A 56,089-nucleotide genomic window follows, 5' to 3' on the forward strand; every position below is an offset into this window, starting at 1 on the left:
AGGAGTACGTCAAGCTGACCCGCACGAAGGGCGAGGACGCGAAGGTGCACGTCCGCGGCATCCGCCGCAAGGCGAAGGACGACATCGACGCGCTCAAGGGCGAGGTCGGCGAAGACGAGCTCGCCCGCGCCGAGAAGGAACTCGACGCGCTGACGCGCGCCCACGTCGACGCCATCGACGAGGCGCTCAAGCGCAAAGAGGCCGAGCTCCTCGAGGTCTGAGGACCGCCCATGACCGACGCATCCGACCCGCGCGGCGAGGACGACCGCGATGCGCCGCTGACGCGGCGTGAGGCCGACGACGCACGCCGCGTCGCGGACGAGGCCCGGCGTGCCGCCGACGCGGCGGATGCGACCGGCGACGCCGATCCCGGCGCCGTCCTGCAGGCGCACCTTCGCGCCGCGCGCAGCGAGTTCGAGAGCCAGGTCGCCCAGGCGAAGGCGGACTTCGAGGAGGCCAACGAGCGGATCAAGGAGAGGACCGGCCGAGACCTGCTGCTCGCGACCCTGATCGGCCTCGCGATCGGCGTGGCCCTGCTGGGGTCGCTGCTGTTCGTGAAGTGGCTGTTCCTGGTGTTCGCACTGGGGGCGGTGCTGCTGTCGATCTTCGAGTTCTCGCGCGCGCTGGTCGCCTCCGGCCGTCGCGTGGACCTCGTGCCGCAGCTGATCGCAGGCGCGCTCGTCGTCGGATCGGCGTATTTCGTCACCCCGTGGCTCCACTGGGTGATCCTGTTCGTCGCACTGGCGTTCGTCGTCGTCTGGCGTCTCGTCGCGCAGATGGCTTCTCGCGACGGCCGCACCTATGGCACGGTGCTCGGCGACGTGCTCATCGCGACCTTCATCCAGCTCTACGTCGCCTTCCTGGGCAGCCTCTGCATCGTGCTCCTGAGCAAGGAGGGCGGCGAGTGGTGGGTGCTCGGGTTCATCATCGTCGCGGTCGCGGTGGACACCGGCGCCTACGTGGCCGGCATCTCGTTCGGGAAGCACCCGATGGCTCCCCGCATCAGCCCCAAGAAGACCTGGGAGGGCTTCGCGGGCGCCGCCGCCGCGGCGATCGCCGCGGGCGTGCTCGTCGGCCTGTTCATGCTCGGGCTCGACTGGTGGATGGGCGTCGTCTTCGGCATCCTGATCCTCGCCACCGCCACCGCCGGCGACCTGGGAGAATCGATGATCAAGCGCGATCTCGGCATCAAGGACATGAGTTCGTGGCTGCCCGGCCACGGCGGTGTGCTCGACCGGCTCGACTCGATCCTCCCCTCGACGGTCGCGGCGCTGACCCTGTACTACCTCTTCACCCCCCTGGTGGCATCATGACGGCATCCGAAGCTCCTGCGCGAGCATCCTTCCCCGAGACCCGCGGACGCGAGAAGGGCTACGAGAAGGAGGCCGTCGACGACTTCCTGGCGAAGGCCCGTGGCTCGTTCGAGAGCGCTGCCGACGGCATGACGGCCGCCGACATCCGGCAGGTCGCGTTCCCGCTGGTGCGTCACGGCTACGTGATCGGGTCCGTGGATGCCGCACTCGGCCGGATCGAGGACGCCTTCGCCGCACGCGAGCGGACGACCGCCGTGGCGGCCTCCGGCGCGAACGCCTGGGTGGGTCACACGCGCGAGCTCGCACAGGTCGTGCTCGACCGCCTGTCACGACCGCGCAAGGAGCGTTTCGACCGCGTGTCGGCGCTGCGGTACGGCTACCGGGTGGACGAGGTCGACCTCGTGGCCGACAAGCTCGCCAAGTATCTGGCGACCGGCCAGTCGGTGACCGTCGAGCAGGTGCGCTCGGTCGCCTTCCGCATGCAGCGCGGAGGCTACCAGGAGGCTCAGGTCGATGCGGTGCTCGACGCCGTCGTCGAGGTCATGCTCGCCGTGAAGTGACGCCGGCCCGCGTCGGATGGAAACATCCCACGTGGCTGTGCGAGAATCGGGACACTGTGACTTCCGGAAACGATCTGACCCCGACCAGACGCTCCCGACGTCAGGACGTGTCGACCCGAACCCGTCGACGTGCTGTCGTGGCGCCCCGGTCTGCGTCCGCGACGGCGCGCTGGTCGCGGCGGCGCGGGGTGGTCGGCGCTTTCGCCGCCTTCGCGGCCCTCGGCTTCATCGCCGCCTACGTGGGCCCGATCGGGGTCGCCCTGGCAGACAGCGAGGCCGGCGACGAGCCTGTCTCGCTGTATGCGAGCTCGCTCGCGGACGTCCAGTCGATCGCCGGCGATGCGTCGGCGGAGCCCGCTCCGGCAGCCGAACTCGATCGCGGCGACTACTCGGTGTACGTGAAGCCGAAACCCACGATCGCGCCGGCGGCTACGGCCTCCACCGGTTGGCGGCCGCCGTTCGTGACCCCTGACCCGGGCAGCGCGCAGGCGATCGCCTACGACATGGTCAAGGCGCGCGGCTGGAGCGACGACGAGTTCGCGTGCCTGGTGGCGCTGTGGAAGAAGGAGTCCGGCTGGCGCGTGAACGCGTACAACGCCGGCAGTGGCGCATACGGCATCCCGCAGGCCCTCCCCGGCAGCAAGATGGGCAGCGTCGCCGCCGACTGGGAGACCAACCCGGCGACGCAGATCACGTGGGGCCTGGGCTACATCGGCGGGCGCTACGGCACGCCCTGCGGTGCGTGGGGCCACTCGCAGAGCACCGGCTGGTATTGATCCATGCCGCGGTCCAATCGCCGCCGGAACGACTCGAACGGTGACGATTCCTTCGAGCGTCTGCTTGCCGGCTGGAAGCGCACCGAGTACCGCCGCGGCGTCGAGTGGACGGTGCAGCCGGTGTCGGCGGCGCAGGCGCAGAAGGTGTACCGATGCCCTGGTTGCGGCGGCCCGATCGACGTGGGGGTTGCGCACCTCGTGGCGTGGCGCGCTGACGGCGTCTTGGGGGATGCCGCCGATCTCGCCGCGCGGCGACACTGGCATCAGCACTGCTGGAAGGTGGCCTGACATGGAGATCCGCGGTCCGATGGAGCTTCCCGCGCGTCGCGAAGAGGTCGAGCTCGAGACGCTCGACGGTCTGACGCTCGTCGGCGAGCTCGCCCTGCCCCAGGACAGGGAGCCGGTGGCGACGCTGGTGACGCTGCATCCGCTTCCCACCGCGGGCGGCTTCATGGACTCGCACATCCTCCGCAAGGCGGCGGGGCGTCTGCCCGCCCTCGCGGATCTCGCGGTCCTGCGCTTCAACACGCGCGGCACGTCGTCGCCGCGGGGGACGAGCGACGGGGCGTTCGACGGCGGACGCGCAGAGGCGTTCGACGTCGCCGCGGCGATGGACTTCGTCCATGCGCGCGGTCTGCCGCGACCGTGGTTCGTCGGCTGGTCGTTCGGCACCGAGCTGGCCCTGAAGTACGGCCGCGACCATGACGTCGAGGGGGCGGTGCTGCTTTCGCCGCCGCTGCACCGTGCGACGGACGAGGAGGTGGCCGCGTGGGCGGACGATCCGCGCCGGCTCATCGTGCTGGTGCCGGAGTTCGACGACTACCTGCGCCCCGAGGCCGCGGCCGAGCGGTTCGCCAGCGTGCCCGAGGCGGTGCTCATCCCGGTCGACGGCGGCAAGCACCTGTGGGTCGGGGAGAACCAGACCCGCCGTGTGCTCACCGAGATCGTGGCCGCGGTCAATCCCGACGCGCTTCCGCTGCCCACCGAGTGGCACGGGGGCGTCGTCGCCGACTGAGCGGGGCTACCGCTCGTTCTGCCGCGGGATCACGACCTGCCGGTAGATGATGAGGATGCTCGCGGCCACGGGGATCGCGACCAGGGCGCCCAGCAGTCCGAGCAGCGATCCGCCGGCCAGCGCGGCGATCACCACGACGGCGCCCGGGACCGCGACCGCGCGGCCCATGATGCGCGGCGAGATCACGTACGCCTCGATCTGCATGTAGACCAGGTAGTAGATCGCGGCGATCAGGGCTGTGACGGGGGACTCCGCGAGCCCCAGGCAGATCAGCACGATGATCGTCGAGCCCGTGAGCGTTCCCACCAGTGGGATCAGCGAGAAGAAGAAGGCGATCACGGCGAGCACGGCCGGGAAGGGCGCGCCGATGATCGACAGGAAGATCGCGCTCAGGACGCCGTTGATGACGCCGAGGCTGACCTGGCCCATGACGTAGTAGCCGACGGAGTCGGTGATCTGCTCGCCGAGGTCCATGAAGCGCGCGCGCTTGGAGGCGGGCACCAGCTGATAGACCGCCCGCTTGAGACTCGGGGTCGACGCGGTGAAGTAGATCGTCAGGATGAGGACGATGAACGCGCCCGCGAGGCCTGAGAGCACCGCACCGCCGATCGCGATGATGCTGCCGCCGATCTCGCTGCCGATCGCGCCGTAGTCCAGCGAGTTGAGCCACTCCTGCACGTACTCGAACACGTCGTCGACCTTCAGCAGCGGGAACTGCGCGGTCATCCAGTTGCGCAGGTCCTCGATGGGATTCCAGCTGCCGTCCTCGATCATCTTCTGGATGGCCGCGACCAGCTGGCCGATCTGCTGGACGATCACCGGGACGACGATCAGGATGATGCCTGCGAACGCGGCGAGGACCGCCAGGATGGTGATCAGCACCGCGGCCCAGCGGGGGAGCTTGCGGCGCTCGAGCCACGCGACGATCGGGTCCAGGCCCAGCGAGAGGAACAGTGCCGTCCCGACGTACAGGAGGATCGTCTGCAGATTCTGGATGCTTCCGATGAGCAGCAGGCCCAGCCCCACGCCGAGGGTCGCCAGCAGCGCCGTGCGGAACGGGTTGTGGATCTTCATCGAGGTCCCCTCCGATCGACGCAGCGCCGATACCTGTTCGCCCAGGATACGCATCAGCTCCGTTCGGCCCGGGAACGGCACCCTCCCACGCGCCTCCCAGGTCGTATTCGCTAGTGTGAACTGTCGAATCGAAGGGCCGTGCTTTGTCTGCGCGCCCGGGAAAGGGTTTCTTCGTGCGTTTCGTGTGGGCTGTGGCGGCTTTCGTGCTGGCCACCGTGATGATCGGTGCGGGCATCGCCCAGCGGACGATCTTCGAGGGACCCAAGACCGAGACGGCGGCGATCTCGGTCGAGGATGAGGCTCCCTACATCCTGATCGACGGAGCGGTGCTCAACCAGCTGCCGGGCACCCAGACGCTCCGCGCCCAGGCCGAGGGCGATCTTTTCGCCTCGTACGGCCGCACCGCCGACATGGAGGACTGGCTGGCCGACGCCACCTACAACCACGTGTCGCTCGGCAAGAACGGCAAGATCGAGACCACGCTGGTCGAGGCCGACACCACGGCCGCACCGACCGAGGGCGATACCGCCACCGACCCGGCCGCCGGCGATGCCGCTGCGGGCGATGTCGCCGCCGGCGACGCGGCCGCCCCGACCGACAGCACCGCCACCGACGACGCCGCGGCCACGACCGGCCGCAACCCCGCAGGCTCCGACCTCTGGCTCGACGAGTACACGCAGAAGGATCTGCTCATCGCACCGCTGCAGCTTCCCGAGGGCATGAGCGTGCTCGTGGCGGCCGACGGCACCGCGCCGGCGCCGAGCAAGGTCACCGTGACGTGGCCGCTGCAGACCTCGACGCCCTGGGCGGGGCCCCTCATCGCGGGCGGCGCCATCCTGATGGCGGTCGGCGTGTTCCTCTACATCCTCGGCATCCGTCACGTGCGCCGTCGTCGCGGACCGCGCCGCAAGGGACTGCCGCTGCCGGTGACCGAGCCGATCGACATCTCGATGATCGACGACGACGACAAAGGCGTGATCAGCAACCAGGCGGCGACGCGCCGTGCCGTCGCCGGCGGGCGCCGTGCCTTCGCCGTACTGCCGATCGTCGCGGTTTCTGCGCTCCTGTTCACGGGCTGCTCTGCGGACGCGTGGCCGCAGTTCGGCTCCTCGCCGACCCCCAGCCCGACGACGACGGTGATCGCGCCCGAAGGCCAGCAGGCCCCAGCCGTCACCAAGGCACAGGCCGAGCGCATCCTGACGCGCATCGCGGCGACCGTCGCCGACGCCGATGCGGCGATGGACGGTGACCTCGCCGAGACCCGCATGTCGGGCGCGGCGCTGGCGGCGCGCGACACGAACTACAAGCTGCGCTCGCAGATCGCGGACTACAAGGCACCGGACCCCATCCACGCCAAGCCCCTGAGCGTGATCCTCCCGCAGGCGTACGACGACTGGCCCCGCTCGGTCATCGTGGTCGGCGCCGACGAGGAGTCGAAGACGTCGAGCATCATGGTGATGTCGCAGGCGGACCCCTGGTCGGACTACCGCCTGTCCTACATCGCGAACCTCGAGGCCTCGACAACGCTGCCCGACCTCGCGCCCACCTACATCGGCGCCGCGCAGGTCGAGCCCGACTCGCCGTTCCTCTCGCTGGCGCCGCAGGATGTCGCCGCGGCGTACGCCGACGTCATCGACAAGGGCGAGTCCAGCGAGTACTACGCGCTGTTCGACGCCGATGGCGACCAGCTGCGCACCAGCATCGCCGAGGACCGGCAGCGCCGCCTGGATGTGTTCAACCAGACGGCGAACACGACCGCGGTCACCGGCAACCTGGCGTTCGCAGCCAAGGCGGGCACGCAGGCGCCGTTCGCCCTGCAGACCGTCGAGAGCGGTGCGATCGTCGCCGTCAACATCGACGAGACCGACACCGCGACGCCCGCCAATCCCGACGCGGTGATCAAGAACAACCCGACGGTGACCGCGCTGGCGGGGACCGACCAGTCGTCGACGGGATTCACGACCACGTACAGCGACCAGGTGTTCTTCTACGTCCCCGGGCCGGGGTCGAATGAGAAGATCCGTCTGCTGGGCTATTCGTCCGCCATCCTCGAAGCGAAGGTCATCTCGTGAGCGATCCCTCCCTCGGTGCCGCTGTCCGCGGCGCGGTCGATCTCTCGTCGCTGCGCAATCGCCCGGCGGCGCCGGCCCCCGGGGAGCCGCAGGCGCCCGGTGCCGCGGTGGCCGTTCCTGCCCTCGTGCTCGACGTCACCGACGACACGTTCCCGCAGGTGCTCGAGCTCTCGCGCACGGTCCCCGTGGTCGTCGATCTGTGGGCCGAGTGGTGCGGACCCTGCAAGCAGCTGAGCCCCATCCTCGAGCGGGTCGTCGAAGAGCTCGCCGGACGGCTGGTGCTCGCCAAGGTCGACGTCGACGCGAACCCGCAGCTGTCGCAGGCGTTCCGCGCGCAGTCGATCCCGATGGTCGTGGCTCTCGTCGCCGGACAGCCCGTCCCGCTGTTCAACGGCGCGGTGCCCGAGCAGCAGGTGCGCGAGGTCTTCGCACAGCTGCTGCAGGTGGCCGCGCAGAACGGTGTGACCGGCACCGCCGCCGTCGACGGAGAGGCGGATGCCGCACCGGAGGCTCCGGAGGAGCCGCCGCTGCCCCCGCTGCACGCCGAAGCGTTCGAGGCGATCGAGGTGGGCGACTATGCCCGTGCGATCACCGCGTACGAGAAGGCCCTCACCGAGAATCCGCGCGACGAGGACGCCCGGGCCGGCCTCGGCCAGGTGCGCCTCCTCGCCCGGGTGCAGGGTGTCGATCTGCAGGCGGCCCGCGCGGCTGCCGCGGCCGCGCCCACCGATGTCGCGGCTCAGCTCGCGGTGGCCGACCTGGATGTCGCCGGCGGTCACGTCGAGGACGCGTTCGGCCGACTGCTCGACCTGTTCGCCCAGCTGCCGACGGACGAGCGCGGCCCGGTCCGCGAGCGCCTGCTCGAGCTGTTCGCCCTCGTGGGCGACGCCGACCCGCGCGTGGGCTCGGCCCGCGGCCGCCTGGCCTCGCTGCTCTTCTGAGCCGATGGCCCGGCGCGCCGCCGGGCCATCCGCACGCGTCAGCCGCTCGTGGGTGACGGCACGTGCGCGGCGGTCTCGTGGCGCAGCCACAGCACGCCCAGCGGCGGCAGCACGAGCGTCGCGCGCCCCCCATCCGCTGCGTGCACGACACCGAGATTGCCGACGCCGGAGCCGCCGTAGGCCTGAGAGTCCGTGTTGAGGATCTCGTGCCACACGCCGCTCTCGGGCAGGTCGAGCTCGTAGGCGTTCAGCGGCGTGCCCGAGAAGTTCGCCGCGACGACCACCGTGTTGCCGTGCCAGTCGCGGCGGGCGAACGCGATCACGTTGGGGTTCCACGTCGGCGCGCCGAGCCGCGAGAACGCCGCGCCGTCGCTGTCGCGCGCCCAGAGCGGCGAGTGCGCGCGGTAGACGCCGTTGAGCGCGCCGACGAATCCCAGCAGCTCTGCGTGGCTCGGCTGGTCGAGCAGCCACCAGTCGAGAGAGCGGCCCTCCGACCACTCCGAGAGCTGGCCGAACTCCTGGCCCATGAACAGCAGCTGCTTGCCCGGGTGCCCCCACATGTACGCCAGGAACGCGCGCATGTTGGCGAGCTTCTGCCAGTGGTCACCAGGCATGCGGCCGAACAGGCTGCCCTTGCCGTGCACGACTTCGTCGTGGCTGATGGGCAGCACGTAGTTCTCGCTGAACGCGTAGACGAACGAGAAGCTCAGCTCGCCCTCGTGGTGCGAGCGGTGGACGGGATCCCGCTTGATGTACTCGAGCGAGTCGTTCATCCATCCCATGTTCCACTTGAACCCGAAGCCGAGCCCGGCCTGGCTGGTGGGCGCGGTGACTCCGGGGAAGCTCGTCGACTCCTCCGCGATCATGGCGATCCCGGGGTATCGCTTGTAGGAGGTGGCGTTGACCTCCTGCAGGAACCGGATCGCCTCGAGGTTCTCGCGGCCGCCGTGGATGTTCGGCTCCCACTCGCCGTCGCTGCGGGAATAGTCCAGGTAGAGCATCGAGGCGACGGCATCCACTCGCAGGCCGTCGACGTGGAACTCCTCGAACCAGTAGAGCGCGTTCGCCACGAGGAAGTTGCGCACCTCGTTGCGGCCGTAGTCGAAGATGTACGTGCCCCAGTCCTTGTGCTCGCCGCGGCGGGGGTCGGGGTGTTCATAGAGCGCCTCGCCGTCGAAGCGGGCCAGCGCGAAGGCGTCCTTGGGGAAGTGCCCGGGGACCCAGTCCATGATCACGCCGATGCCCGCCTGGTGCAGGCGGTCGATCAGGTAGCGCAGGTCGTCGGGGTGCCCGTACCGGCTGGTCGGAGCGTAATAGCCCGTGACCTGGTAGCCCCACGATCCGCCGAATGGGTGCTCGGCCAGCGGCAGGAACTCGACGTGCGTGAACCCCTGAGCGGTGACGTAGTCGATGATCTGGTCGGCGGCATCCCGATACGTCAGCCCCTGGCGCCACGAGCCGAAGTGCAGCTCGTACACCGACATGGGCTTCGAGACCGGTGCGCTCTTGGCGCGGGCGTCCAGCCACTGCGCGTCGCCCCATGAGTAGGACGCGTGGACGACGACGGATGCCGTCGCGGGAGGCACCTCAGCGAAGCGGGCCATCGGGTCCGCCTTGAGCGCCCACTCGCCCGCGCGGCTGCGGAGCTCGTACTTGTAGGCGGTTCCGGGACCGATGCCGGGGATGAACAGCTCCCACACCCCGCTCGCGCCCATCGACCGCATGGCGTGTCCCTGGCCGTCCCAGCCGTTGAAGTCGCCGACGACGCGCACCGCGCGGGCGTTCGGCGCCCACACCGCGAACGAGACCCCGGAGACGCCGTCGTCCTCGCGCACGTGCGATCCCAGCACCCGCCACAGCTCCTCGTGCCGGCCCTCGCCGATGAGGTGCAGATCGAGCTCGCCGATCGTGGGTGCGTGACGGTACGGGTCGTCCGCCACGTAGTCCGGGCCCTGCGGATACGACGTCGCAAGTTCGTAGCGCCCGCGCGTGCCGGCGCGCGTGCCCTCCCAGATGCCGGCGCGCACGTGCTCCAGGGGGACGCGCGTGCCGTCCTCGAACACGGCCGTGACGCTCCGCGCGAGCGGGCGGCGCGCACGGATCGTCCACGTGGCCGTGCCCTCGGCATCGGTGTCGGGGTGGATGCCGAGCACCGCGTGCGGATCGTGGTGTGAGCCCGCCGCGACGGCGTCGAGGAGCTGGTCGGAGGGCGTCATCGGGGCTCCTTCACGTGCAGGATGTGGACGGGCTCGGTGAACGCGTCGAGCATCACGTAGTTGTGATCCGACCACGTCCAGCGGGCGCCGGTGACGAGGTCCTCGACCTCGTAGGGCATGCCGGGCTCGATGCCCCACACGCGGGTGTCGAGATGCACCATGGTCTGGCGCACCGAGTGGGGGTCGGTGTTCACGACGACGATGACGGTGTCGCTGCGCCCGTCGGGCGAGAGCGCGGCGTCGAGGTGCTTGACGTACACGAGGATCGCGTCGTCGTCGCTCCAGTGGACGCCGAGATTGCGCAGCTGCCGCAGGGCGGGATGCGCACGCCGGATGCCGTTGAGCCGCTCCAGGTAGGGGGCCAGCGAATCACCGCGCTCCACGGCGCGCGCCCAGTCGCGCACCTTGTACTCGTACTTCTCGTTGTCGATGTTCTCTTCGGAGCCGGTCCGCGCGACGTTCTCGTACAGCTCGTAGCCCGCGTACACGCCGTACGTCGGCGCCGCCGTCGCCGCGATCGCGGCCCGGATGCGGTAGGCCGGCCGACCGCCGAACTGCAGGTACTCGGTGAGGATGTCGGGTGTGTTGACGAACAGGTTCGGGCGCAGGAACGCGTCGGTGGAGTGCGCGAGCCCCGTGAGGAACTCCTCGAGCTCGGCCTTGGTGTTGCGCCAGGTGAAGTACGTGTAGCTCTGCTGGAACCCTGCCGCGGCCAGGCTCTGCATGGGGGCCGGGCGCGTGAACGCTTCGGCGAGGAACACCACGTCCGGATGCTCGGCGTTGACCGTCGCGATCAGCCACTCCCAGAACTGCAGGGGCTTGGTGTGCGGGTTGTCGACGCGAAAGATGCTGACGCCCTGGGCGATCCAGTGCCGCACGACTCGCAGCACCTCTGCACGGATCCCGGCGGGATCGTTGTCGAAGTTGACCGGGTAGATGTCCTGGTACTTCTTCGGCGGGTTCTCGGCGTAGGCGATCGAGCCGTCCGGGAGGGTCGTGAACCACTCGGGGTGCTCCGCGACCCAGGGGTGGTCGGGCGCCGCCTGCAGCGCCAGATCGAGGGCGATCTCCATGCCCTCGGCCCGTGCGGCGCGCACGAAGGCGCGGAAGTCGGCCAGCGTTCCGAGGTCGGGGTGCACGGCGTCATGACCCCCCGCCGCCGAGCCGATGGCCCACGGCGATCCCGGATCGCCGGGCCCCGCGTCGAGCGTGTTGTTCGGGCCCTTGCGGTTGAGCGTGCCGATGGGGTGGATCGGCGGCAGGTACACCACGTCGAACCCCATCTGCGCCACCGCGGGCAGACGCTTGGCGGCCGTGCGGAACGTGCCGCTCTTGACGCTGCCGTCCTTGAGTCGCCTGGCGCCCTCAGACCGCGGGAAGAACTCGTACCACGCGCCGACGCCGGCGCGCTCGCGCTCGACGAGCAGCTCGAGGTCGTCGCCGGGCGTGACGAGCGACATCACCGGCCGAAGCCGGAAGTACGACGCGAGGCGGGGGTCCTCGACGACGGCGAGTGCGCCGGCGTCGTCCACCGTCGCGTCGCGGAGGGATGCCGCAGCCGCCGCGAGCGCCCGCTTCTCGGCCACCGGGCGGCCCTTCTCGGCGCCGGCCCGATCGAACAGGAGCGCGCCGAGCTCGCGCATGAGGGCGGCATCCACCCCCGCAGCGATCTTGATGGATGCCGCGTGATGCCACGTCGCGAAGTCGTCGCCGAAGGACTCGAACCGGAAGCGCCAGACGCCCTGCTCGAGCAGCGCGACCTCGGTCTGCCAGCGGTCGAAGCCGTCGTCGAGGGGATCCAGGCGGTGCAGCGACTCGTCGCCCGTGGGGGAGTAGAGCCGCAGCTGCACGCCGATCCGGTCGTGTCCCTCGCGGAACGCCGTCACCCGGAACGGCACCACCTCGCCGTTGTACGCGCTGGGGCGGTAGTCGCCCCACGGCACGGTCGGGAAAGGCTGAGCCAGGGGTATTCGCCGCGAGACCGTGTCGGGGTCGGGCTGCCAGGCGCGGGCATCGCGGACAGGGAGGGCCGAGGCGCTCCGCCACGGGCGGGAGCGCGCGGAGCGCGTCGTCGTGACCACGTCTCGAACCTACCGTCCCGTCCGGTCAGGCGACAGCGACGTGACCGCGAGGTGATCCATGCGTGACGTCACTCGGCACGGAACAGGTGCATCGAGGTGCCCGCGAGCGACACGACGTCGCCGGGCGCGAACAGCGCCCTGTCGTCGGACGGCGTCTCTTCCGCGCTCGACCAGAGCGACACGTACCGCTTCACCCCGTCGGCGTCGGGCAGCGTGACGTCGATCGGGCGCTCGGTGCCGTGGATCATCAGGAGGATCCGGTTGAAGTCCTCCTGCTCGGGCGTGGACGAGGCGACGTACTGCAGCGTGCGGTGCGAGGGATCGGTCCAGCGCTCGATCGACATCGTGTCGCCGTGCTCGTCGTACCACTCCATGACCGACGCAGACGGCGTGTGCTCGCCCAGCCGTGCGAAGCGGCTGGGCCGCAGGGCGGGGTTCTCGCGCCGCAGCCGCAGCAGGTGCCGCACGTGGGCGTAGAGGTCCTGCTGCCACGGCGTGTGCTCCCAGCGCAGCCACGTGAGGTCGGAGTCGTGGCAGTACGCGTTGTTGTTGCCGTTCTGCGTCCGCGCGTGCTCGTCGCCCGCGGTGATCATCGGCACCCCCGCCGACAGCAGCAGCGTGCCCATCAGGTTGCGCATCGCCTTGCGCCGCGTCGCGAGGATCGCCGGGTCGCCGGTGCGGCCCTCGGTGCCGTGGTTGAACGAGCGGTTGGTGTCGGCGCCGTCGCGGCCGTGCTCGCCGTTGGCGTGGTTGTGCTTGACGTCGTACGACACGAGGTCGCGCAGGGTGAACCCGTCGTGCGCGGTCACGAAGTTGATGCCGGCGAGAGGCCCCCGCGCCTCGTCGAACGTGTTGGCCGAGCCGGCGAGGCGGTGCGCGAGGCCGCCGATGCCGACGGGCGACACGTTCGCGCGGCGGGCGTAGTCCACGTCGCTCAGCCAGAAGTTGCGGACCCGGTCGCGGTAGCGGTCGTTCCACTCGCTCCAGCCGTCGCCGAAACCGCCGGTCTGCCACCCGCCCATCCCGACGTCCCACGGTTCGGCGATCGTCTTGACGCCGGCCAGGGCCGGATCGTCGACGATCGCACGGAGCAGCGGATGCTGCGGCGTGAACTCGTGCGCGGCGTCGCGGCCGAGCGTCACGGCGAGGTCGAAGCGGAAGCCGTCGATCTGGACCTCGTTCGCCCAGTAGCGCAGCGAGTCCAGGACGAGGCGCGACGCGGCGTCGGTCGACGTGTCGAGCGAGTTGCCGCAGCCGGTGACGTCGATGTAGGCGCCGTCGTCCTGCTGGCGGTAATAGGCGCGGTTGTCGATGCCACGCAGGCTCGAGCGCGGGCCGCCGAGGCCCTCCTCGGCCGTGTGGTTGTAGACCACGTCGAGGATGACCTCCAGGCCGGCCTCGTGCAGCAGCTTCACCATGCCCTTGAACTCGCGCAGCACCGCCTCGGGTCCCTGACGCCGGGCCTCCTCGGTGGCGTACGCGGCGTGCGGGGTGAAGAAGTTCAGCGTGTTGTAGCCCCAGTAGTTCGCAAGGCCGTGCTGCAGCAGCCGCGGCTCGGTCGTGAACGCGTGGATCGGCAGCAGTTCGATGCTCGTCACCCCGAGATCGAGGAAGTGCTGCACCATCGCGGGGTGCGCGAGCCCCGCGTACGTGCCGCGCAGCGCGCCGGGGAGCTCGGGATGCCGCTTCGACAGGCCCTTGAGGTGGCCCTCGTAGAGCACCGTGCGGTCCAGCGGCACAGCAGGCTTGCGCGCGTCGCCCCAGTCGAAGGAGCCCTCGACCACGACCGAGCGCCAGCCGTCGTACCCGGTGCGGACGAGGCCCTTCGTGTAGGGCTCGAGCAGGAGCGTGCCGCGGTTGAAGGTGTTGCCCGGACCGTGGGGGCCGTCCACGCGGATCGCGTAGCGCGTGCCGGGGCGCAGCAGCGCCGAGGTGACCTCCCACACGCCGCCGCCGACGGGCGCCAGCGGCTCGGTCGCCGTGATCCAGTCCAGATCGGTGTCGTCGAACACCACGAGGTCGATCGCGTCGGCCTCGCCCGACCAGACGCGCAGGCGCGCCCCGCCGGGCAGCAGTTCGATGCCGAGCCCGTCGAGCTCTGGGCTGAGCAGCCCCGCGGCGGGGTGCGTGATGACGGACTCCGGGCTGACCATGCGGACTACCATAACCATGGTCCGAGTCGGTGGCGTTACGGGACCGGGTCCCAGGACGCACGAGACCGGATGCAGTCCACGGTCATGAACCCCGAGAGGATGCCGGGTGCCTGTCTATCTCGATCACGCGGCCACCGCTCCGCTGCGTCCCGAGGCGCGCGACGCGTGGATCGACGCGGCGTCCGCCGTCGGGAACGCGTCGTCGATCCACGGTGCCGGCCAGGACGCACGTCGCACCCTCGAGGATGCGCGCGAGAGGCTCGCGGCCGTGCTCGGCGCCGACCCGATCGAGGTCGTGTTCACCTCGGGCGGCACGGAGGCCGTGAACCTCGCCGTCAAGGGACTGTGGTGGGCGCGCGAGCCGGACGCGGAGGCCGTGGTCCTGCCCGACGGCGAGCATCACGCCACTCTGGATGCGGTCGCCTGGCTCGACGCGCAGGGCGCCGCGGTCCGGCACGTCGGGCTGGACGTCGTCGGGCGGATCCCCGTCGCCGCCTTCGCGGCGGCGCTGCCCGGCGCGGCGCTGGCGACCGCCCTCGTGGCGAACAACGAGGTCGGCACCGTGAACGACGCGGCGGGACTGGCGGACGCCGCGGCCGCCGCGCGCGTGCCGCTCCACCTCGACGCCGTCGCCGCGTTCGGCCACGTTCCGGTCTCGTTCCGCGCGTGGCGCGGCGCAGCGCGCGGCCGCACCGGGCTGGTGGCGATGAGCGTCTCGGCCCACAAGATCGGGGGCCCGGCGGGAGTCGGCGCACTCGTCGTGTCGCGCACGGCAGAGCTCACCGCGCTGGTCCACGGCGGCGCTCAGCAGCGACGCCTGCGCGCGGGCACGCAGGACGTCGCGGGAGCGGCCGCCTTCGCGGTCGCCGCGGAGCTCGCCGATGCCGAGCGCGAGGCCGAGGCGGCGCGGCTCACCGGGCTGCGGGAGCGGCTCGTGGGCGGCATCCGCTCGTCCATCGCGGGGGCGGAGCTGCTCGGCGACCCCGTCGACCGCGTGCCGGGCAACGCGCACGTGCTGTTCCCGGGGGCGTCGGGCGAGACACTGCTGTTCCTTCTGGACCGTGCCGGCATCTCGGTGTCGACCGGTTCGGCGTGCCAGGCCGGCGTGCCGGAGCCCTCGCACGTGGTGCTGGCGCTCGGCCGCAGCGACGCCGAGGCGCGGCAGGTGCTGCGGTTCACGCTGGGCCGCACCACGACCGCGGACGATGTGGAGGCGGCGCTGGCGGCGCTTCCCGAGGCCGTGGAGCGTGCGCGCGCGGCATCCGGCCCTCGTACAGGCCGCACTTCGTAGACTGGGACCATGCGGATCCTGGCAGCCATGAGCGGTGGAGTGGATTCCGCCGTCGCGGCCGCACGGGCCGTCGAGGCGGGCCACGAGGTCGTCGGCGTCCACCTGGCGCTCTCGCGCGAGGGCGGAACGCTGCGCACCGGCAGCCGCGGCTGCTGCACGATCGAGGACGCCATGGACGCCCGACGGGCAGCGGACCGCCTCGGGATCCCCTTCTACGTGTGGGACTTCTCGGAGCGGTTCCGCGACGACGTCATCGAGGACTTCGTGTCGGAGTACCGTGCCGGCCGCACCCCTAATCCGTGCATGCGGTGCAACGAGAAGATCAAGTTCGCGGCGCTCCTCGAGCGTGCGATCGAGCTCGGCTTCGACGCCGTCTGCACCGGGCACTACGCGACGCTCGTCGACGGTCCCGGAGGACTGGAGCTGCACCGCGCGTCCGACGCCGCCAAGGACCAGTCCTACGTGCTCGGCGTGCTGAACGCCGAGCAGCTCGCGCACACCTACTTCCCGTTGGGGTCGACGCCGTCGAAGGCGCTCGTGCGCGCCGAGGCGGAGGAGCGCGGCCTCACCGTCGCACACAAGCCCGACAGCCACGACATCTGTTTCATCCCGGACGGCGACACGCGCGGCTGGCTCGCCGAGCGGGTCGGCGCCGAGCAGGGCGACATCGTCGACCGCACGGGTGCGGTCATCGGCACGCACGAGGGCGCGCACGCGTTCACCGTGGGTCAGCGGCGCGGGCTGCAGCTCGGCGTGCCCGCACCCGACGGCAAGCCCCGGTTCGTCCTCGAAGTCCGCCCGGTGTCCAACACGGTCGTCGTCGGTCCCAAAGAGGCCCTCGCGACGGCGGAGATCGCGGGGGAGCGGTACTCCTGGGCCGGCCGTGCGCAGGCCGAGGGCGTCTTCGGGTGCCACGTGCAGATCCGCGCACACGCCGACCCCGTGCCCGCAACGGCGACGCTCGCCGACGGCCGGCTGACGGTCGTTCCCGAGACGCCCTTCGACGGCGTGGCGCCGGGTCAGACCGCCGTGCTCTACGACGGCACGCGCGTCATCGGCCAGTTCACGATCGCGACGACGGTCTCGGCGGTCCCGGTCTCCGCGTGAGCTCCGAGGGGCGCGAGTCCCCGGTGCGTGTCGGGACCCCCTCCTAGACTGGCGGAGTGACGGATGCCGCACTCCCCGCCGATGCCGGACTCGAACCCGCGCGGGCCGAAGCCCAGGACCTGACCGACCGCATCATCGGCGCGCGCGACGCCTACTACGGCCGCAACGCCGAGATCGTCGACGACGCGACCTACGACGGATGGATGCATCGCCTCGAAGAGCTCGAGCGGCTGCACCCCGAGCTGCAGGGCCAGGACTCGCCGACCCAGACGGTCGGCGCGGCCGAGAGCTCGATGTTCGCACCCGTCGAGCACGCCGAGCGAATGCTGAGCCTCGACAACGTCTTCAGTCCCGAAGAGCTGCGCGAGTGGTGCGTCAAGGCGCAGGGCGCTGCCGGCCGCAGCGTGCGATGGCTCACCGAGCTCAAGATCGACGGACTGGCGATCAGCCTCCGGTACGAGAACGGCGTGCTGACCTCGGCCGCCACACGCGGCGACGGCCGTGTCGGCGAAGACGTGACCGTCAACGCCGTGCGGGTCGCCGGCATCCCGCAGCGGCTCGCCGGCACGGGGCATCCCGAGCTCGTCGAGGTGCGTGGGGAGGTGTTCATCCCGGTCGCCGCGTTCGAGCGGCTCAACGCCCTGCAGGCCGACATGCGCGACCGCGCCGTCGACGAGACCAGGGCGCGCAGCCGGGCGTTCGACGAGGAGAAGGCGCGACTGAGCGCCGAGCGCCGGTTCCCCTCGTTCGCCAACCCGCGCAACGCCGCGTCGGGCGGACTGCGCCAGCAGCTCGACAAGAAGGAGGGGCTGGAGCTCGAGGCCGGTCAGGCCCGGCTCGACTCGCTCCGCCTCTTCGTCCACGGCATCGGCGCGTGGAGCCGGCCGCCTGTGGACTCGCAGAGCGAGACGTATGCACTGCTGGCCGAGTGGGGCCTGCCGACCAGCCCGTACTTCCGCACCACCGACGAGATCGACGGCGTGCTCGACTTCGTCGCCTACTACGGCGAGCATCGGCACGACGTCGAGCACGAGATCGACGGGATCGTCGTCAAGGTCGACGAGCTCGCGCTGCACGACGAGCTGGGCGCGACGAGCCGTGCGCCGCGCTGGGCGATCGCATACAAGTACCCGCCCGAGCAGGTGAACACGAAGCTGCTCGACATCGTCGTGTCCGTGGGCCGCACCGGCCGTGCCACGCCGTACGCCGTGATGGCTCCCGCCCGCGTGGCGGGTTCCGTCGTGCGGCAGGCGACGCTGCACAACCAGGACGTCGTGCGCGCGAAGGGCGTGCTGATCGGCGACACCGTGGTGCTCCGCAAGGCCGGCGATGTCATCCCCGAGGTGCTGGGACCGGTCGTGGAGCTGCGCGACGGCACCGAGCGCGAGTTCGTCATGCCGGCGGACTGCCCTGAGTGCGGCTTCCCGCTGCGGCCGGCCAAGGAGGGCGACATCGACCTCCGCTGCCCGAACGCGCGATCGTGTCCCGCGCAGGTGCGGGGGCGCGTCGAGCACATCGGCTCGCGCGGCGCACTCGACATCGAGGTGCTCGGAGAAGTGACCGCAGCCGCCCTGACACAGGCCGAGGCGCCGGCGACGGCACCGCTGGAGACGGAGGCGCGGCTGTTCTCGCTCTCGCTCGACGACCTCGTGCCGATCTCGGTGATCGTCCGCGACGCCGAGACCGGCGAGCTGAAGGTCGACGACGAGACCGGTGAGCCGGTGCGTCGCGCGCCGTTCCAGAAGCTCGGCCCCGCGCAGTACCCGCCGGGGACGGAGCACCTCGACGCGGCTGCGAGGCGCAGAGCCGGCATCCGCAAGGACTATCGCGAAGTGCTCCCCTCCGAGGCCGCGGTGAAACTGCTGGCAGAGCTCGAGAAGGCGAAGACGAAGGAGCTGTGGCGCCTGCTCGTCGCTCTGAACGTCCGGCACGTCGGTCCTGTGGCCGCTCGTGCGCTGGCGCAGTGGTTCGGATCACTGGAGGCCATCCGTGCCGCAGACCGTGAGCAGCTCGCCCAGGTCGAGGGCGTGGGCGGGATCATCGCGGACTCGCTGCTCGAGTGGTTCGAGGTCGATTGGCACCGCGACATCGTCGACGAGTGGACGCGCGCGGGCGTGCAGTGGGCGACGCCGGGTCACCCCGGCCCGGGCGCGGCCGTCGTCGTCGGAGGAGTCCTGGAGGGCCTCACGGTCGTCGCGACAGGCTCGCTGGAGGGCTACACGCGCGACGGCGCGCAGGAGGCGATCCTGAGCGCGGGGGGCAAGACGGCGTCGAGCGTCTCGAAGAAGACCGACTTCGTCGCGGCGGGGCCGGGTGCCGGGTCCAAGCTCGCGAAGGCCGAGGAGCTCGGCATCCGCATCCTGGACGCCGACCAGTTCCGCATCCTCGTGACGGAGGGCCCGGCGGCACTGGACGCGCTGGATCCCGACGCCGGCTGAGCGCCGGGAGGACGGCAAGGGCGACATCGCCGAGGAGGATGCGCACATGGCTCAGTGGCTGTATCGCATCGTTCCGACGCGCCCCGGGATGCTGACAGCGGCGATGGCGGACGAGGAGCGCCTGGTCGCTGAGCACTTCGCGTATCTCGTTGCCCTTCGCGACCGCGGCGCGCTGATCCTCGCCGGTCGCACGCAGGAACCGGTCGGAACGTTCGGCCTCGTCATCTTCGAGGCCGAAGACGAAGCGGCGGCACGAGCCGTCATGACCGCCGACCCGGCCGTCGCCGGACGGGTGTTCGCGGCGACCCTTCACCCGTACGCCGTCGCGGTGTCGCGCGTGGGACTCGCCGACCCGCCGACCGCAGTGTCGTAGGTATGTTCTAACGTCGATCCCATCGACGAAAGGACCCCCATGACCACCGCTCTCACGCCGTCGTCGCTCGCCTGGCTGGACGAGGAGGTTCGGCGCACGGCGCAGACGATCCGTGCACACGGCACGCGCAACGAGTACGTGTTCGGCGACATGCCGAAGCGCGAGGCGCCGTTCGCGTACACGATCGGCCTGTTCGGGCTGGGGCATCCCGAGCTGCTCGTGTTCGGGCTCGACCCCCGCACCTCGTCGCTGCTGCTGGACGACGTGGCCGCGCGGGTGCGCGCCGGCGAGGACCTGCGGGTCGGGCAGGTGCTCTCGTTCGCGGGGTGGCGTCATCGGGTCGCGGTCGAGGCGGTCCCCAACCCGGGAGAGATCGTGTTCGCGGCCAACCGCTACTACGACCGGGCGGACGAGCACTCCGTCCCGGTGCTCCAGCTCACCTACGACGACCGCGACGGCCGGTTCCCGTGGGAGGACGACTACGACACCGCGGCCTGGCTGCAGCCTCGCCCGGGAACGTTCCGCGCGTGAGGGTCCGTGCCCGGAGCGGAGGCTCAGGACCCGGTGGTGAGGGCGAGCAGCCGGTCACGCACCTGCCGCCGCAGCACCTTGCCGATGAGCGACTTCGGCAGTTCGTCGACGACGAAGATGCGGCGGGGCACTTTGTATGGGGTGAGGATGCCGCGTGCGAAGTCGCGGATCGCCTCGACGTCGATCTCCTCACCGGGCGCGACGACGATCGCGGCGACGACCTCCTCGCCCGAGTGCTCGCTGGGCAGCCCGACGACGGCCGCGTCCTCGACCTTCGGGTGCTGTCGCAGCGCGTTCTCGACCTCGGTGGGGGCGACGTTGAAGCCGCCGGTGATGATGAGCTCCTTGATGCGGTCGACGATGCGCACGAACCCGGCCTCGTCGATCGTGACGATGTCGCCGGTGCGGAACCACCCGTCGACGAACACGGCCTCGGTCTCCTCGGGCTTGCCGTAATAGCCCGAGAACACCTGCGGTCCGCGCACGACCAGCTCACCCCGTTCGCCGCGCGGCACATCCCTGGTGGGTTCGTCGGGGTCCACGACGCGGCACTCGGTGCCCGGCAGGGGCAGGCCGACCGTGCCCGGCACGCGGTTGTCGGCGACGGGGTTGGCCATGAGCACGGGGGAGCACTCGCTGAGGCCGTAGCCCTCGACCAGATAGCCGCCCGTCGCGGCTTCGAACGGCACGACGAGCTCGTGCGGCAGCGCCATCGCACCCGAGATGGCGACCTCGGTGCCGGCGAGCGAGACGCCCTTCTCCCGGGCGGCGCGCAGCAGGCGGTCCGCGATCGGCGGCACGAGCGGGAGGAAGGTCGCGGGGTGCTTCTTGGTGACATCGAGCACCATGTCGGGGTCGAACTTCGGGAACAGCACCAGGCGCGCACCCATCGACATCGCGAACGTCAGGCACAGCGTCAGCCCGTACGCGTGGAACATCGGCAGGACGGCGTAGACGACGCAGCCGTCGCCGCGGACGATCGACGGCACCCAGGCCCGCGCCTGCGCCGCGTTCGACAGCAGGTTGCGATGCGTCAGCGCAGCGCCCTTCGGCGTGCCGGTCGTGCCGCTCGTGTACTGGATCAGGGCGAGGTCGTCGGTGGCGGGGCGCGGATGGGATGCCGGCAGCGCAGCGCTGCCGACCACCTGCTCCCACGGCACGGTGCCCGAGACGCGCTCGGTCAGCGCGGCGCGCGCTTCGCGGGCCTTCGCGATCGGCAGGCCGAGGGCCAGGCGCGTGCCGAACGGCATGGCCTTGGTCACGTCGACCGAAACGAGGCTCGTGAGCGCGAGGTCGGCGGGGAAGTCTTGGACGGTCCCCACGACCTTGGTCCACACGATCGCGTGCTTGGCGCCGTGGTCCTCGAACTGCTTGCGCAGCTCACGGGGCGTGTAGAGCGGGTTGTGCTCGATGACCACGGCGCCGAGGCGCAGGATCGCGTAGAACGCCACGATGTGCTGCGGGCAGTTCGGCAGCACGATCGCCACCGGGTCGCCGGCCTTCACGCCGAGGTCGCGCAGCCCCGCGGCGGCGCGCTCGATCTGCTCGTGCAGCGAGCGGTACGACGTCTCGCGGCCGAAGAACTGCAGGGCCGCGGCATCCGGGTAGTCCCTCGCGGACGCGTCGACGATGTCGACGAGGGATCCGGTCACGGGAACGAGGTCCTCGGGCACACCGTCCGCGTAACTGGCGGTCCACGGGCGCGGCGGGTCGTAAGTCGTCACGGCGATCAGCCTACGCCGCGGGTCGCGATCCTCCGCGGGTCGCGGCCGCGCGGGCGCGCGGAGTGGGTCGCGGGCGGTCCCGGTAGTCTTGACAGGTGTCTGAAATCACCCCCGATCTCGTGCGCCATCTCGGTGTGCTCGCCAGGATCCAGCTGAGCGACGAGGAGGTCGAGCGCCTCACCGGCCAGCTCGACGTCATCGTCGACAACATCGCCAAGGTGTCCGAGGTCGCCACGCCCGACGTTCCCGCGACGAGCCACCCGATCGCCCTCCAGAACGTGTTCCGCCCGGATGTCGCGGGTGGCCAGCTGACGCCGGCGCAGGTGCTGCAGAACGCACCCGATGCCGCGGACGGCAGGTTCCGCGTGACCGCGATCCTCGGCGAAGAGCAGTAAGGGGCCGTCCGTGACCGATCTCACCCAGCTGAGCGCCGCTGCGCTCGCAGACAAGCTCGCCGCGCGCGAGGTGTCGAGCGTCGAGGCCACGCAGGCCCACCTCGATCGCATCGCGGCAGTGGATGGCGACATCCACGCGTTCCTCCACGTCAGCGACCACGCGCTGGAGGTGGCGGCCGACATCGATCGACGCCGCGCCGCAGGCGAAGCGCTGAGCGCCGTCGCCGGCGTACCGCTGGCCATCAAGGACGTGCTCGTCACGACCGACATGCCGTCGACCAGCGGCTCGAAGATCCTCGAGGGCTACCTGTCGCCCTATGACGCGACCGTCGTCGCGCGCGCCCGCGCCGCGGGCCTCGTGCCGCTCGGCAAGACCAACATGGACGAGTTCGCCATGGGGTCCTCGACCGAGCACTCCGCGTACGGCCCGACCCGCAACCCGTGGGACCTGGAGCGCATCCCGGGCGGCTCGGGCGGCGGATCCGCCGCCGCCGTCGCCGCATTCGAGGCGCCGCTGGCGCTCGGTTCTGACACGGGCGGCTCGATCCGGCAGCCCGCGCATGTGACCGGCACCGTCGGCCTCAAGCCGACGTACGGTGCCGTGAGCCGCTACGGCGCCATCGCCCTCGCCTCGAGCCTCGACCAGGTCGGCCCCGTCACGCGCACGGTGCTCGACTCGGGCCTCCTGCACGACGTCATCGGCGGGCACGACCCGCACGACTCGACGTCGCTGACCCACGCGTGGCCGTCCTTCGCCGCCGCCGCGCGCGAGGGCGCGACCGGCGAGGTCCTCAAGGGCCTCAAGGTGGGCGTCATCCGCGAGCTGCCCGACAGCGGCTTCCAGCAGGGCGTGTCGGAGTCGTTCCGCGCGGCGCTGGCCGCGATGGAGGCCCAGGGCGCCGAGATCGTCGAGATCAGCGCTCCGCACTTCGAGTACGGCGTCGCCGCGTACTACCTGATCCTCCCGGCCGAGGCATCCAGCAACCTGGCGAAGTTCGACTCGGTGCGCTTCGGCATGCGGGTCGACGTGCCGGGCGGCACCGTCGAGGACGTCATGGCCCGCACGCGCGACGCCGGGTTCGGCGAAGAGGTCAAGCGCCGCATCATCCTCGGCACGTACGCGCTGTCGGCCGGCTACTACGACGCCTACTACGGCTCAGCCCAGAAGGTGCGCACCCTCATCCAGCGCGACTTCGCCGACGCGTTCGCGCAGGTCGACGTCATCGCCACGCCCTCGGCGCCGACCACGGCGTTCAAGCTCGGCGAGAAGATCGACGACCCGCTGCAGATGTACCTCAACGACGTCACCACGATCCCGGCGAACCTCGCGGGTGTCCCGGGCATCTCGATCCCGTCGGGCCTGGCCGCCGAGGACGGCCTGCCCGTCGGCATCCAGTTCCTCGCACCGGCATACGAGGACGCGCGGCTGTACCGCGTGGGCGCCGCGCTCGAGGCCCTGCTGGTGGACTCGTGGGGCGGGCCGCTCCTCGACAGGGCGCCGGTGCTCGGCGCGGACGGAGGTGCCCGCTGATGGCGAAGGACAAGCTGATGGACTTCGACAAGGCGCTCGAGCTCTACGAGCCGGTGCTCGGATTCGAGGTGCACGTAGAGCTCAACACCGAGAGCAAGATGTTCTCGTCGTCACCGAACCCGGCGCACCCGTCGCAGCACGACGCCGCGCCGAACACGCTCGTCGCCCCGGTCGACATGGGCCTCCCGGGCGCGCTGCCGGTCGTCAACGAGCAGGCGGTGCGTTACTCGATCAGCCTGGGCCTCGCGCTCGGCTGCTCGATCGCCCCGTCGAGCCGGTTCGCGCGCAAGAACTACTTCTACCCGGACCTCGGCAAGAACTACCAGATCTCGCAGTACGACGAGCCCATCGCGTTCGAGGGTCAGGTCGAGGTCGAGCTCGAGGACGGCACGCTGGTGCAGATCCCCATCGAGCGCGCCCACATGGAAGAGGACGCCGGCAAGCTGACGCACGTCGGCGGCGCGACCGGTCGCATCCAGGGTGCCGAGTACTCGCTCGTCGACTACAACCGCGCCGGTGTCCCGCTCGTCGAGATCGTCACCAAGCCGATCTTCGGCGCGGAGGGGAACGCCCCCAAGCTCGCGGCGGCGTACGTCCGCGCGATCCGCGACATCGTGATCGGGCTGGGCATCTCGGAGGCACGCATGGAGCGCGGCAACCTGCGCTGCGACGCCAACGTGTCGCTGCGCCCCCGCGGCCAGGAGAAGCTCGGCACCCGCACCGAGACGAAGAACGTCAACTCGATGCGATCCGTCGAGCGTGCGGTGCGCTACGAGATCCAGCGTCAGGCGGCGATCCTCGCCGCCGGAGGCACGATCACGCAGGAGACGCGCCACTGGCACGAGGACACCGGGACCACGTCCCCGGGGCGGCCCAAGTCCGACGCCGACGACTACCGGTACTTCCCGGAGCCGGACCTGCTTCCCGTGGCGCCGGCGCCCGAGCTGATCGAGGAGCTGCGCGCCGCCCTGCCCGAGCAGCCGGGGGCACGTCGTCGCCGGCTGAAGGCGCAATGGGGTTTCGCCGACATCGAGTTCCAGGGCGTCGTCAACGGTGGCGTGCTGGACGAGGTCGAGGCCACGATCGCCGCCGGCGCATCGCCGACCGCGGCGCGCAAGTGGTGGACCGGTGAGATCACCCGCATCGCGAACGCCGACGGCCGTGAGGCGGCGGATCTCGTCACGCCCGCAGACGTCGCTGCGCTGCAGGCGCTGGTCGACGCGGGAACGCTCACCGACAAGCTCGCCCGCCAGGTGCTCGAAGGCGTCATCGCCGGCGAGGGCACCCCGCAGGAGGTCGTCGACGCCCGCGGGCTCGCCGTCGTGTCGGACGATGGCGCGCTGATCGCCGCGATCGACGAGGCGCTGGCCGCTCAGCCGGACGTGCTCGAGAAGATCCGCGACGGCAAGGTGCAGGCAGCCGGTGCCGTCATCGGCGCCGTGATGAAGGCCATGAAGGGTCAGGCCGACGCCGCGCGCGTGCGCGAGCTCGTCCTGGAGCGTGCCGGCACCGCCTGATCGGCGACGACACGTCGGATTCCTCGACAGTGGGGCGGGTCCATCGGGCCCGCCCCACTGGTCGATGTCGGAGCCCCCTGAAAGGATCGACGCATGGGGCGTGGCGACGGAACGGGGCGGCTCGTCTCGCCTGAAGGAGCCAACGACACGGGAGCCGGCATCCTCCACGTCGACATGGACGCGTTCTACGCGTCGGTGGAACAGCTCGACGACCCGTCGCTGCGCGGCAAAGCGATCATCATCGGAGCGCCCGAGAGCCGATCGGTCGTGTCGAGCGCGTCGTACGAGGCGCGGCGCTACGGCGTGCGCTCAGCGATGCCGGTCAGTCAGGCTCTGCGGCTGTGCCCGCACGCGATCGTCGTGCTGCCGCACTTCGAGCGGTACCTGGAGATGTCGGCCAGGGTGATGCGCATCTTCCGTGACGTCACGCCGCTGGTCGAGCCCCTGTCGATCGACGAGGCGTTCCTCGACGTGCGCGGCGCACGACGACTCTGGGGGAGTCCGGGCGAGATCGCCCGCATGCTGCGTGCCCGCGTGCTCGACGAGACCGGGCTGACGTGCAGCATCGGGGTCGCTGCGACCAAGCACGTCGCGAAGATGGCCTCCACGATCAGCAAGCCCGACGGGCTCCTCATCATCGCCGAGGCCGACACCGCTGCGTTCCTCGGTCCGCGCTCGGTGCGTGCGCTGTGGGGCGTCGGGCCGAAGGCGTCCGAGGCGCTCGAACGGCGCGGCATCCGCACCATCGCGGATGCCCTCGAGGCGCCGCGTGACGTGCTCGACCGTGCCCTGGGGCCGGCGATGGGCGACCGTGTCTGGCACCTCGCGCGCGGCATCGATGCACGCGAGGTCGACACGTCGCGCGTCGAGAAGAGCATCGGACACGAAGAGACCTTTCACGAGGACATCGGCGACGACGCGGTCCTCCGGTCCGAGCTGCGACGGCTGGCCGACCGCGTCGGCGCGCGTCTGCGCAGCAACGGATGGGAGGCGTCCACGGTCGCCGTCAAGGTGCGCTTCGCCGACTTCACGACCATTTCGCGCTCGCAGACCCTCGCTGAGCCCACGGCCGTCGGCCAGCGGATCGGGGATGCCGCGCACGAGCTGTTCGCGTCGATCGAGCGGTCGCTGCCGGTCAGGCTCATCGGCGTGCGCGCCGAGAAGCTGCGCCCATCGGGCTCTGCGATGCCCGGGCTGTGGGACGACGACGAGGGCTGGCGACGGCTGGAGGACGCCCTCGACGACGCGACGGCGCGGTTCGGTCGCGGCGCGGTCACGCGAGCGACCAACCTGGGCTCGAGAGGCGGTGGGACGCTGCCCTCCAGCCCGCCCGCGCCGCGTCTCGACGAAGGCTGACCCCACGATCCGGGGCTCGGCCGCAGATCGTCTGTCACGGGACCCGAACGCCCGCTACGTTTGAGGCATGCCCAACATCGCACTCGAACTCGGCAAGCAGTCGGCGTCCTTCGGCGTGAAGAGCGCATACGGCGAGCAGCAGGACGTCGACGGCATCCGGCTGATCCCGGTCGCCGTGACGTGGTCCGGCTTCGGCGGCGGCTCCGACGAGGCCGGCAACGGCGGTGGCGGGGGCGGGGGCTACGCGATCCCGGTGGGTGCCTACATCCGTCGCGGCGACGATCTGCGCTTCGAGCCCAACATCATCGCGCTGCTCACCGTGGCGATCCCGTTCGTGTTCTTCGCCGGGCGCGCCCTCAGCCGTGTCATCCGCACCCTCAAGAAGTAACGCCGACCCGGTCGCAACGTCGCTCGCTCTCGCCGTCGGACACCTGGCGTCGGCGATCGAACAGGTCGCGGCATCCAATCCGGTCGTCCTGATCGACGGGCGCAGCGGAGCCGGCAAGAGCTCGCTCGCGCGGACGTTGGTGTCGAACTGGCCGTTGCGCGGTCGCGTGCAGCTGGTCGCGCTGGACTCGCTCTACCCGGGGTGGGACGGACTCGACGACGGCGTGGACCTCGCGCGCGAGCTGATCCTCACGCCGCACGCCCGCGGGTTCGTGGGGGTCTGGCAGCGCTGGGATTGGACGACCGGCGAGCCGGCCGAGGCGCACGCGGTCGATCCCTCGCTTCCGCTGATCGTGGAGGGGGCAGGGCTGCTGACGCCCGCAACGGCCCGGCTGGGCGACGTGCGGGTGTGGCTCGAGTCCCCGGCGGCCTCGCGTAAGCAGCGCGCCCTCGACCGCGACGGAGACACGTACCGTCCGCATTGGGACCGTTGGGCGCGGCAGGAGCAGCGCCACGTCGAGCGGGATGACCCGATGCGACTCGCGACGCATGTGTTCCCCGTGCCCTGAGCCGTCGGCCTAACCCTCGTCGAAGGACGCCACGAGCCCGTCTAGCCGGTAGCCCAGCCAGTCGTAGATGCCGAACCGCGGGTCGCCGGGATCGTGATCCTCGGCCTCGGTGATCTCCAAGCGCTCCGCCATCACGAGACGCACCGCCGCGAGCGTCCGCAGCCAGGCGCGTACGGTGTCGGGTTCCAGGCGGATCTCGACCTGCTCGAGCATCGCGGGGTCCTCAGGATCGTCCGGGATGCCGGCGGCCTCGGTCAGCGAGAGCAGCACGATCTCGGCATCTGCGCGGCGCCGCGTCAGCAGGTCCGATTCGGTCAGCGAGCGGAATTCGCGCGCCGCCGCGTCGTCGTCGGGGTAGGGCGTCGGCACGAGGCGCGCGATCGCGGGGTCCTCGTCGGCAGGCGTCGAACCGTCCACGAGCTCCGCGAACTGCCCGACGAGCGCCGACAGGTGCGCGGCCTCCAGACGCGCCACCCCCAGCACGACCGTGCGTCCGGTCACGACGGCTCCTGCCGCACGGTCGCCCACAGCCCGTAGTCGTGCATCGCCTGGGCGTGCAGCTCCATGCGTTCGCGCGCGCCCTGCGAGACGACGGCGTGACCGTCGTTGTGGACCGCGAGCATGAGGCGCTCCGCCTCCGCGCGGGGGAGCCCGAAGTACTCCCGGAAGACATGCGTCACGTAGCTCATGAGGTTGACCGGGTCGTCCCAGACGACGGTCTGCCATGGACGATCAGGATCCGTGCGGTGGACGACGTCCACGTCCTCGTCGACGGCCGGTGTCGCGACCGGGCTCATCACGCCCACCCCAGCTCGTGCAGTCGGTCGTCGTCGATGCCGTAGAAGTGCGCGATCTCGTGGACCAGCGTCGTGTGGACCTCGTCGCGCAGTTCGTCCTCGTCGTCGCACGCCGCGAGGTGCGGCTCTCGGTACACGAGGATGCGGTCCGGAAGCTCACCGACGCCGTAGCGGTCGCGCTCGGTGAGAGCCCAGCCGTCGTACAGGCCGAGCAGGTCGAGACTCCCGTCCTCGGGCCGATCCTCGACCACGAAGACGACGTTGTCGAGCCCGGCGACCATGTCGTCGGGCAGGGCGTCGAGCTCGTCGATCACGAGCGACTCGAAGGTCGCGGCATCCATCTCCATACCGTCAGCAACGATACCTGCTGGTGCCGACGCGAGCCCCGAGGCGGAGCCTGACGAGGACCGCGTGTACACCGGTCGGTCAGGGCGTGAACGCCTGCGCGGGGCTCCGGTGATCTCAGTATCCGCGGATGCCGGAAAAGTTCGAGGTCCAGACTCCGGCGAGAGATTCTCGCCGGAGTCCGGACCTCGATTCACATGGGGTGAGTAACGGGACTTGAACCCGCGACCCCCTGGACCACAACCAGGTGCTCTACCAACTGAGCTATACCCACCATGCTTCCCGCTCGCGCGGGCAACCAGACGATTCTCTCACACCTCAGGGGCAAACGATGACACGGCGGCGGCAGCGGCTGCGCGCGCCCCGTCGCTCGTCGGCCCGGGCTCGGGGACGAACACGGCCTGGCGGTAGTACGCGAGCTCGCGCACCGATTCGATGATGTCGGCCAGCGCGCGATGACCGCCGTCCTTCGCGGGGGCGTGGATGTATGCCCGGGGGTACCAGCGTCGAGCCAGTTCCTTGATGCTCGACACGTCGACGTTGCGATAGTGCAGCCAGTGGTCGACGCGCGGCATGTATTTGGCGAGGAACATGCGGTCGGTGCCGATCGTGTTGCCCGCGAGCGGCGCCTTGCCCTCCAGCGGCACGAAGCGCTGGATGTACTCGAGCACCTGGAACTCGGCGTCGGCGACCGTCACACCGTGCGGGATCTCGTCGAGCAGTCCCGACGAGCGGTGCATGTTCGTGACGAACTCGTTCATGTGCGCCAGCGCCGACGCGTCCGGCTTGATCACGACATGGAACCCGGGATCGAGCAGGCGAAGCTCGAAGTCGGTCACGACCACGGCGATCTCGACCAGCTCATCGACCGCGAGGTCGAGTCCGGTCATCTCGCAGTCGATCCATACCAGGCGATCGTTGTCGGATGTCCCCACCATGCGCTCCATCCTCGTGATGGGCTCCGACATCGCGGGCCCGGATAAGGGGCTCGGCGTCGCCGCCGAGCCCCGGTGCCCCCCCGGGAGGATTCGAACCCCCGACCTGGCGGGTAGAAACCGCTCGCTCTGTCCCCTGAGCTACGGAGGGAAGGGTGAGTTCCCAGATTACCCGGTCGCGCCACGCCGCAACGGACTCTGGCTTCTCGGGGCGTCGCGGCGTAGCGTCAGCGGCGGAGGCATCGAAAGGAGTTCACGATGAGCACCACAGAGACGCACCACCCCCTGTGGGTCGCCTTCGGCGCCGGCGGCGTCGTCGGCAGCATCCGCAAGGGCGACGACGGCTACACGGTGACGATGGCCGGCGCCGATCAGGCCGCGGGGACGTATCCGACGATGGAAGTCGCCAAGAGCGCGCTCCATGCCCGGATGACCCCGGGCAGCGACTGGCCGCGGTTCCAGGAGCACTGAGCCCGCACGCCGTCGCCGCTGCCGGCGCGCGTCAGGGCGCCGGTTCGGCGGCGGTACCGACCGTCGGGACGTGGGTTGCCGGCCGTCCCGATGTGTGTTCGCGCGGTTCTCGCCGGGTGTCCAGCAGCGGCAGTGCGATGTGCACGAGCGGTCCGATGAGCGCGGCGAAGAGCACCGTGCCGACGCCGACGGTGCCGCCGAGCAGCCAGCCGATCGCCAGCACCGTCAGTTCAACCAGGGCACGGCAGAGCCAGATGGGCCAGCCCAGTCGGGAGTTGAGGCCGGTCATCAGTCCGTCGCGCGGACCGGGACCGAATCGCGCGCCGATGTACAGCCCGGACGCCACGGCGACGACGAGGATGCCCGCCAGCAGCGTCGCGATCTGTGCGACGAGGCCGGAGACCGGCGGCACGATCCCGAGGACGAGCTGCATGCTCGTGCCCACGAGCAGGATGTTGGCGATCGTTCCGACACCCGGCTTCTGCCGCAGCGGGATCCACAGCAGCAGCACGAAGAAGCCGACGATGTTGGTGATCCATCCGATGCCGATGCCGGTGCGCAATGACAGTCCCTGGGCGAAGACCGTCCACGGGTCGACGCCGAGGCCCGCTTCGACCGTGAGCGCACAGCCGGCGCCGTAAAGGAACAGGCCGATGAGGAGTTGAGCGACGCGGCGGGGCATGGAGCTATCCAATCGCAAGATTGGCTCGTATCAAGCAGTCCAATGTGGATAGGCTGGCCCTTATGGACTCCCGCGTCTCGGCTCGTGCGCTCGCGGCTTCGCTGGGTGGGTGGCGCACGCGTGAACCCGCCTACGAGGCCCTGGCCGACGGCATCCGACTGCTCTGCCTCGACAACCGGATCGCTCCGCGGACAGCGCTGCCGGCCGAGCGCGAGCTGGCGACCGCATTGCACGTGAGCCGCAGTACCGTCGCCGCTGCGTATCGCAGCCTTCGTGACAGCGGCCACATCGCGAGCCTCCGGGGGTCGGGCAGTGTCACGCTGCCGGTCGGGCACCGCGACACCGGCCGGGCCGCCGCCGCGGAGGGCATGATCGACCTGCAACAGGCGAGCCCGCCGGCCTGGCCGGGGCTGGCGGGCGTGATGGCCGAGGCCGCCGCGAACTCGGCGGCGCTGATCTCGCGAGTCGGCTACGACGTCCTCGGTGGCGCCGATCTTCGTGCGGCGATCGCTGAGCGATACACGCGCCGGGGGATCCCGACCACACCGGCCGAGGTGCTCGTCACGACCGGAGCGCAGAGCGCGATCCATCTCGTGTCGTCGGTGCTGCTCGGCCGCGGCGACCGCGTCGTCGTCGAGACCCCGACCTACCCGCACGCCGTCGATGCCCTCCGCCGCGCCGGAGGGCGCCTGGTCGGCGTGCCCGTGACCACGGACGACGGGTGGGACATCGATCGCGCCGAGCAGGTGTTCGCGCGGACGCTGCCGGTGATGGCGTACCTCATGCCCGACTTCCAGAACCCCACCGGGCGGAGCATGACCGCTGCGGAACGCGCGGCGATCCTGACCGCGGGGGAGCGCGCGGGCACCGTCCTGGTGCTCGACGAGACGACCGCCGACCTCGACATCGACCGAGGACCGCTCGCGCCGGGCTTCGTCGACGCGGAGCCGGGGACGGTTGTGCGCATCGGCTCGCTCGGGAAGACGGTGTGGGGTGGACTGCGCGTCGGCTGGGTGCGGGCCGACGGCGACCTGATCCGCCGGCTGGTCGCCGCACGCCCGGCTCACGACCTCGGCACGCCCGAGTTCGAGCAGGCCATCGCCGCGCGGCTGCTCGGCGACTTCGACGCAATCGTCACGCAGCGCTCAGGGCTGCTCCAGGCAGGGCGCGACGCCGTCGTGACCGCACTGCGCTCACAGCTCCCGTCGTGGCGCATCCCCGACGTCCACGGGGGAGTGGCGCTCTGGATCGAGCTGGACGCCCCGCTCAGTTCGGCCCTCGTGATGGAGGCGCGCTCTCGCGGCGTCCTGCTCACCGCGGGCTCACGATTCTCGATAGAGGGCGGGCATGATCGCCACCTCCGGGTGCCGTTCACGTCGCCGCCGGAAGACATGGTGCGTGCTGCACGGGTGCTCGCCGACTCGTGGGCCTCCGTGAAGGCGGGCGCGCCGAGCGCCGTCGTCGAACACGCCGGAGCCGTGGTCTGAGCCGGCGTCAGCGTCCCCATCGGAGGCATTCGACGGCGTCGTCGGCGCTCCAGAAGTCGCCGAGGTCACGGAAGGAGTGTGTCGCGGCGTGGAACCGACGCGCGCGGAAGCGCGTCCCGCCGAGTTCCGTGACGGCCTGCAGGTGGCCGATGACGAAACCCGAGTGGTCCCGTACGCGCCAGAGCCCCGGCGCCGCGGCATCCAATCGCACTCCGGCCCGTGCGGACACGCGCGGCTTCTCCCGCGCGGACGATTCGAGGATGTAGGTCATGACTTCTCCCTTCCCTTAGAAGATACGTTCGACCTCCGACATCGCGATCGCCGCTCGCTCTTCCTCCCCAGCGCTGACCCCCATGAGGTTCTCCCCAGATCGTGAGGGAGAAGCCCGATGCAGCCGCCGCGCACGAGAGGCTGATCCCACCGCCGGCGTCCTCGGGCACGGGGCGCCGGCGGAGACCAGGGGATCGACCTCTGGCTCGCGGAGAGAGGAACAGACATGAGCGATCTGTACGACAGCATCACCGTCACCGGGAACGTGGCCACGGAACCCGAGTTCAAGCGCACGCAGAACGGGCTGGGCATCACCTCGTTCCGGGTCGCGAGTGGGCAGCGACGGTTCGACCGCCAGTCCGAGCGCTGGATCGACGCCGGTACGAACTGGTACACGGTCTCGGTTTTCCGCGGCCTGGCCGACCACGCGTTCGCCTCGTTGCACAAGGGCGACCGCGTGATCCTGACCGGCCGGCTGCGACAGCGGGAGTGGGACAACGGCGAGAAGCGCGGGACGGCGCTCGACATCGAAGCCGACGCGATCGGCCACGACCTGCTGTGGGGCACGACGACGTTCGTCAGGGACGAGCGCAGGCAGAGCATCGATCCGGTGCCCGCGGACGCGTGGCAGGCGCCGGCCGCGACGGAAGCCTGGGCGGCGCCGGGTGTGGACGCGACCGACGGGACGGATGCGGTGCCGCCGATGGCGCTCGACGCCGGGGCCGGCGAACTCGTCGGCGTCGGGGTGAGTGCGGCCGACGCGCCCTTCTGAGGCATGGCGTCCGCCGCGACGTTCAGGGGGGGGTCGGGTCGGCGCACGTAGACTTCTCGCGTGGCCCGACACCCTTCCCCCGCGAACGGCTCGTCGAGCCCCGTGAGGCGCACCGCCCCCGTGCTGCTGGCAGCGCTCGTAGTGGCCCTCGCGACGGCCTGCGCGCCGGTGACCCCGGCACCCACCCCGTCCGCCTCCGGCTCGGCGACGTCCGCCGATCCGACTCCCGGCGGCAGCCCGAGCCCGACCGGGGAGGATCCTCCGGCGGCCCTGATCCCCGACGGGACGGCACAGGACAACCTGCCGTTCTTCTCGGCCGTGACCGCCTCGGTCTGGGCGACGGACGCGCGGGTCTCCGGTCGCGCCTACATCGACGCGCTCGTCGCGGCGGGCTTCGACAAGTCCGCCATGCAGGTCACCAACGACACCTCCACGGTCGGCAACCCGGCGGAGAGCATCCAATTCTCCGTCCGCTGGGGGGACGAGTGCCTCGTGGGCCAGGTCGGCCCGGCGACCGGGGACCCCGTCACCGTCGTGGTCCCGGTGGTGTCCGAAGGCACGTGCCTCATCGGCCAGACCCGCCCCATCGACTGGTGACTGCAGCCCGTGAGGGCGCATGCGCGCCCGGCGGGCTGGGACGCTGACGTCAGATCCGTCGGCCGACGCGAGTGAGCTGGATTCCCGCGCTGCCGTCGAGAGCTGCGTTGCGACATCGTCACGGGCGGACTGGCGGGATCACAGTGGGAGACATCGCCGGGTCGCCGGTTGTGCAGAGGACGGTAGAGAGCCGAGCGGGAGGGTCACCTCGGCGTGCACAGGGGTCGTTGATAGGCTGGGACGGACTCCCGGCTGACCCGGCACCCCGCCAACACGCGGTGGCGCGCCGCTGATTCCAGGCGGACCAGGAACCCTACTTAGAAGGTGGTATTGCTCGGTGGCCGAATATATCTACTCGATGGTCCGAGCCCGCAAGGCGGTCGGCGAGAAGCTGATCCTCGACGACGTGACCATGGCGTTCCTGCCGGGCGCCAAGATCGGCATGGTCGGCCCGAACGGAGCCGGCAAGTCGACGATCCTCAAGATCATGGCCGGTCTCGACACCCCGTCCAACGGCGAGGCGAAGCTGTCGCCCGGGTTCACCGTCGGCATCCTCATGCAGGAGCCGGAGCTGGACGAGTCGAAGACGGTGCTGGAGAACATCCAGGAGGGCGTCGCGATCAAGGCGAAGCTCGATCGCTTCAACGAGATCTCGGCCCTGATGGCCGACCCCGACGCAGACTTCGACGCCCTGCTGGCCGAGATGGGCACGCTGCAGGAAGAGATCGACGCCGCCGACGCGTGGGACCTCGACTCGCAGCTCGAGCAGGCGATGGACGCGCTCCGCACGCCGCCGGCCGACGCCTCGGTCTCGAACCTCTCGGGCGGTGAGCGCCGCCGCGTCGCCCTCGCGAAGCTGCTCCTGCAGAAGCCCGACCTGCTGCTGCTCGACGAGCCCACCAACCACCTCGACGCCGAGAGCGTGCTGTGGCTCGAGCAGCATCTGCAGAAGTACGCGGGCGCCGTCATCGCGATCACGCACGACCGGTACTTCCTCGACAACGTCGCTGAGTGGATCGCGGAGGTCGACCGCGGCCGGCTCATCGGCTACGAGGGCAACTACTCGACCTACCTCGAGAAGAAGGCCGAGCGCCTCGCGATCCAGGGCAAGAAGGATGCCAAGCTCGCCAAGCGTCTCGCCGAAGAGCTCGACTGGGTCCGCTCGAACCAGAAGGGCCGTCAGGCGAAGTCCAAGGCGCGTCTGGCCCGCTACGAGGAGATGGCCGCCGAGGCGGACCGCACCCGCAAGCTGGACTTCGAAGAGATCACGATCCCCCCGGGGCCGCGCCTGGGCAGCGTCGTCATCGAGGCCAAGAAGCTCCAGAAGGGCTTCGACGGGCGCTCGCTCATCGACGGCCTCAGCTTCACCCTGCCGCCCAACGGCATCGTCGGCGTCATCGGCCCCAACGGCGTCGGAAAGACGACGCTGTTCAAGACGATCGTGGGCCTGGAGCCGCTCGACGGCGGCGATCTGAAGATCGGCGAGACGGTCAAGATCAGCTACGTCGACCAGTCGCGCGCGAGCATCGACCCCAACAAGACGCTGTGGGAGGTCGTCTCGGACGGCCTCGACATCATCACGGTGGGCAAGACCGAGATCCCGTCGCGTGCCTACGTGTCGAAGTTCGGGTTCAAGGGACCCGACCAGCAGAAGAAGGCCGGGGTGCTCTCCGGCGGTGAGCGCAACCGCCTGAACCTCGCGCTCACGCTGAAAGAGGGCGGCAACCTGCTGCTCCTCGACGAGCCGACCAACGACCTGGACGTCGAGACGCTGCAGTCGCTGGAGAACGCGCTGCTCGAGTTCCCCGGCTGTGCCGTGGTGATCACACACGACCGGTGGTTCCTCGACCGCATCGCGACCCACATCCTGGCGTACGAGGGCACCGACGAGAACCCCGACCAGTGGTACTGGTTCGAGGGCAACTTCGAAGCGTACGAGGCGAACAAGATCGACCGCCTGGGCGCCGACGCGGCTCGTCCGCACCGCACCACGTACCGCAAGCTGACCCGTGACTGACACGGCTCGCGCGGAGGCCGCTCCCACTGGGGGCGGCCTCCGACTGCACATCCCCATCCATCTGCGGTGGGGCGACCTCGATGCGTTCAACCACGTGAACAACACGTCGATGCTGAAGCTGCTCGAAGAGGCGCGCGTCCGCGCGTTCTGGGTCCCGGCTCCGGGCGAGGACGCGCCGTCGACCGCGGTGCTCGACTCGAGCATCTTCAGCGGCGTCCTGACGCTCATCGCACGACAGGAGATCGAGTACCTCGCGCCGGTGCCGTACCAGCGGCACCCTCTCGACGTGCAGATGTGGTTCGGCAAGGTCGGCGGCTCGAGCATCGAGGTCTGCTACGAGGTCTACAGCCCCGTCGAGACAGCCGACCTCCAGCACGTCCTGTACGCGCGGGCGACGACGGTGATCGTGAAGGTGGATGCCGCCACCGGGCGTCCGATGCGCCTCACCGCCGCCGAGCGCGACGCCTGGGCGCCGTACGTCGGCCAGCCCATCGAGTACGCGCACCGCCGCTGAGTCACGACGGTGGCCAGGTGGCCCACGTCAGCCCTGCGTGAGTCGGTCCTCCGGGACCCGCACCATGATCTCCTGCGCGACGCTCGCGAGCAGCGCGCCGTCCGCGCTGTAGATGCGCCCCGTCGCCAGTCCGCGGCCGCCCCGGGCGCTCGGGGACTCCTGGACGTACAGCATCCACTCGTCCACGCGACCGAAGCGGTGCCACCACATCGCGTGGTCGAGACTCGCGACCTTCAGCCCCGGAGTGGTCCAGGCGATGCCGTGCGCACGCAGAATGGACTCCTGGATCGTCAGGTCGGTGAGGTACGCCAGCGCGGCGCGATGGATCGCGGGGTCGTCGGGAATCGTGCGGCGCACCCGCATCCACACCATCTGGTCGGGCTGCTGCGGCCCCTCGACGGCCGTGTAGATCGGCGACGGGATGTGGCGCAGCTCCACCGGCCGGTCCGTGAAGAACCTCTTCGACATCGGATGCAGGCCGTCCAGCCGCGCCTCGATGTCGGGCAGGTCATCGGGATGCGGCACACCAGAGGGCATCGCGGCCTGGTGCTCGAGGCCCGGGTCCTCGTCCTGGAACGACGCGATCATCGAGAAGATCGGCACGCCCTCCTGGTAGGCCTGGGTGCGGCGGGTCGAGAACGAGCGGCCGTCGTGGATGCGATCGACCGAGAACGTGATGCCCTTCGCGGAATCCCCGGGCCGCAGGAAGTAGCCGTGCATCGAGTGCACCTTGCGGTCATCCGGGAGCGTGCGGGATGCGGCCACGATCGACTGCGCGAGCACCTGGCCGCCGTACACGCGACCGAGCGGCATCGACTGCGAGCGCCCGGTGAAGATGTCCTCCGTCGTGCGCGCATCGGAGCCGCTGAGGTCGAGCACCGAGAGCATCGACGCGACGGCGTCGGCGGGGGGATCGGCGGGGTGCTCGACGTTCACGGGTCTCCTCTCCGGGCGGCCGGCGCCCGTCGTTCCGCTTGGTAGCTTAGGGGGCGATGTCTCCCCGCCTGCTGTTCGCCGATCCCTCCTCCGCCGCCGACGCGCTCACCTTCGCCCGCCGCGCGGCCCGCTTCACCGTCGAGGGCGTGCGGCTGCAGGCTGCCGGAGGCGTGCTGGCGATGACGGCCGCCCCGCTGGCGCCGAAGGGCCTCGGCGACGCGACGCCGACCGTGCTGGCGATGCGCACGCTGTCGGCAGACCCCGAGCTCGTGTGCGACCTCGTGGTGGACGCGTCCGCGCTGACGGCCGTCGCCGACGATCCGCTCGCCCTGACGCTCCCCGAGACCGCTCTGTCGGCCGCGTGGGCCGGCATCGCGCCGCCCCGCACCGGGTGGGCGGCACGGCCCGGTATCGACGCGTCGACGCTGGCTGCCAAGGCGCAGGGCGGCATCGCCCAGGTGTCGGACGCGGTGCCCACGGATGCCGGGGAGGACGTCGTCCGTGCCGTCCGTGCGGCCGTCTGGGGTGCGCCGGACGACGACCTCGGCGGTCTGCCGCTCGGGGTGGCGTTCGCGGCCCTCAGCATGGGCTTCATCAGCGGCGCCGAGACTTCGCGCGTGTTCGCGAACGGACCCTGGACGCGGGTCACGCTCGACCGCGGTCACATCGTGGTGCGAGGACCGATGGTGTCGGGTCTCACGCCGGTGCGGCGCACCGGGCCCGCCACCACCTGACGGCGGCGCGAGCCCGGGGCGCAGAGCGCGTCAGACGGCGGCTGCGGCCGCCCGGCCGGCGACGCGCCCCGAGAAGAGGCATCCACCCACGAACGTCCCCTCCAGCGCACGGTAGCCGTGCACGCCGCCGCCGCCGAAGCCGCTGGCCTCGCCTGCCGCATACAGGCCCGGCACCGGGGCGCCGCCCGCGCCGAGCGCCCGGCCTGACAGGTCGGTCTCGATGCCGCCCAGCGACTTGCGGGTGAGGACGTGGAGCTTCACCGCGATGAGCGGCCCGGAGTCGCGCGCGAGGATGCGGTGCGGGCTCGCGGTGCGGATGAGGCGGTCACCGCGGAACGCACGCGCGGACCGCAGCATCGCGATCTGCGCGTCCTTCGTGAAGTCGTTGTCGATCTCGCGGTCGCGGGCCTCGACCTCGAACCGCACCCGCTCGGGATCCAGCGCCTCGCCGCCCGGCAGCGCCTGCATGCCCGCGATGAGGTCGTCGAGCTTCTCGCGCACGACGAAGTCGGCGCCCTTGTCCATGAACGCCTGCACGGGGCCGGCCGCGCCCTTGCCGAGCCGCGACTTCGCCAGCAGCCGGACGTCCTTGCCGGTGAGGTCCGGGTTCTGCTCGCTGCCCGACAGCGTGAACTCCTTCTCGATGATCTTCTGCGACAGCACGAACCACGAGTGGTCGTATCCGGTCGCCCGCAGATGCGCGAGCGTGCCGAGCGTGTCGAAGCCCGGGAACAGCGGGACGGGCAGCCGCGTCCCCGTGGCGTCGAGCCACACCGATGACGGGCCGGGGAGGATCCGGATGCCGTGATCCGGCCACACCGGATCCCAGTTCTGGATGCCTTCTACGTAGTGCCACATGCGGTCGCCGTTGATCAGGCGGGCGCCGGCGGCCTCGGACACCGGCTGCATCGAGCCGTCGACGTACGCGGGGACGCCTGTGATCATCGTCTCCGGGGGAGTGCCCAGGCGTGCGGGCCATGAGCGGCGCACGAGGTCGTGGTTGCCGCCGATGCCGCCGGATGCGACGATCGTGGCCTGCGCGGACACGGTGAACGTGTCGACGACGTCACGCGAGCTGGCCACGCCGCGACCCGTGCCGGAGGGCTCCAGGACCTCTCCCTCGGCGCCGGTGACGACGCCGTCCTCGACCGTGAGCGAGGTCACCTTGTGGCGCGGCAGGATCGTGATGCGACCGTCGGCCTCGGCGGCTTCCACCTCCGCCTGGAACGGGGCGACGATGCCGGGGCCGGTACCCCAGGTGATGTGGAACCGCGGCACCGAGTTGCCGGGACCGGTGGCGGTGTACCCGCCGCGCTCCGCCCAGCCCACGATGGGGAAGAACCCGACGCCCTTCTCGCGCAGCCACGCCCGCTTCTCCTGGTGGGCGAACTGCAGGTACGCCTCGGCCCATCGACGAGGCCACAGGTCCTCGTCACGGTCGAATCCGGCGTTGCCGAACCAGTCCTGCCGGGCGAGCTCGATCGAGTCGCGGATGCCGAGACGGCGCTGCTCGGGCGAGTCGACGAAGAACAGTCCGCCGAAGGACCACCAGGCCTGTCCGCCGAGGTTGGTGCGCGGCTCCTGGTCGACGATCGTGACCTTCTTGCCCGCGGCGGCGGCTTCGGAGGCGGCGACGAGTCCGGCCAGCCCCCATCCGATCACGAGCACGTCGGTGCGATGGGTGGCTGTGGGCATGTCGACTCCTTCGTCGGCCGGGGGGTGTTGGGGATGTCAGCGAGTGGGGTCGGTGCCCGCCGGCGGGGCGGCGGTCACCGGAAGGGATGCCGCGGCGCGGGCGCCGGCCGCGGGGCCGATGCCCGACGGCTCGAACGTGTTCACCATGGCGAACGCGGCACGCTGCAGATAGTCCCACAGCGTCGCCTCGTGCAGCGGCGGGAGTTCCAGAGCGTCGACGGCGGCGCGCATGTGGGCGAGCCAGCGGTCGCGCGCGTCCGGGTCGATGTGGAACGGCGCGTGGCGCATGCGCAGGCGCGGGTGGCCGCGCTCCTCGCCGTACGTCGTCGGGCCACCCCAGTACTGCTCCAGGAACGTGGTGAGGCGGTGCTTCGCGGGGCCGAGGTCCTCTTCGGGGTACATCGGCCGCAGCACCTCGTCGTCGGCGACGCCGCGGTAGAAGACGTCGACGAGACGCACGAAGGTGTCGTGGCCGCCGACCTCCTCGTAGAACGAGATCGGCGTGGTGGCGGCATCCGTCATGAGGGTCCTCCGGGAGTCGACCCGGGCTCATCACCGGGGGACGGCTTCTTCTTGCTCGTGCGCTTGGGCTTCCAGACGGCGCCCTCGGCGGCGGGGGCGACCGGGTTGGGCCGCGTCTTGGGCGGGTTGGCGCCGCGCACGCGCTGGGCACCTTCGAGGCCCGAGGGCATGACCGCCGTGAGGGACGGCAGCGAGATGCCCATCTCGTCGATCGCGTGCTTGAGGCGCATGCGAAGCTCGCGTGCGACGTCGTCCTTGGCGTTCGCCCGCGTCTTGATGACCAGCCGGATGACCAGGGCGTCGCCAGAGATCGACTCCAGGCCCCACACCTCGGGCTGCTCGATGATGCGCGTGCGCCACTTGGGGTCCTTCGCCAGGCCCCTCGCGGTGTCGAGCATCACGCGCTCGACCTCGTCGATGTCGGAGTCGGTCGCCACGGACAGGTCGAGGATCACGCGCGACCAGCCCTGCGACAGGTTGCCGATGCGCGTGATCTCGCCGTTGCGCACGTACCAGAGCGTGCCGTTGACGTCGCGGACGTGCGTGACGCGCACACTGACGTACTCGACGATGCCGGTGGCGAGCCCGAGGTCGACGACGTCGCCGATGCCCACCTGGTCCTCGGCCACGATGAAGATGCCGTTGAGGACGTCCTTGACGATGTTCTGGGCGCCGAAACCGAGGCCGGCGCCGACGGCGGCGGTCAGCAGCGTCAACGAGCCGAGGGCGGTCGGAGCCAGGACGTTGATGATGAGCAGCAGCGCGATCACGACCACCGTGACGTTGACGATGTTGCTGAGGATCGAGCCGAGGGTGCGTGTGCGCTGCACGAGCCGCACCGAGGCGAGCGGTGAGCGCTCCAGCGCCTGCGTGTCGTCGACGTTGGCCTTGCTCTTCGCGCCGTTGACGATGCGATTCACGACACGGTGGATCACGACGCGCAGGATCCACACCAGCAGCAGCGCACCGACGATGATGCCGGCCACCCACGCCAGGTTGATCCCGGCATGCACGAAGAACTCGCCGAGGTCCTGCCAGAAGGTCGACGGAGTGGCCTCAGCAGTGTCAGCGAGCGGGAGCGAGATCATCCCCACCAGCCTAACGATCGCGGCCTTGGAAAGACCTCAGCGTACGGGCGGCATCGGCTCGTCGTCGTCGAGCAGTCGCAGACGGTGGGCAAGGATCACGGCGTGGATGCGGTCGCGGGCGCCGACCTTCGCGAGCACCCTGCCGACGTGGGTCTTGACGGTCGATTCGCTCAGGAACAGCTGCTGCGAGATCTCGCTGTTGGTGTAGCCGCGGCCCATCGCCAGGAACACCTCCCGTTCGCGCTCCGTGAGCTCGCCCGTCGGGTCGGGGAGCGCGGGCTGCGCAGGAGGCTGCGATGCCAGCCGATCGAGCAGGACCCGCGTGATCCGCGGTGAGAGCGGGGCGTCGCCTCGGCGCACGGCGCGGATGGCGGACGTGAGCTCCGCGCGCTGGGCGTCCTTCAGCAGGAAACCACTCGCCCCCGCCTCCAAGGCGCCGAACGCGTACTCGTCGAGGTCGAACGTCGTGAGCACCAGGACCCGGGTGTCGGGGGCGAGGCGGCCGATGAGAGCGGTCGCCGCGATGCCGTCGAGCACCGGCATCCGCACGTCCATCAGCACGACGTCGGGATGCAGCCGCACGGCGAGGTCGGCGGCCTCCTGCCCGTCGCCGGCCTCACCCACGACCACGAGGTCGTCCTCGGCTTCGAGCACGAGGCGGAATCCGACGCGGATCAGCGCCTGGTCGTCGGCGATCAGCACCCGGATCGGGGTGGCATCGGTCATCGGTCGTCCTCTCGCGGCGGGGTCGGGTCGGCGTCGGGCGACGGCGCGGGGATCGACGCTGTGAGCTCCCACCCGCCGGCGCCGTCGGGGCCGGCGGACAGCGTCCCACCGATATGCGCCATGCGCTCTGCGATGCCGCGCAGGCCGAACCCGCCGCGCGTGTCGGCCGGCTCGGCGCGATCGTTGCGCACGGTGACGGTCGTGGTGTCCATGCCGTGCTCGATGACCACCCGGATGGCGGTCGCCGCCGGCGCATGCCGCATCGCGTTGGTCACGCCTTCCTGCACGATGCGGCCGATCGCATACTGCGCCGCGTCGGAGAGCTCCGCGGCGCCGGTGACGACCAGCGTGGCGGGGTAGCCGGCGCGTTGCGCCGCGGCGACGACGTCGTACGGCGACACGGGGGCGAGGGGCGCGAGCGGCGCGTCCACGTCACCGTCTCGCAGCACGCCGAGCATCGTGCGCATCTCAGTGAGCGCCTCGCGTGCGGTGCCGGCGGCGGCCTCCATGGCGCCGCGCGCGCGGTCGACGTCCGGCGTCGCGGCGGCACCCTCGGCGAGGGCCACGATGACGGTCAGCGAGTGCGACACGACGTCGTGCATCTCGCGGGCGATGCGGGCGCGTTCGTCGGCCGCCGCCAGCTGCGCCTGCTGGTCGCGCTCGACGACGAGCTGGCGCGAACGGTCGATGACGGCCTCCAGATAGCGCTTGCGGTTGCCGATGTTGATGCCGACGAGCGCGCCGACGAGGGCGACCACGGCCGCGGCCAGCAGCGCGTTGAGGGCCGCCTGCAGTTCCACGGCGCCGACCAGCACGCTGAGCGCGCCGACGAGGGCGATGGCGCCCATGCCGACGCCGTACGCGATCCAGCAGAGGCGGCTCGACCCGTACACCGCGACGGCGTACATCGAGAGGATCAGGAGGGGCGAACCGGCCGCCGACGGGTACGCGAGCATCACGAGCTGCAGCAGCACGGCGAGCGCGTACGGCACGAGAGGCCATCGGCGACGCAGCAGCAGCGACGCCGCGGCGGCGATCGCGATCACCATCGACACGATGTGGACCGGCGCTCCGGGATCTGCGCCGTCCGTGCCGACCGGGCCCGCCGTCGTCACGGCGATGGCGAGGCCGATGAGGGCGACGACGATGTCGGTGAAGAGGGGATGCCGCGCCCAGAACTGCCGGATCACTCCGGGTGGCCGTGGGAGCAGCAGCTCCGCATCCGCCGGGGCGGATGCGGAGCTGCTGCGGCGTGCCATGGGCTCGACCTTACGCGTCACGCGTACGGAGGACTCCCCAGCCGATCAGCAGCGGGATGAGGGTCCATCCGGCGAGCGCGAGCAGGGCCGGCAGGAGGTCGTCGCCGCCGGGCGCCGTGAGCGTCGATGCCGCGTTCATCGGCAGGTACTGGCCGAGGTCCACGATCCAGCGCCAGCCCTCGCCGGCCATCGCGAACATGCTCACCACGATCGGCAGGACGAAGAGGACGCCGACCGTGGTCGCGATCGCGCCGGCGCCATTGCGCACGATGAACCCGAACCCCAGCCCGATGAGGGTGAAGGCGACCATCGACAGCACACCGTAGGCGAGCGGGACGAGCGACAGCGACGGCTCGGACCAGTCGATGCCTTCGGTGAGGAGCGGCGCGGTGGCGACGATCGCGATCGCGTACGTCAGCACGGTGACGACCGCCATGAGCGCGGCGACGACCACGGCCTTGGCGACGACGACGGCGCCGCGGCGCGGTTCTGCGGTGAGGGTCGAGCGGATCATGCCGGTGGAGTACTCACCGGTGATCACGATGGCACCCAGGATGCCGGCGACGAGCATGGTGAACTGCGTCGGCGAGAGGATCGCGCTGACGGCGGGGAAGCCCGTGCCGAAGCTCGAGGAGGCGGCCGCGATCATCATCGAGATCGCGATCGAGAGCGCGGCCGTGACGCCGAGCGACCACCACGTCGAGCGGACGGAGGTGACCTTGATCCATTCGCTGCGGAGCAGGTGGCCGAAGCTCAGGCGGTAGGGCGAGACGGCGCGCGTGCGCGTGGCCGGCTCGGTGGCGAGGGCGGTCATGAGATCTCCTTGGTCTTGTACTCGACCGAGCTGTCGGTGAGCGCGAGATAGGCCTGTTCGAGCGATCCGGTCGTGGTGGTCAGTTCATGGATCGGGATGCCGTGGGCCGCGGCGGTGTCGCCGACGAACTCCGGAGTCAGCCCTTCGATGTCGAGAAGCCCGGGGGCCGTGCTGCTGATCCGCACCTCGGGGCCGGAGACGAGCCCGGCGAGGTCGGCGGCGCGCGGACTGCGCACCCGCATCGTCATGGTCGTCCAGCCGCGCACGAGGTCGTCCAGCGGTGCGTCGGCGAGGACCCGCCCGCGCCCCAGCACGACGATGTGGTCGGCGGTCTGCGCCATCTCGCTCATGAGGTGGCTCGACAGCAGCACGGTGCGGCCTTCGTCGGCGGCGTGGCGCACGAACTCCCGCACCCAGCGCACGCCTTCGGGGTCGAGCCCGTTTACGGGCTCGTCGAGGATCAGGGTGTGCGGGTCGCCGAGCAGCGCGGACGCGATGCCGAGACGCTGCCCCATGCCGAGCGAGAACTTGCCGGCGCGCTTGTTCGCCACCGATTCGAGGCCGGTGATCCGGATCACCTCGTCGACGCGGGAGAGGGGGATGCCGTGGGTCGCGGCCATCGCGCGCAGGTGGTTGCGGGCGGTGCGGCCGGTGTGGACGGCCTTGGCGTCGAGGAGCACGCCGACCTCGGTCAGCGGCGCGCGCAGCGCGCGGTAGTCCTGTCCGCCGACGGTGGTGCGTCCCGACGTCGGGCGGTCGAGCCCGACGATCATGCGCATCGTGGTGGACTTGCCGGCCCCGTTCGGGCCGAGGAAGCCGGTCACCTTGCCGGGCTGGACGGTGAACGAGACCCCGTCGACCGCGGTCTTGTCCCCGAATCTCTTCGTGAGCTGTTCTGCAACGATCATGGCTTCGACGCTACGGGCAGGTGCGCCCTCGCCGCGTCCACCCGCGGTGCCGTCGCCGTCGCGGCGGGCGGTACCGGAGGATGATTCCCGCCGACCCGGAACACGGATGCCTCGACCCTGCGCGTGCGCGGGGTCGAGGCATCCGGTCGGTGTGTCCGAAGGACTACTGTGCGTCGCGGTCCTGGACGGCCAGGGCGCGCTCGACGCCGGCGAGGTTCTCGGCGACGAGGCGGCGCAGCGCGGGCGCGGCGTCGGCGTTCGCCTCGAGCCACGCGCGCGTGGCGTTGCGCAGCGCCACGTCGGCCAGCGGTGCCGGGTACAGGCCCACGATCAGGTACTGCGCGATCTGGTACGTGCGCGAGTTCCAGATCGGCAGCAGCGCGTCGAAGTAGCGCGCGACGTAGCCGTCGAGCAGGTCGCGGCCGGCCGGGTGCACGAAGCCGAGCGCCGCGGAGCGGACGATCGTGTTCGGCTGGTCGTCGCGGTCGACGAGCGACGCCCACGCGGCATCCTTCGCCTCGGGCTGGGGCAGGGCGGCCTTGGCCTGTGCCGCGAACTCGCCGCCCTTGGCCGTGTTGTCGGCCTCGAGCGCCGCGTCGATGTCGGCGGCGGTGACGACGCCCCCGGCGGCGAGCGAGACGAGCAGCTGCCACGACAGGTCGGTGTCGATCTCGAGGCCGTCGAAAGACTCGGCGCCCTCGCGCACGGCGCGCACCTTGTCCCACTGCGCGGCGGTGGCCGCAGCCGACGCGAACGCGGTCACGAACTGCAGCTGGCTGTCGCTGCCCGCCTCAGCGGACCGGGCGAGCTCCCACAGTGCGTCGGCGACCTTGGCGCGGGTGATGTTGCGCTTGTCGGGTGCGACGTACGAGTTCGCGGCGAGCTGCAGCTGGCCGAGCGTCGTGCGGACGGTTGTCGACTCGGTCTCTGCGCCGATGTTGCGCAGGACGAGGTCGACGTAGTCCGATGCGGATGCTTCGGCGTCGCGCGTCTGGTCCCACGCGGCACCCCACACGAGCGAGCGGGCCAGCGGGTCGCTGATCTTGCCGAGGTGGTCGATCGCGGTCTGCAGGGACTGGGCGTCGAGGCGGATCTTGGCGTACGCCAGGTCCTCGTCGTTGAGCAGCACGAGCGCCGGACGCGTGTGGCCCTTGAGCTCGGGCACCTCGGTGAGGTCGCCGTCGACGTCGAGCTCGACATGGTGGACGCGGACGAGCGCGTCGCCGTCGAGCTCGTAGAAGCCGACGCCCAGACGGTGCGGGCGGATGGTCGGGTAGTCGGCGGGCGCCGTCTGCACGATCGCGAAGCGGGTGATCTTGCCGTCGACGTCGGTGACGATCTCGGGCGCGAGCGTGTTGACGCCGGCGGTCTCGAGCCACTTCTTCGACCAGGTCGACAGCTCGCGGCCGCTCGTGACCTCGAGCTCCGAGAGCAGATCCGACAGCTCCGTGTTCGACCACTGGTGCTTCTTGAAGTACGCCGCGACGCCGCCGAAGAACGCCTCGATGCCGACCCAGGCGGCGAGCTGCTTGAGCACCGACCCGCCCTTGGCGTAGGTGATGCCGTCGAAGTTGACCTGGACGTCTTCGAGGTCGTTGATCTGCGCCACCACCGGGTGGGTCGAGGGCAGCTGGTCCTGGCGGTACGCCCAGGTCTTCTCCATGGCGTTGAAGGTCGTCCAGGCCTCGGTCCACTCGGTGGCCTCGGCGGTGGCGATGGTCGACGCCCACTCGGCGAACGACTCGTTGAGCCACAGGTCGTTCCACCACTTCATGGTGACGAGGTCGCCGAACCACATGTGGGCGAGCTCGTGGAGGATCGTGACGACGCGGCGCTCCTTGACGGCATCCGTCACCTTGGAGCGGAACACGTACGTCTCCGTGAAGGTGACAGCGCCCGCGTTCTCCATGGCGCCCGCGTTGAACTCGGGCACGAACAGCTGGTCGTACTTCGCGAACGGGTACGGGAAGTCGAACTTCTCCTCGAAGTACGCGAAGCCCTCGCGCGTCTTGTCGAAGATGTAGTCCGCGTCGAGGAACTGCCACAGGCTCTTGCGGCCGTACACGCCGAGCGGGATCACACGGCCCGAGGCGCTGGTGAGCTCCGAGAACGTGGCCTCGTACGGGCCGGCGATGAGGGCCGTGATGTACGACGAGATGCGCGGCGTGGCCTCGAAGACCCAGGTCGCACTGCCGTCGCCGTGCTTCTTGGGGTCGGGCGTGGGGGAGTTCGAGACGACCTTCCACGGCTCGGGAGCCGTGACCGTGAACTGGAACGTCGCCTTGAGGTCGGGCTGCTCGAACACCGCGAAGACGCGGCGCGAGTCGGGGACCTCGAACTGCGAGTAGAGGTACACCTCGCCGTCGACGGGGTCGACGAAGCGGTGCAGGCCCTCGCCGGTGTTGGTGTAGAGGCAGTCGGCGTCGATCACGAGCTCGTTCTCGGCGGCGAGGTCGTCCAGCGCGATGCGTGAGTCGGCGAACGCGGCGGTGTCGATCGACCGGCCGTTGAGCGTGATCTCACGCACGTCGCGCGCGATGAGGTCGATGAACGTCGAGGCGCCGGGCGTCGCGGTGAAGCGGACGACAGAGCGCGATCCGAAGATCTCGGCGCCCTTCGTCAGGTCGAGTGCGACCTCGTACGACTGGGTGTCGACGATCGCGCGGCGCTCCTGCGCCTCGATGCGGGTGAGGTTCTCTCCAGGCACTGCTGTGGCTCCCATGGGTGAGGATGACGATCGATTCGTCCACGCTGCTGGCGCCGACGACAACCGTCCCAGCCTACGCGAGGTGTCCGGTAGCACCAGATCCGACGCGATAACCGGGGGCGAACGGACGCGGCGCGCCCGCTCGCGGTGTCAGGATGGAGGGGTGAGCCCCGCCGAACAGCCCCTCGTCCCGTTCGCCTCTCCCGCCGCCGCCCCCGGCGCCCCCTTCGTCGAGGTGCCCGTCGCGTACGACGGCATCCTGCTCGCCGGCTTCGGCGGCCCCGAAGGCCAGGACGACGTCATCCCGTTCCTGCGCAATGTGACGCGTGGTCGCGGCATCCCCGACGAGCGGCTCGAAGAGGTCGCGCACCACTACCGCCACTTCGACGGCGTGAGCCCGATCAACGCCCAGAACCGCGCGCTCAAGGCCGCGCTGGAGGCGGAGCTGGCCGGGCGCGGCATCGAGCTGCCGGTCTACTGGGGCAATCGCAACTGGTCGCCGTACCTCGACGAGGCGGTGAGGGATGCCGCCGCTGCCGGTGACACCAATCTCCTGGCCCTCGCGACGAGCGCCTACTCCTCGTTCTCCAGCTGCCGGCAGTACCGCGAGGACTTCGCGCGGGTGCTGACCGAGACGGGGCTGGAGGGCACCGTCAGCATCGACAAGGTGCGTCAGTTCTTCGACCACCCCGGCTTCGTGCAGCCGTTCATCGACGGCGTGCGTGCGGCGGTCGCCGGCTTCCTCGGCGACGGGATCGCCCCCGAGGCGGTGCGCGTGCTGTTCTCGACGCACAGCATCCCGACGGCCGACGCGGAGCGCTCGGGTCCGCGCGAGGGGGACGAGCTGCACCGCGACCTGGGGGAGGGTGGCGCGTACGCCGCTCAGCACCTCGCGGTGGCAGAGGTCGTCATGGCCGCAGTGGCCTCCGAGATCCCGGGTGCCGAGCGCATCGGCTGGGACCTCGTCTACCAGTCCCGCTCGGGCCCCGCGAGCCAGCCGTGGCTCGAGCCCGACGTCAACGACGTGATCGCCGAGCTCCCGGCCGCCGGCATCCAGGCGGTCGCCATCGTGCCCGTGGGCTTCATGAGCGACCACATGGAAGTGCTGTGGGACCTCGACACCGAAGCCATGGAGGCGGCCGACGAGGCCGGCATCCGCGCGGTCCGCACGCCGACTCCCGGCGTCGACCCGGTGTTCGTGTCGGGCCTGGTCGACCTCGTCGAGGAGCGCCTGAACGGCACGCCGTCATCCGAGCGCCCGCACGCGACCGGCCTCGGCCCCTGGTTCGACGTGTGCCGTCCGGCGTGCTGCGAGAACGTGCGCGCCGGGTTCAAGCCCGCCGCCGCCGGCATCGCACCCTGATCCGCACGACCTCGTGAGAGTGGATGCCGGGGCCCCGGCATCCACGTCCGCCCTGTCCCGCCCCTCTCTAGGATTGAGCCCATGCGCATCCACATCGCGACCGACCACGCCGGCCTCGAGTTCTCGACGCAGCTGCAGCACCACCTCGCCGCGGCGGGGCACGAGGTCGTCGACCACGGTCCCCTCGAGTACGACCCGCTCGACGACTACCCGGCGTTCTGCATCCGAGCCGCTCAGGCCGTGGTGAGCGACCAGGCCGCCGGCATCGAGACCCTCGGCGTCGTGTTCGGCGGATCCGGCAACGGCGAGCAGATCGCGGCGAACAAGGTGGCCGGCGTCCGCGCGGCGCTCGTGTGGAGCATCGCCACGGCCGAGCTCGCCCGCGAGCACAACGACGCCAACGTGATCGCGATCGGCGCCCGCCAGCACACGTTCGAAGAGGCCGCGTCGTTCATCGACCGGTTCGTCGCGACGCCGTTCTCGGGCGAGGAGCGCCACGCCCGCCGCATCGCGCAGCTGGCGGCGTACGAGGAGGACGGCTCGCTGCTGCCCGACCCGCGCGCGACGACCGGGCAGCCGGACGTGCTCGCGGCCGACGACAGCTCGTTCGACCCCGAAGCCGGCTGACCCGATGCCCGAGGGCCATTCCGTCCACCGCATCGCGCGCCAGTTCGACCGCAACTTCGTCGGCCGCCCGCTCGTCGCCTCCAGCCCGCAGGGCCGGTTCGCCGAGGGCGCCGCGATCGTGAGCGGGCGTACGGCCACCGAGGTGCGGGCGGTCGGCAAGCAGATGTTCCTCGAGTTCGACGACGACCTCTGGCTGCGTGTGCACCTCGGCATGTACGGGGCATGGGACTTCGCCGGTGAGATCCTCGTGGATCCCACGATCGCGTCGGCGAACGGCCGCATGGGGCAGACGAATCAGCGCGGCACCGACCTGGGCGACCCGATCCTGGATTCTGCGGGCGAGAACTCGCTCAGTTCGATCGGCGCGCCGCGCCGAGCGCGCGTGCACGTGCGCATGTCGGAGCAGACCACGGGCCTCGCCGATGAGGGCGACGAGTGGCCGCCGCCGGTCGTCGGCCAGGTGCGGCTGCGCCTGCTCACCGACGTGACGTGCGCAGACCTGCGCGGGCCGACGGCCTGTGAGCTGCAGACGCCGGACGAGGTCGCCGCGACGATCGCGAGGCTCGGCCCCGACCCGCTCGTCGACGACGTCGCCGAGGGGGAGGAGCGCTTCACGTCCGTGGTGAGGCGCAAGCCGACGGCGATCGGGCTGCTGCTCATGGACCAGAACGTCGTGAGCGGGATCGGCAACGTGTACCGCGCCGAGCTGCTGTTCCGGGCGCGCCAGAACCCGCACACCCCGGGCCGCGACGTACCCGAGGAGGTCGTGCGCGACCTGTGGCGCGACTGGGTGCGGCTCCTCGCCATCGGCGTCGAAACCGGCCAGATGATGACCATGGACGACCTCGACCCCGACGCGTATCGTGCGGCGATGGCCAGCCGCGACGACCGGCACTGGGTGTACCACCGCGCCGGCCTGCCGTGCCGCGTGTGCGGCACGACGATCGTCGTGGAGGAGGCCGCCGGTCGCAAGCTCTACTGGTGCCCCTCCTGCCAGGCGTGACCCGCCCCACCGCACGGCGCGAATAGGCTGAGCGCATGCGCCAGAACCCGAGCTTCGCGATGACCGATGTCGGCGAGATCCGCCGGCTCATCGACCAGAACCCGTGGGTGACGATCGTCAGTGCGACCGACCAGGGTCTGGTCGCCTCGCACTACGCGGTGCTGCTCGACGAGGATCGTGACGACCTGACCATCGTCGGCCACGTCGGCAAGCCCGACGACCTCGTCCACGGGCTCGGCGAGCGCGAGCTGCTGGTCGTGGTGCAGGGCCCGCACGGCTACGTGTCGCCGGGCTGGTACGGCGACGTGCAGAGCGTGCCCACCTGGAACTTCGTGTCGGCGCACCTGAGCGGCATCCCCGAGCTCCTCACGCCTGAAGAGAACCTCGAGGTGCTCGAGCGCCTCGTCGCGCGGTTCGAGAGCGGGATGCCGCAGCCCCGGCTGATGTGGGCGCCGCCGAACGATCCCGACTTCGTGCGCCGCCTCGAGCGCGGTACCGTCGGGTTCCGGCTGACGCCGACCCGCGTGGTGGGCAAGCGCAAGCTCAGCCAGAACAAGTCCGACGAGATCGTGGAGACCGTGATCGCCGAGCTCGAGGCAGGCGCGAGCCCGTACGCCGACCCTCGGCTGCCGGCCGAGATGCGGCGCGACGTCGAGACGCGCAAGGCCGCGCGGTGACGGCGGCCCGGGGCGACGCGCCGGACGTCATCGCGAACGCCCGGCTCACCGGCTCGGAGCGCATCGACCCCTTCGGCGACGAGCTCGTCGACGTCCACCTCGCCGACGGGCTCGTCGTCGACATCGCTCCGGCGGGCGCGCTGCCGCGCCGCGGTCTCGTCGTCGATGCGGACGGCGGCCGTGCGATCCCGGGGCTGTGGGACCACCACGTGCATGTCGTGCAGTGGGCGCTCTCGGCGCAGCGCGTCCCGTTGGGCGACGCGACGTCGGCGGCGCACGCGGCATCCCTCATGGCGCAGGCGCCGACCCTCGCCGACGGGCGCCGGGTCGGGAGCGGCTTCCGCGACGCGTTCTGGTCCGACGCCCCCGATCTCGCGCTGCTGGACGCCGCGACCGGCGACGTGGCGACGTATCTCATCAACGCCGACGTGCACAGCGTGTGGCTCAACTCGGCCGCGCTGCGGCGCGAAGGGTTCGAGCCCGACGGCGTCGGGGTGCTGCGCGAGGAGCCCGCGTTCGAGATCTCGCGGCGGCTGAACGCCGTCGACGTGTCGGTCTCCGATCCGCTCGTGACGCGGATGGCGCAGGATGCCGCCTCCCGGGGCGTGACCGGGCTCGTCGACTTCGACATGGCGTGGAACGACGAGGCGTGGGCGCGGCGACTCGCCGCCGGCTTCGACGCGCTGCGGGTGTCGTACGGCATCTACCCGGAGTTCCTCGAGCGTGCGATCGCGCAGGGCCTGCAGACCGGCGACACCGTGCGCGGCGCCGACGGAGCTGCCTCCGACCTGGTCCGCGTCGGGCCGCTCAAGGTCATCACCGACGGCTCGCTCGGCACCCGCACGGCCGCCTGCTCCCACCACTACCCGGGCGATGCGCACAACCACGGCCTGCTCACCGTCGATCTCGCGACGCTCGTCGACCTCATGACGCGCGCGACCGGCGCGGGCATCGCCTCGGCGATCCACGCCATCGGCGACGTCGCCAACTCGCATGCGCTGGAGGCCTTCGGAGCGACCGGCGCGTGGGGCACGATCGAGCACGCGCAGCTCGTCGCGCACGCCGACATCCCCCGTTTCGCGCGGCTCGGCGTCGGGGCCAGCGTGCAGCCCGAGCATGCGCTCGACGACCGCGACCTGACCGACACCGTGTGGGCGGGGCAGACCGCGCAGCCGTATCCGCTGCGCGCGCTCGCCGACACCGGCGCGAACCTGCTGTTCGGCTCCGACGCTCCCGTCGCGCCGCTCGACCCGTGGGCGGCGATGGCCGCCGCGGTGTTCCGCACGCGGGACGGCCGCGAGGCCTGGCAGCCGCACCAGCGGGTCGACGCGGCCACCGCGCTGGCGGCATCCACTCGAGGCGGTTCCGCTGCCGGCGCGCGCCTGGAACCGGGCGACGTCGCCGATCTCGCCGTGTGCGAGCATGACCCGCTGGCAGCCGATGAGGCCGCGCTGCGGGGCATGCGCGTGTCGGCGACGCTCGTCGGCGGGCGCCTCACCCACGTGGTCTGACCCGAGTGACGTACGGGGGTCTGCCCCCGTACGTGTTCGGGAGAGCGTCGGATGCCGTCGTCCTGGCGCCGTCGCGAGGCTGGAGGCATGACTTCAGCAGTGCCTGCGCCCCCGGCCCTTCCGGGCGTGATGCCCGTCGTGCCCGCACCACCCCGCCGCCGGCGGCGGCGTGGGCTCGTCATCGGGCTCGTCGTCGCACCGCTGGCCGTCATCGCGCTGCTGGTGGGCGCCGCGGCGGTGTGGTTCGCGACCAACGCGGTGCGCGCGACGCCGCCCGCCGCCGGCACGGTGCCGTTCGAGAACCCGATGGCGGTGCCGCCGCTCGCCGAGTCGCACGTGGAGGGCGGCGTCCGCGTCTTCTCCCTCACCGCCGAGGAGGGCCGCACGTCGTTCGTGGCACAGGGCGCGACTCCCACCCTCGGGTACAACGGCGCATACCTCGGGCCCACCCTGGTCGCAGAGCGCGGCGAGCAGGTGCGCGTCGATGTCACCAACGCGCTGACGGACACCACGACGGTCCACTGGCACGGCATGCACCTGCCGGCGGCGATGGACGGCGGCCCGCACACGCCGATCGCGGCGGGCGCACTGTGGCAGCCCGCGTGGACGGTCGATCAGCCCGCGGCCACGCTCTGGTACCACCCGCACCTGCACGGCAGGACGCGCGAGCAGGTGGACGCCGGTCTCGCCGGCATGTTCCTCGTGCGCGACGACGAAGAGTCGGCCCTCGCGCTGCCGCGCGACTACGGCGTCGACGACTTCCCGCTCATCGTGCAGGACCGCTCGTTCAACGCCGACGGATCGTTCGCCGGTGGGCTCGGCATGCAGTTCGACGGCGTGCTCGGCGACACCATCCTCGTCAACGGCACGGCGGCGCCGTACCTCGAGGTCACGACCGAGAAGGTGCGGCTGCGGCTGCTGAACGGCTCGAGCGCGCGCATGTACGACTTCGCCTTCGCAGACGGGCGGGAGTTCGACCTCATCGGCACCGACGGCGGGCTGCTCGACGCGCCGGTGGCCTCCACCGACATCCCTCTCTCACCAGGCGAGCGCGCCGAGATCGTCGTGGCGCTCGAGCCGGGCGAACGGATCGCACTGCGCTCGAATGCGCCCGATCCGGCGCTGCACGCCGGCTCGGCGGCCTTCGACGTGCTGGAGCTGCGGGCCGCGGCATCCCTCGCCCCCTCGCCCGACGTGCCTGCTCATCTGGCGGACATCCCGGCGCCGGATCCGACGGGGGCCGTCGCGGAGCGCACGTTCGTGATGTCGGGGCACAACATCAACGACGCGCAGATGGATCTGGGGCGCGCCGACGTCGTGGCAACCGTGGACACCAGCGAGGTCTGGACCGTCCGCAACGACAACCCGCTGCCGCATTCGTTCCACGTGCACGACATGCAGTACCGGATCCTCAGCATCGACGGATCGCCGCCGCCGGCCCGGCTCGCCGGCTACAAGGACACGATCGCCCTCGAAGGCGACCGCGAGTACCGCCTGCTCGTCCGGTTCGACGACTACGCCGACCCGACCACGCCGTACATGTACCACTGCCACCTGCTGTGGCACGAAGACCAGGGCATGATGGGACAGTTCCTGGTCGTCGAGCCGGGCCAGCAGCCCGCCCTGACTCGTCCCGAGGGAGAGAACGATGACCACAACGACCACTGAAGCGGCCCCGCTCGGGCCCGAGGCGTCGCGCACCGCGACGACCGGGTTCTGGGGATCGTACGGACGCGCCTGGCTGCGCACGCCCGGCAGCGCCCTGTACCTCCTCGCGGTGTTCGTGCTCGCGATGATCTCGGTGAGCCTGCTGGCCTCGCTGTTCTGGACGAGCGTCGGGCTGCTGATCCTCGTCATCGGCCTGCCGCTCATGGTGCTGACGCTCCTCATCGCGCGCGGGCTGGGCGTCGCCGACCGGTTCATGCTGCGGCTGACGGGTCTGCCCACCATCTCCGAGCCGGAGTGGAATCGCGACGCGCCCGACAACACCGGCTTCTGGGCGACGCTCACACGCCCGGTGCGCAACGCGCACTACTGGGCCTACCTCACCCACGGCATGATCGTCACGCCGATCATCAGCACCATCTCGTTCGTGATCACGACGGTGTGGCTGAGCGTCGGCCTCGGCGGCCTCACGTACTGGTTCTGGGGCGTGTTCCTGCCCCGCGGCGCCGACAACGGCGACTGGGGCCAGTACGTCTCCGCCGCGGTGCCGTGGCTGTTCGGCGGGTGGGACGCCTGGGCCGTGGAGGTCGTGCTGTACCTCGTCGCCGGCATCGTCTTCACGTTCACGATGCCGTGGGTGCTCGGCGGGCTCGCCCGCGCCCACCACGCCGTCGCGGACGCGATGCTGGGCCGTTGGGGCTCCGACGAGCTGGCTGCGGAGGTGCGCGCCGAGGCCGCCGCGCGCGGTGCCGCCGTGCACGCCGAGGACGTCGCTCTGCGCCGCCTCGAGCGCGACATCCACGACGGCCCGCAGCAGCGGCTGGTGCGGCTGCAGATGGACCTCGCCGCGCTGGAGCGCCGGGCCGAGTCGGGCGACGCGGATGCCGCAGCCGAGCTCGCCCGCGAGGCACGCGGCCACGCGAAGGCCGCGCTCGACGAGCTGCGCGCCCTGTCGAGCGGCGTCGCGCCGCCCCTGCTGCAGGACCGCGGGCTGGCCGCGGCCCTCGACGCGCTCGCCACGAGCTCGCCGCTGTGGGTGCAGGTCGAGGTGGACCCTGCGATCGACCGCTCGGTCAGCCAAGAGGTCGCCCGCACCGTGTACTTCGTCGTCGCCGAGCTCATGACGAACGTCGTGAAGCACTCCGGCGCCTCGGCCGCCACGCTCCGGGCGACGCTGCGCCGCTCGCCGGCCGGCGCCCCGACGCACCTCGACGTGTGGCTCGTCGACAACGGCCGCGGGGGAGCGCTCGTCTCCGCCGGGCACGGCTTGGAGGGCCTGCGTGAGCGGGTCGCCGGTCTTCGCGGCATCCTCGTGATCGAGAGCCCCGTCGGCGGTCCCACCTCGGTCGGCGCGCACATCCCGCTCACGGTGGCACCGTGACGGATCCCTATCCTGAGGGGATGGCCGTCTCCTCCTCGCACGATCCGTCCGGGCTCCGCGTCGTCCTGTTCGAGGATTCCGTCCTCCTGCGCGAGGGCCTCGTGCGGCTGTTCGACGAGGCCGGCTACACGACCGCGGGCGCGTGGGGAGACGCCGAGGACGTCGT

54 protein-coding genes and 2 tRNA genes (2 of these 56 running past the window's edge) are annotated in these 56,089 nt (G+C 71.0%); 34 read left to right on the forward strand and 22 right to left on the reverse strand.

Annotated elements, in window-relative coordinates; all coding sequences use genetic code 11:
- The 6 genes from frr to ACFWJ8_RS01500 all read left to right on the forward strand — a co-directional run.
- Positions 1-221: the 3' portion of a ribosome recycling factor gene (frr, locus tag ACFWJ8_RS01475; RefSeq protein ID WP_378808063.1), read on the forward strand. It extends 334 nt beyond the left edge of the window; 221 of the gene's 555 nt are visible here — the last part of the coding sequence; its start codon lies off the left edge, out of view; its stop codon occupies positions 219-221.
- A 9-nt stretch (positions 222-230) separates the two neighbouring features.
- On the forward strand, positions 231-1,313 hold the full coding sequence (locus ACFWJ8_RS01480) for a phosphatidate cytidylyltransferase (protein WP_378808066.1): 1,083 nt from the start codon (positions 231-233) through the stop codon (positions 1,311-1,313).
- A complete protein-coding gene (locus ACFWJ8_RS01485) occupies positions 1,310-1,873 on the forward strand; it encodes a DivIVA domain-containing protein (RefSeq protein WP_378808068.1) in 564 nt (187 codons plus the stop codon). Before ACFWJ8_RS01480 ends, ACFWJ8_RS01485 begins: the two co-directional genes overlap by 4 nt.
- A 137-nt stretch (positions 1,874-2,010) precedes the next feature.
- A complete protein-coding gene (locus ACFWJ8_RS01490) occupies positions 2,011-2,649 on the forward strand; it encodes a lytic transglycosylase domain-containing protein (protein ID WP_378808071.1) in 639 nt (212 codons plus the stop codon).
- A gap of 3 nt (positions 2,650-2,652) precedes the next feature.
- The gene (locus ACFWJ8_RS01495) at positions 2,653-2,937 is read left to right on the forward strand and encodes a hypothetical protein (RefSeq protein WP_378808073.1); all 285 of its coding nucleotides are present in this window, start codon (positions 2,653-2,655) and stop codon (positions 2,935-2,937) included.
- A gap of 1 nt (position 2,938) precedes the next feature.
- A complete protein-coding gene (locus ACFWJ8_RS01500) occupies positions 2,939-3,664 on the forward strand; it encodes an alpha/beta hydrolase (RefSeq protein WP_378808075.1) in 726 nt (241 codons plus the stop codon).
- 6 nt (positions 3,665-3,670) lie between these two features.
- Here the strand turns inward: ACFWJ8_RS01500 and ACFWJ8_RS01505 are convergent, their stop codons facing one another.
- Entirely contained in the window at positions 3,671-4,738 is a 1,068-nt protein-coding gene (locus ACFWJ8_RS01505) for an AI-2E family transporter (protein WP_378808077.1), read from the reverse strand.
- Positions 4,739-4,911: 173 nt separating this feature from the next.
- On the opposite strand from ACFWJ8_RS01505, the gene ACFWJ8_RS01510 reads away from it, so the two are divergent.
- Both ACFWJ8_RS01510 and ACFWJ8_RS01515 read left to right on the forward strand, forming a co-directional pair.
- On the forward strand, positions 4,912-6,810 hold the full coding sequence (locus tag ACFWJ8_RS01510) for a glycosyl transferase (RefSeq protein ID WP_378808079.1): 1,899 nt from the start codon (positions 4,912-4,914) through the stop codon (positions 6,808-6,810).
- Positions 6,807-7,751, forward strand: a complete 945-nt coding sequence (locus ACFWJ8_RS01515; protein ID WP_378808081.1) for a tetratricopeptide repeat protein — start codon at positions 6,807-6,809, stop codon at positions 7,749-7,751. The genes ACFWJ8_RS01510 and ACFWJ8_RS01515 overlap by 4 nt, the downstream gene beginning before the upstream one ends.
- A gap of 38 nt (positions 7,752-7,789) precedes the next feature.
- Here the strand turns inward: ACFWJ8_RS01515 and glgB are convergent, their stop codons facing one another.
- The 3 genes from glgB to glgX all read right to left on the reverse strand — a co-directional run bounded on the left by glgB (position 7,790) and on the right by glgX (position 14,201).
- Entirely contained in the window at positions 7,790-9,967 is a 2,178-nt protein-coding gene (gene glgB / locus ACFWJ8_RS01520; RefSeq protein WP_378808083.1) for a 1,4-alpha-glucan branching protein GlgB, read from the reverse strand.
- Positions 9,964-11,931, reverse strand: coding sequence for a maltotransferase domain-containing protein (locus tag ACFWJ8_RS01525; protein WP_378808658.1), 1,968 nt, complete (start codon positions 11,929-11,931; stop codon positions 9,964-9,966). Before ACFWJ8_RS01525 ends, glgB begins: the two co-directional genes overlap by 4 nt.
- 185 nt (positions 11,932-12,116) lie before the next feature.
- On the reverse strand, positions 12,117-14,201 hold the full coding sequence (glgX, locus tag ACFWJ8_RS01530; protein ID WP_378808085.1) for a glycogen debranching protein GlgX: 2,085 nt from the start codon (positions 14,199-14,201) through the stop codon (positions 12,117-12,119).
- A gap of 106 nt (positions 14,202-14,307) precedes the next feature.
- On the opposite strand from glgX, the gene ACFWJ8_RS01535 reads away from it, so the two are divergent.
- From ACFWJ8_RS01535 to ACFWJ8_RS01555, 5 genes are read left to right on the forward strand one after another with little or no spacing between them, the layout of a single operon-like run.
- On the forward strand, positions 14,308-15,492 hold the full coding sequence (locus ACFWJ8_RS01535; RefSeq protein WP_378808087.1) for a cysteine desulfurase family protein: 1,185 nt from the start codon (positions 14,308-14,310) through the stop codon (positions 15,490-15,492).
- 9 nt (positions 15,493-15,501) lie between these two features.
- Entirely contained in the window at positions 15,502-16,599 is a 1,098-nt protein-coding gene (gene mnmA / locus ACFWJ8_RS01540; RefSeq protein WP_378808090.1) for a tRNA 2-thiouridine(34) synthase MnmA, read from the forward strand.
- 56 nt (positions 16,600-16,655) lie between these two features.
- Positions 16,656-19,037, forward strand: coding sequence for an NAD-dependent DNA ligase LigA (ligA, locus tag ACFWJ8_RS01545; RefSeq protein WP_378808093.1), 2,382 nt, complete (start codon positions 16,656-16,658; stop codon positions 19,035-19,037).
- A 46-nt stretch (positions 19,038-19,083) separates the two neighbouring features.
- Entirely contained in the window at positions 19,084-19,410 is a 327-nt protein-coding gene (locus ACFWJ8_RS01550) for a YciI family protein (RefSeq protein WP_378808095.1), read from the forward strand.
- A gap of 39 nt (positions 19,411-19,449) precedes the next feature.
- Positions 19,450-19,941, forward strand: coding sequence for a DUF4262 domain-containing protein (locus tag ACFWJ8_RS01555; RefSeq protein ID WP_378808097.1), 492 nt, complete (start codon positions 19,450-19,452; stop codon positions 19,939-19,941).
- A 23-nt stretch (positions 19,942-19,964) separates the two neighbouring features.
- On the opposite strand, the gene ACFWJ8_RS01560 is transcribed toward ACFWJ8_RS01555, so the two are convergent.
- Positions 19,965-21,665 (reverse strand): long-chain-fatty-acid--CoA ligase, encoded by a 1,701-nt coding sequence (locus ACFWJ8_RS01560; protein ID WP_378808099.1) that lies wholly within the window; start codon positions 21,663-21,665, stop codon positions 19,965-19,967.
- Positions 21,666-21,760: 95 nt separating this feature from the next.
- Between ACFWJ8_RS01560 and gatC the strand changes: the two genes are divergently transcribed.
- The 6 genes from gatC to ACFWJ8_RS01590 all read left to right on the forward strand — a co-directional run bounded on the left by gatC (position 21,761) and on the right by ACFWJ8_RS01590 (position 27,420).
- The gene (gene gatC, locus ACFWJ8_RS01565) at positions 21,761-22,060 is read left to right on the forward strand and encodes an Asp-tRNA(Asn)/Glu-tRNA(Gln) amidotransferase subunit GatC (protein WP_191171140.1); all 300 of its coding nucleotides are present in this window, start codon (positions 21,761-21,763) and stop codon (positions 22,058-22,060) included.
- Positions 22,061-22,070: 10 nt separating this feature from the next.
- Positions 22,071-23,591 (forward strand): Asp-tRNA(Asn)/Glu-tRNA(Gln) amidotransferase subunit GatA, encoded by a 1,521-nt coding sequence (gatA, locus tag ACFWJ8_RS01570; protein ID WP_378808103.1) that lies wholly within the window; start codon positions 22,071-22,073, stop codon positions 23,589-23,591.
- Complete coding sequence (gene gatB / locus ACFWJ8_RS01575) at positions 23,591-25,108, forward strand: Asp-tRNA(Asn)/Glu-tRNA(Gln) amidotransferase subunit GatB (protein WP_378808105.1); 1,518 nt, start codon at positions 23,591-23,593, stop codon at positions 25,106-25,108. The genes gatA and gatB overlap by 1 nt, the downstream gene beginning before the upstream one ends.
- A gap of 93 nt (positions 25,109-25,201) precedes the next feature.
- A complete protein-coding gene (gene dinB / locus ACFWJ8_RS01580) occupies positions 25,202-26,464 on the forward strand; it encodes a DNA polymerase IV (RefSeq protein ID WP_378808108.1) in 1,263 nt (420 codons plus the stop codon).
- A gap of 67 nt (positions 26,465-26,531) precedes the next feature.
- On the forward strand, positions 26,532-26,852 hold the full coding sequence (locus ACFWJ8_RS01585) for a hypothetical protein (RefSeq protein WP_018171049.1): 321 nt from the start codon (positions 26,532-26,534) through the stop codon (positions 26,850-26,852).
- Positions 26,827-27,420, forward strand: a complete 594-nt coding sequence (locus ACFWJ8_RS01590) for a hypothetical protein (RefSeq protein ID WP_378808111.1) — start codon at positions 26,827-26,829, stop codon at positions 27,418-27,420. Before ACFWJ8_RS01585 ends, ACFWJ8_RS01590 begins: the two co-directional genes overlap by 26 nt.
- Positions 27,421-27,429: 9 nt before the next feature.
- On the opposite strand, the gene ACFWJ8_RS01595 is transcribed toward ACFWJ8_RS01590, so the two are convergent.
- From ACFWJ8_RS01595 to ACFWJ8_RS01620, 6 genes are all read right to left on the reverse strand, one after another.
- Positions 27,430-27,921: a DUF2017 family protein gene (locus ACFWJ8_RS01595; RefSeq protein WP_378808113.1), complete on the reverse strand. Its 492-nt coding sequence runs from the start codon at positions 27,919-27,921 to the stop codon at positions 27,430-27,432.
- Entirely contained in the window at positions 27,918-28,217 is a 300-nt protein-coding gene (gene clpS / locus ACFWJ8_RS01600) for an ATP-dependent Clp protease adapter ClpS (RefSeq protein WP_378808115.1), read from the reverse strand. Before clpS ends, ACFWJ8_RS01595 begins: the two co-directional genes overlap by 4 nt.
- On the reverse strand, positions 28,217-28,558 hold the full coding sequence (locus ACFWJ8_RS01605; RefSeq protein ID WP_378808117.1) for a metallopeptidase family protein: 342 nt from the start codon (positions 28,556-28,558) through the stop codon (positions 28,217-28,219). The genes clpS and ACFWJ8_RS01605 overlap by 1 nt, the downstream gene beginning before the upstream one ends.
- 202 nt (positions 28,559-28,760) lie before the next feature.
- Positions 28,761-28,836: transfer RNA gene (locus ACFWJ8_RS01610), tRNA-His, on the reverse strand.
- Between the two features lie 37 nt (positions 28,837-28,873).
- Entirely contained in the window at positions 28,874-29,500 is a 627-nt protein-coding gene (gene orn / locus ACFWJ8_RS01615; protein WP_378808119.1) for an oligoribonuclease, read from the reverse strand.
- 75 nt (positions 29,501-29,575) lie between these two features.
- Positions 29,576-29,648, reverse strand: a tRNA-Arg gene (locus ACFWJ8_RS01620).
- 107 nt (positions 29,649-29,755) lie between these two features.
- Between ACFWJ8_RS01620 and ACFWJ8_RS01625 the strand changes: the two genes are divergently transcribed.
- Entirely contained in the window at positions 29,756-29,968 is a 213-nt protein-coding gene (locus ACFWJ8_RS01625) for a methyltransferase (RefSeq protein WP_378808121.1), read from the forward strand.
- A gap of 31 nt (positions 29,969-29,999) precedes the next feature.
- On the opposite strand, the gene ACFWJ8_RS01630 is transcribed toward ACFWJ8_RS01625, so the two are convergent.
- Positions 30,000-30,650 (reverse strand): YitT family protein, encoded by a 651-nt coding sequence (locus tag ACFWJ8_RS01630; RefSeq protein WP_378808122.1) that lies wholly within the window; start codon positions 30,648-30,650, stop codon positions 30,000-30,002.
- A 62-nt stretch (positions 30,651-30,712) separates the two neighbouring features.
- Here ACFWJ8_RS01630 and ACFWJ8_RS01635 point away from each other — a divergent pair, with 62 nt between their 5' ends.
- Positions 30,713-32,137: a PLP-dependent aminotransferase family protein gene (locus tag ACFWJ8_RS01635; RefSeq protein ID WP_378808124.1), complete on the forward strand. Its 1,425-nt coding sequence runs from the start codon at positions 30,713-30,715 to the stop codon at positions 32,135-32,137.
- 7 nt (positions 32,138-32,144) lie between these two features.
- Here ACFWJ8_RS01635 and ACFWJ8_RS01640 read toward each other — a convergent pair whose 3' ends face one another.
- Positions 32,145-32,408 carry a hypothetical protein gene (locus ACFWJ8_RS01640; protein ID WP_378808127.1) on the reverse strand — a complete coding sequence of 88 codons (264 nt, stop codon included), beginning with the start codon at positions 32,406-32,408 and terminating at the stop codon, positions 32,145-32,147.
- Positions 32,409-32,633: 225 nt separating this feature from the next.
- On the opposite strand from ACFWJ8_RS01640, the gene ACFWJ8_RS01645 reads away from it, so the two are divergent.
- The 4 genes from ACFWJ8_RS01645 (at position 32,634) to ACFWJ8_RS01660 (ending at position 36,307) form a co-directional block, all read left to right on the forward strand.
- Positions 32,634-33,179: a single-stranded DNA-binding protein gene (locus tag ACFWJ8_RS01645; protein WP_378808129.1), complete on the forward strand. Its 546-nt coding sequence runs from the start codon at positions 32,634-32,636 to the stop codon at positions 33,177-33,179.
- Positions 33,180-33,239: 60 nt separating this feature from the next.
- On the forward strand, positions 33,240-33,776 hold the full coding sequence (locus ACFWJ8_RS01650; RefSeq protein ID WP_378808132.1) for a DUF6993 domain-containing protein: 537 nt from the start codon (positions 33,240-33,242) through the stop codon (positions 33,774-33,776).
- A gap of 337 nt (positions 33,777-34,113) precedes the next feature.
- Positions 34,114-35,793 (forward strand): energy-dependent translational throttle protein EttA, encoded by a 1,680-nt coding sequence (ettA, locus tag ACFWJ8_RS01655; RefSeq protein WP_378808134.1) that lies wholly within the window; start codon positions 34,114-34,116, stop codon positions 35,791-35,793.
- Positions 35,786-36,307 (forward strand): acyl-CoA thioesterase, encoded by a 522-nt coding sequence (locus ACFWJ8_RS01660; protein WP_378808136.1) that lies wholly within the window; start codon positions 35,786-35,788, stop codon positions 36,305-36,307. The genes ettA and ACFWJ8_RS01660 overlap by 8 nt, the downstream gene beginning before the upstream one ends.
- Before the next feature lie 27 nt (positions 36,308-36,334).
- Here ACFWJ8_RS01660 and ACFWJ8_RS01665 read toward each other — a convergent pair whose 3' ends face one another.
- Positions 36,335-37,195, reverse strand: a complete 861-nt coding sequence (locus ACFWJ8_RS01665) for an acyl-CoA thioesterase (protein WP_378808660.1) — start codon at positions 37,193-37,195, stop codon at positions 36,335-36,337.
- Positions 37,196-37,299: 104 nt separating this feature from the next.
- Between ACFWJ8_RS01665 and ACFWJ8_RS01670 the strand changes: the two genes are divergently transcribed.
- A complete protein-coding gene (locus ACFWJ8_RS01670) occupies positions 37,300-37,977 on the forward strand; it encodes a hypothetical protein (protein WP_378808138.1) in 678 nt (225 codons plus the stop codon).
- 30 nt (positions 37,978-38,007) lie between these two features.
- On the opposite strand, the gene ACFWJ8_RS01675 is transcribed toward ACFWJ8_RS01670, so the two are convergent.
- From ACFWJ8_RS01675 to pepN, 8 genes are all read right to left on the reverse strand, one after another.
- On the reverse strand, positions 38,008-39,672 hold the full coding sequence (locus ACFWJ8_RS01675; RefSeq protein ID WP_378808140.1) for an FAD-binding dehydrogenase: 1,665 nt from the start codon (positions 39,670-39,672) through the stop codon (positions 38,008-38,010).
- Between the two features lie 36 nt (positions 39,673-39,708).
- Positions 39,709-40,194, reverse strand: a complete 486-nt coding sequence (locus ACFWJ8_RS01680) for a globin (protein WP_378808142.1) — start codon at positions 40,192-40,194, stop codon at positions 39,709-39,711.
- The gene (locus tag ACFWJ8_RS01685) at positions 40,191-41,282 is read right to left on the reverse strand and encodes a mechanosensitive ion channel family protein (RefSeq protein WP_378808144.1); all 1,092 of its coding nucleotides are present in this window, start codon (positions 41,280-41,282) and stop codon (positions 40,191-40,193) included. Before ACFWJ8_RS01685 ends, ACFWJ8_RS01680 begins: the two co-directional genes overlap by 4 nt.
- Positions 41,283-41,318: 36 nt before the next feature.
- Positions 41,319-42,008: a response regulator gene (locus tag ACFWJ8_RS01690; RefSeq protein ID WP_378808146.1), complete on the reverse strand. Its 690-nt coding sequence runs from the start codon at positions 42,006-42,008 to the stop codon at positions 41,319-41,321.
- The gene (locus ACFWJ8_RS01695) at positions 42,005-43,267 is read right to left on the reverse strand and encodes a sensor histidine kinase (RefSeq protein ID WP_378808148.1); all 1,263 of its coding nucleotides are present in this window, start codon (positions 43,265-43,267) and stop codon (positions 42,005-42,007) included. Before ACFWJ8_RS01695 ends, ACFWJ8_RS01690 begins: the two co-directional genes overlap by 4 nt.
- A 10-nt stretch (positions 43,268-43,277) precedes the next feature.
- Complete coding sequence (locus tag ACFWJ8_RS01700; RefSeq protein ID WP_378808150.1) at positions 43,278-44,081, reverse strand: ABC transporter permease; 804 nt, start codon at positions 44,079-44,081, stop codon at positions 43,278-43,280.
- Positions 44,078-44,989 carry an ABC transporter ATP-binding protein gene (locus ACFWJ8_RS01705; RefSeq protein ID WP_378808152.1) on the reverse strand — a complete coding sequence of 304 codons (912 nt, stop codon included), beginning with the start codon at positions 44,987-44,989 and terminating at the stop codon, positions 44,078-44,080. The genes ACFWJ8_RS01700 and ACFWJ8_RS01705 overlap by 4 nt, the downstream gene beginning before the upstream one ends.
- A 163-nt stretch (positions 44,990-45,152) precedes the next feature.
- A complete protein-coding gene (gene pepN / locus ACFWJ8_RS01710) occupies positions 45,153-47,696 on the reverse strand; it encodes an aminopeptidase N (protein ID WP_378808662.1) in 2,544 nt (847 codons plus the stop codon).
- Between the two features lie 163 nt (positions 47,697-47,859).
- On the opposite strand from pepN, the gene ACFWJ8_RS01715 reads away from it, so the two are divergent.
- The 8 genes from ACFWJ8_RS01715 to ACFWJ8_RS01750 all read left to right on the forward strand — a co-directional run.
- A complete protein-coding gene (locus ACFWJ8_RS01715) occupies positions 47,860-49,059 on the forward strand; it encodes a ferrochelatase (protein WP_378808154.1) in 1,200 nt (399 codons plus the stop codon).
- A gap of 81 nt (positions 49,060-49,140) precedes the next feature.
- Complete coding sequence (locus ACFWJ8_RS01720) at positions 49,141-49,686, forward strand: ribose-5-phosphate isomerase (RefSeq protein ID WP_378808156.1); 546 nt, start codon at positions 49,141-49,143, stop codon at positions 49,684-49,686.
- Between the two features lie 4 nt (positions 49,687-49,690).
- Positions 49,691-50,689, forward strand: coding sequence for an Fpg/Nei family DNA glycosylase (locus ACFWJ8_RS01725; protein WP_378808159.1), 999 nt, complete (start codon positions 49,691-49,693; stop codon positions 50,687-50,689).
- A 35-nt stretch (positions 50,690-50,724) separates the two neighbouring features.
- Complete coding sequence (locus tag ACFWJ8_RS01730; protein ID WP_378808162.1) at positions 50,725-51,366, forward strand: FMN-binding negative transcriptional regulator; 642 nt, start codon at positions 50,725-50,727, stop codon at positions 51,364-51,366.
- Positions 51,363-52,877 (forward strand): amidohydrolase family protein, encoded by a 1,515-nt coding sequence (locus ACFWJ8_RS01735; RefSeq protein ID WP_378808164.1) that lies wholly within the window; start codon positions 51,363-51,365, stop codon positions 52,875-52,877. The genes ACFWJ8_RS01730 and ACFWJ8_RS01735 overlap by 4 nt, the downstream gene beginning before the upstream one ends.
- Positions 52,878-52,964: 87 nt before the next feature.
- Positions 52,965-54,545: a multicopper oxidase family protein gene (locus ACFWJ8_RS01740; RefSeq protein WP_378808166.1), complete on the forward strand. Its 1,581-nt coding sequence runs from the start codon at positions 52,965-52,967 to the stop codon at positions 54,543-54,545.
- Positions 54,526-55,923 carry a sensor histidine kinase gene (locus ACFWJ8_RS01745; protein WP_378808168.1) on the forward strand — a complete coding sequence of 466 codons (1,398 nt, stop codon included), beginning with the start codon at positions 54,526-54,528 and terminating at the stop codon, positions 55,921-55,923. Before ACFWJ8_RS01740 ends, ACFWJ8_RS01745 begins: the two co-directional genes overlap by 20 nt.
- A gap of 20 nt (positions 55,924-55,943) precedes the next feature.
- Positions 55,944-56,089, forward strand: the 5' portion of a protein-coding gene (locus tag ACFWJ8_RS01750) for a response regulator transcription factor (protein ID WP_378808170.1). It continues 529 nt past the right edge of the window; 146 of the gene's 675 nt are visible here — the first part of the coding sequence; its start codon is at positions 55,944-55,946; its stop codon lies off the right edge, out of view.

The sequence above is a fragment of the Microbacterium sp. NPDC058389 genome (assembly GCF_042722305.1).
GTDB lineage: Bacteria > Actinomycetota > Actinomycetes > Actinomycetales > Microbacteriaceae > Microbacterium.

What these genes read in the sequence shown, in the direction of transcription:
- ACFWJ8_RS01480 (WP_378808066.1), top strand. Translation starts at nt 231, where the DNA reads ATGACCGACGCATCCGACCCGCGCGGCGAGGACGACCGCGATGCGCCG.
- ACFWJ8_RS01485 (WP_378808068.1), top strand. Translation starts at nt 1,310, where the DNA reads ATGACGGCATCCGAAGCTCCTGCGCGAGCATCCTTCCCCGAGACCCGC.
- ACFWJ8_RS01495 (WP_378808073.1), top strand. Translation starts at nt 2,653, where the DNA reads ATGCCGCGGTCCAATCGCCGCCGGAACGACTCGAACGGTGACGATTCC.
- ACFWJ8_RS01500 (WP_378808075.1), top strand. Translation starts at nt 2,939, where the DNA reads ATGGAGATCCGCGGTCCGATGGAGCTTCCCGCGCGTCGCGAAGAGGTC.
- ACFWJ8_RS01505 (WP_378808077.1), bottom strand. Translation starts at nt 4,738, where the DNA reads ATGAAGATCCACAACCCGTTCCGCACGGCGCTGCTGGCGACCCTCGGC.
- glgB (WP_378808083.1), bottom strand. Translation starts at nt 9,967, where the DNA reads ATGACGCCCTCCGACCAGCTCCTCGACGCCGTCGCGGCGGGCTCACAC.
- glgX (WP_378808085.1), bottom strand. Translation starts at nt 14,201, where the DNA reads ATGGTCAGCCCGGAGTCCGTCATCACGCACCCCGCCGCGGGGCTGCTC.
- mnmA (WP_378808090.1), top strand. Translation starts at nt 15,502, where the DNA reads ATGCGGATCCTGGCAGCCATGAGCGGTGGAGTGGATTCCGCCGTCGCG.
- ACFWJ8_RS01550 (WP_378808095.1), top strand. Translation starts at nt 19,084, where the DNA reads ATGGCTCAGTGGCTGTATCGCATCGTTCCGACGCGCCCCGGGATGCTG.
- ACFWJ8_RS01555 (WP_378808097.1), top strand. Translation starts at nt 19,450, where the DNA reads ATGACCACCGCTCTCACGCCGTCGTCGCTCGCCTGGCTGGACGAGGAG.
- gatB (WP_378808105.1), top strand. Translation starts at nt 23,591, where the DNA reads ATGGCGAAGGACAAGCTGATGGACTTCGACAAGGCGCTCGAGCTCTAC.
- dinB (WP_378808108.1), top strand. Translation starts at nt 25,202, where the DNA reads ATGGGGCGTGGCGACGGAACGGGGCGGCTCGTCTCGCCTGAAGGAGCC.
- ACFWJ8_RS01585 (WP_018171049.1), top strand. Translation starts at nt 26,532, where the DNA reads ATGCCCAACATCGCACTCGAACTCGGCAAGCAGTCGGCGTCCTTCGGC.
- clpS (WP_378808115.1), bottom strand. Translation starts at nt 28,217, where the DNA reads ATGAGCCCGGTCGCGACACCGGCCGTCGACGAGGACGTGGACGTCGTC.
- ACFWJ8_RS01605 (WP_378808117.1), bottom strand. Translation starts at nt 28,558, where the DNA reads ATGGATGCCGCGACCTTCGAGTCGCTCGTGATCGACGAGCTCGACGCC.
- orn (WP_378808119.1), bottom strand. Translation starts at nt 29,500, where the DNA reads ATGGTGGGGACATCCGACAACGATCGCCTGGTATGGATCGACTGCGAG.
- ACFWJ8_RS01625 (WP_378808121.1), top strand. Translation starts at nt 29,756, where the DNA reads ATGAGCACCACAGAGACGCACCACCCCCTGTGGGTCGCCTTCGGCGCC.
- ACFWJ8_RS01630 (WP_378808122.1), bottom strand. Translation starts at nt 30,650, where the DNA reads ATGCCCCGCCGCGTCGCTCAACTCCTCATCGGCCTGTTCCTTTACGGC.
- ACFWJ8_RS01635 (WP_378808124.1), top strand. Translation starts at nt 30,713, where the DNA reads ATGGACTCCCGCGTCTCGGCTCGTGCGCTCGCGGCTTCGCTGGGTGGG.
- ACFWJ8_RS01640 (WP_378808127.1), bottom strand. Translation starts at nt 32,408, where the DNA reads ATGACCTACATCCTCGAATCGTCCGCGCGGGAGAAGCCGCGCGTGTCC.
- ACFWJ8_RS01645 (WP_378808129.1), top strand. Translation starts at nt 32,634, where the DNA reads ATGAGCGATCTGTACGACAGCATCACCGTCACCGGGAACGTGGCCACG.
- ACFWJ8_RS01665 (WP_378808660.1), bottom strand. Translation starts at nt 37,195, where the DNA reads ATGCTCTCGGTGCTCGACCTCAGCGGCTCCGATGCGCGCACGACGGAG.
- ACFWJ8_RS01670 (WP_378808138.1), top strand. Translation starts at nt 37,300, where the DNA reads ATGTCTCCCCGCCTGCTGTTCGCCGATCCCTCCTCCGCCGCCGACGCG.
- ACFWJ8_RS01675 (WP_378808140.1), bottom strand. Translation starts at nt 39,672, where the DNA reads ATGCCCACAGCCACCCATCGCACCGACGTGCTCGTGATCGGATGGGGG.
- ACFWJ8_RS01680 (WP_378808142.1), bottom strand. Translation starts at nt 40,194, where the DNA reads ATGACGGATGCCGCCACCACGCCGATCTCGTTCTACGAGGAGGTCGGC.
- ACFWJ8_RS01685 (WP_378808144.1), bottom strand. Translation starts at nt 41,282, where the DNA reads ATGATCTCGCTCCCGCTCGCTGACACTGCTGAGGCCACTCCGTCGACC.
- ACFWJ8_RS01690 (WP_378808146.1), bottom strand. Translation starts at nt 42,008, where the DNA reads ATGACCGATGCCACCCCGATCCGGGTGCTGATCGCCGACGACCAGGCG.
- ACFWJ8_RS01695 (WP_378808148.1), bottom strand. Translation starts at nt 43,267, where the DNA reads ATGGCACGCCGCAGCAGCTCCGCATCCGCCCCGGCGGATGCGGAGCTG.
- ACFWJ8_RS01700 (WP_378808150.1), bottom strand. Translation starts at nt 44,081, where the DNA reads ATGACCGCCCTCGCCACCGAGCCGGCCACGCGCACGCGCGCCGTCTCG.
- ACFWJ8_RS01705 (WP_378808152.1), bottom strand. Translation starts at nt 44,989, where the DNA reads ATGATCGTTGCAGAACAGCTCACGAAGAGATTCGGGGACAAGACCGCG.
- ACFWJ8_RS01720 (WP_378808156.1), top strand. Translation starts at nt 49,141, where the DNA reads ATGCGCATCCACATCGCGACCGACCACGCCGGCCTCGAGTTCTCGACG.
- ACFWJ8_RS01725 (WP_378808159.1), top strand. Translation starts at nt 49,691, where the DNA reads ATGCCCGAGGGCCATTCCGTCCACCGCATCGCGCGCCAGTTCGACCGC.
- ACFWJ8_RS01730 (WP_378808162.1), top strand. Translation starts at nt 50,725, where the DNA reads ATGCGCCAGAACCCGAGCTTCGCGATGACCGATGTCGGCGAGATCCGC.
- ACFWJ8_RS01740 (WP_378808166.1), top strand. Translation starts at nt 52,965, where the DNA reads ATGACTTCAGCAGTGCCTGCGCCCCCGGCCCTTCCGGGCGTGATGCCC.
- ACFWJ8_RS01745 (WP_378808168.1), top strand. Translation starts at nt 54,526, where the DNA reads ATGACCACAACGACCACTGAAGCGGCCCCGCTCGGGCCCGAGGCGTCG.